The organism is Hymenobacter jeollabukensis (assembly GCF_005771675.1).
Classification (GTDB): domain Bacteria; phylum Bacteroidota; class Bacteroidia; order Cytophagales; family Hymenobacteraceae; genus Solirubrum; species Solirubrum jeollabukense.
This window is the reverse complement of the sequence record NZ_VAJM01000010.1, coordinates 114,129-170,303: the sequence shown is the minus strand read 5'-3', so window position 1 is coordinate 170,303 and position 56,175 is coordinate 114,129. Positions and strand designations below refer to the sequence as shown.

The following is a 56,175-nucleotide window of genomic DNA, read 5'->3' as shown; positions in this document are numbered from 1 at the left end:
TAGCTGAAATCGGGCGCGAAGTAGCCGTCGGTGCTGTAGCGGAAGCGCACAATCTTGTCGCTGATGACCTGCACCAGCAGCACCACGCCGTTGTCACAGGTGAAGCGGAAGTCGGCCGTGCCCGGCACGACTTCGGCGCGAATGACCTGGCCCGGAAAGAATTCCTGGCGGCCCTTCTGGGCCAGGTCGTTGAGCATGTAGTTGTTATCCTGAATCGACGAATCGGCCATGGGTTCAGGGAGGAGCAAGTAGGTGCGGAGAGAAAAAAAACTTCCGCCGGAGCGGTTCCGGCGGAAGGAAGCCGCAAAATACGGAGGTTTTGCGGGGCTTCGGCGGGCGCCGGGCCGTTTCCCCTGGTTTTCACAAGATTCCCTTGGTTTCGGCCGGTTTGCCGGGGTTTCCGGCGGGTAAGCTTGTTTGGGGGCGCGGCCGGCCGTAGGTTCGTGGCCCACGTACACCGTTCTATGCCGATGCCTGCCGCCCCGTCGTCCGTGCTGCTGTTGGGCTGGGATGATACGTCCGCCGCCCTGCCGCTCGCCCGCCAGCTTTCCGCTACCTCTGCTACCGAACTCTGGACGGCGGCCCCGCTGGCCGCGCCTGCCGCGCACGCCAGCCGCTCCCTCGACGTGGTGCCGCCGCTGCCCGCCGTGCTGCCCGTGCTGGGCCACCGCGTGCCGGCTTTCCCCTACGTGGGCCGGGGCGTGGGCCTGCCGCAGCCCGTGGCCGTGCCCGCCGCGCCCTACGTGGGCAGCAGCGCGGCACCGGCCGAAACTCCGCCCGAAACCACCGCCCGCGCCGCCGCTTCCGGCCCGGCCACTGCTACTACTGACCGCCCCATGGCCGTGCCCGCGGCGCCCTACATCGGCGCCGCTCACCACGCCGATAGTGCCTTGCTGAACGCGCCCGTGCCGGATTACCGTCTGCCCGTCGGCACGTTATCGGCCATGCCCTCTTCGCCGGCCACGGCAGCCGCTCCGGCGCCAGCCCTGCCCGCCGATGTGGCCCCGGCCGCCGAGCCCGGCCCCGCCGAAGCGGCTGAGCTTAGCAGCGAGGCTCCCCTGCCGCTTGCAGCCGAAATACCCGCCCCGCCCGCCGATTCGGACCCTAGCCCGGCCGCGACGGAGCTGCTGCCCGAGCCCGTAGCAGCCTTCGACGACCCGGCGCTGGACGCCGACGACGTGGCGCTGCTGGCGGCCCCGCCCGATGCGGCGGGCCTCAACTTCCGCATCATCCAGTACGCCCGCCACGCCGCCCGCCTGGCGCACGAGTCAACTTTTGAGGTCATCTTTGCACCCGACTGGCACACCTGGCTGGCCGGCGTGGAGCTGCGCCAGCTCACGCGCCGCCCGCTGGTGCTGCAACTCACGCAGCTGGCCACCGACCTGGCCACGCCGGCCGAGCGGGGCTGGGTGGAGGCCCTGGAGCGCATCACCCTGCCCCAGGCCGACCGCATCCTGGTGCCCGACGACGCCACGGCCGCCCGCCTGCGGCAGCGCTACCGGCAGCTGGCCGGGCGCGTGTTCGTGCTGCCCGCCGGCGCGCCCGCGCTGGCCGCCGCCCTGGTCCTCGACTCCCGATTTTCCCATTAACTGCTTTTTCGTAATGCCCTCCGATTTCCCCGCCTTCACCCCCGAACACACCTTCGACGCCGAGCTGGAGCTCGAAAGCGAAAACGGCGGCGTGTTCGTCATCATTCCCTTCGACGTGAAGGAGGCCTACGGCACCCGCGGGCAGGTGAAAGTGCTGGCGACCTTCGACGGCTTCCCCTACCGTGGCTCCCTGGCTCCCATGGGCGACGGGCAACACCTGCTGGGCGTGCCCAAGCAGATCCGCGGGGCCATCGGCAAAACCTGGGGCAACCGGGTGCAGGTAGCCCTGGCCCGCGACACCGAGCCGCGCATGGCCGAAGTGTCCGAGGACTTCGCCCGCGCCCTCAGCCAGGCCGGCATCCGCCAGCGCTTCGACGACCTGGCCTACACGCACCAGAAGGAATACACCCGCTGGATCGAGTCGGCCAAGAAGACGGAAACGCGCTTCGAGCGAATCAGCAAGGCCGTGGAAATGATCAAGGCCGGCCGCAAGCGCAGCTAGCACCAGTCGCTTTTGCAAGCGGTAACACCGGCCGTCATTGCGAGGCGCAGCCGAAGCAATCCTTCCTCTAGCAGCACCGCCGACGCAATACCCACTACCCGAAAACAGCACCGCCCGAAACCGGAGTTACCAGTTTCAGGCGGTGCTGTTTTGGTTCTGACGGAATTTCGGTTTCTGCCAGTTGCGGCGTTTGTGCCGCGAGAGGAAAGATTGGCTATGCCTTCCTACGGTTGCCGCGCTTCGCTCGCAATGACGGCGGGGTGAACCGCTGCTGATAAGGCGGGCTACTTGCCGCGCTGCAGCACCTGGGCGGTGCGACTGGGCAGGTACAGGCTCAGGAAGGGCGTGCCGTGCTCGTCGGGCTGGCTGAAGTGCTTCACGTCGGCGGCAATGCGGGCGTAGCCGCCAAATTCGGGCTGATCCGAGTCGAGCAGCAGGGTGTAGCTGCCGGGCTGGCCGGCGAAGAAGCGGTAGTCGCTGAGGCTGCGCTCGGGGTGGAAGTTGAAGACGAACACGAGGCCCGCGCGCTCGAAGGCCAGCACCTTGTTGTCCTCGTCGGCGTGCAGCAGCTGGGTGGGCCCGGCCAGAAAGCGGGTGCGGCGCTCCAGCTGGATCATGGCCCGGTCGAAGAGCAGCCAGCTGTGGAAGTAGAGGTCGGGGTTGTCGGCTAGGCTCCACTGACGGCGGGCGTAGTGGTGGCTCCAGCTGTTGCCCTCGCGCGGGAAGTCGACCCACTCGGGGTGGCCGAACTCATTGCCGATGAAGTTCATGTAAGCCTCGCCGCCGGCCCCGAGGGTGACCAGCCGGATGAGCTTGTGCAGGGCCACGCCGCGGGCCGTAATCAGGTCGGCCTCCTGCAGGCGCGACATGCCCGAGTAGATGCGCGCGTCGAGCAGCCAGTGCGAGAGGGACTTGTCGCCGACCAGGGCCTGGTCGTGGCTTTCGGCGTAGGCCACGGTTTTTTCGCCCTGGCGGCGGTTGGTGAGCTGGTGCCAGAGCCCGCCCATGCTCCAGTCCTCGTCGCGCTGGTGCTTGAGGGTTTTGATCCAGTAGTCGGGCAGGCCCATGGCCAGGCGGTAGCCGAAGCCCAGGCCGCCTTCTTCCACGGGCCGCGCCAGGCCGGGCATCCCGCTCATGTCCTCGGCAATGAGCAGGGCCGATTTCTTGCACTCCCGCACCAGCGCGGTGGCCAGCTGCAGGTACAGAATAGCGTCCTCGTCGGCCTCGGGCCCGAAGTACTGGGCGTAGTCGGTAAAGGCCGTGCCCTCGCCGTGGTGGTGGTAGAGCATCGAGGTGACGCCATCGAAGCGGAAGCCGTCGAAATGGAACTCTTCGAGCCAGTAGCGCAGGTTGCTCAGCAAAAACTGCTGCACCTCGGGCCGGCCGTAGTCGAACAGCAAGGAGTCCCAGCCCGGGTGCTGCCCGCGCGGGCCCTCGTGGAAGTACAAGGCGCCCGAGCCGTCGAGGTTGCCCAGGCCCTCGGCTTCGTTTTTGACGCTGTGCGAGTGCACCATGTCCATCACCACGGCCAGGCCGCGGCGGTGGGCTTCGTTGATGAGGTACTTCAAATCCTCGGGCGTGCCGAAGCGGGCCGAGGGCGCGAAGAAATTGGCCACATGGTAGCCGAAGGAGCCGTAGTAGGGGTGCTCGGCCACGGCCATGAGCTGCACCACGTTGTAGCCGTCCTCCTGAATGCGGGGCAGGATGTAGTCGGCAAACTCGCGCCAGGAGCCCACGCGGCCCTCTTCCAGCGCCATGCCCACGTGGGCCTCGTAGATGAGCGGCTCCTTGACGTAGTTGCCCACGCGAAACTGCTGATCGGTCCACTGAAACGGCTGCTCGGGGCGCCAGATCTGGGCGCTGAAGTCCTTGGTGTGCTCGTCCTGCACCACGCGGCGCACGGTGGCCGGCAGCCGGTCGCGCTGGCCGTTGGCGGCGTGCACGTGCAGCTTGTAGCGCGAGCCGGGCGTCAGGTGCGGGAAGGTCTGCTCCGAGAGGAACACCTCCCACACGCCGTCGTCGCGGCGGGTGAGCGGGGTGTAGCCCCGGTCCCACTGGTTGAAGTCGCCGACGGCAAAGAGGGCGTGGGCGGCGGGGGCCCATTCGCGCAGCCAGTAGCCGCGGCGGCGGGCGTCGTAGTGCAGGCCCAGCTGCTGGTGGCGGGTGGCGTATTTGGTGAGCGAGCCAACCTCGACCTCGATGGCGGCCTTGCGGGCGTAAAACCGGTCGAGGCGGTGCTGGATGACGGCGGCGTAGGGCGCCAGCCAGGGGTCGTGCTGGACCAGGGGCAGGTGCGGTGCGGCGGGGTCGGCCGTGGTCAGGGTATCGGCAGCGGCAGTTTCCATGGGCACGGGAGGCGTTTGGGTTCAAGCAAATGTAACCCGCTGGCTCATCTAATGGCACAGCTTCCGCGCCGGCCCGGCTCGGGCCCGGGCTGCGCAAACGTTTGAATAGCCGCGCAGTGGCGCTGGTGCCCCTGTAGATTTTTTCAGTGCGCGGGCGCCGGCAGCTTCCGCCCAAGGCAGCGGCTCTATCGGCAGCACCAAAAATGCCCGACCGGCGCGGGGCCGACCGGGCGTTTTGCAGTAGTGGGTGGTGTAGCGCGGGCTAGCAGCAGCCCCCGCCGTCGTAGTGGTAAGTGGAGGGCGAGACGAAAATATCGTCGCGGCCGAGGGCGAGCAGGGCGGCGGCGGTTTTGTCGCACACGGCCAGGGGCTGGTTTTGCAGCAGCACGTGGCCTTTCTGGTCGTCGAACAGCTCCTCCGCGCCGTAGTAAATGGCGGTGCGGCCGGTGAAGATGCAGGGGCCGTCGGCGGGCATGGGGTCCTTGATGGCGCACACCTCCACGCTCTCAATGTAAATCAGCTCGTCGGTGGCGTAATGCCGGGGCGAGAGGATGCGGTAGGCGCGCCGGGCCCGCACCTCCACCGTACCGAAGCCCACGGAGGTTATCAAGTCCAGATATTGCTGCAGGGGCAGGGAGCCGGTCAGGCACAGGGCCCGCAGCCGCTCGTCGGCGCGCAGCTCGGCGCTCATGGGCTGCTCGCAGGTGGGGTCCGACATGACGAGGCGGCCGTGGGGCTTGAGCACGCGGTAGGTTTCCTGCAGGGCCCGGCGCAGGTCGTCGAGCTTGAAGATGTTGAACAGGCAGTTCTGGGCGGCCACGTCCACGCTTTCGTCGGGCACGGGCAGGTGCAGCGCGTCGCCGGGGCGCAAATCCACGAACTCGCTCTGGAACCACTCGTTCTGCTCCTCGGCCGTGCGCATGTTCTGGCGCGAAGCCTCCAGCATTTCGGGCACCACATCCACGCCGATGACGGCGCCGGGGCGGCGGCTGAAGTAGGCAAACTGCAGCAGCTCCATGCCGCCGCCCACGCCCACGTAGAGCACGGTCGGGCTGCCCGTCAGGTCGCGCGGGTTCACGGTGCTGCCGCAGCCGTAGTTCATCGAGAGCATGCGCTGCGGGATGCTCAGGCCGGGCAGCTGCCAAACGGGGTTGGTGGTGCAGCACAGGCCCACCTGGGGCTCCTGGGCCGCCTGGCGGTACACGTCGGCGGTGGTTTCTAAGTAGCTCATTCGAAGGAGAAAGATGGCGCCGGTTTCCGGACCAATAGCGGCCGGCAGCGCCCGAGGGGGTTGATAAACGGCGGCCCGTTGTTATTGCCGGTTCAGGCTCCAGTTGTAGTCCAGGTAGGTCACCTTGGCGTCGGCGTCCATCGGGGTGGCGGCGTAGCGGTTCACCCACCGGGCCACCGACTGCCCGTTCCTTTCCCAGTCGGCCCGGTACCAGTCGAAGTAGCGGGAGAGCTGCGCCTGGGTCTTGCCGACTTTGTTTTTGGCCGGGTCGCGCAGAAAGTCGCGGCCCTGCTCATCGAGCTGCCGGTCGAGGCGCGGGGCGGAGTAGGCTTCGGGGCGCAGGCGCGGGCACGAGAGCGAGGCGCACACCAGCGCGAAGTGGATGCGCGGGTCGTCGAACTGCTTGCGCAGCGTGCCATGCTCGATGTCGTCGAGGCTCATTTTCTCGCCGCCGATGCTGAAGAACTTCGCGGCCCAGGGCGTGGTGACGAAGGGAATTTTGATTTTCGAGCCAATGTCCTTGATGCTTTCCACCGGGTAGTGGTCGAGGATGAGGCGGATGGTGTAGGCGTTGTAGGCGTTGATCCAGTAGGCCATCTGCTCGGGCTTGCTCCAGCTGGCGGCCGGCGGGTTGTTGCTCAGCAGCGCCAGGTACTGGTTCAGCGCCTTTTCGTCGGCTTTGAAGCCCCGGTAATCCACCAGGCCCTTGGCGTTGACGTGTTTTTTCAGCAGCCGGTCGTAGGCCGCGTGGTCGACGGGGGCGCTGCTGGCGGAGGCGGCGTAGGTGGGCGCGGGCACGGGATTGAGGCGGCCGTGGCTCAGCCCGAGGGCCGCGAGCGTGCCGGTGGTCAGGGCCGCCAGCAGCAGGGAAGTCGTCAGTAATTTCATGGCAGCAGACATACGGAAGCCGGGGCACGGGCAGACGTGGCCCGGACCAGCTTTTGGCGCGGCGGGCGGTCAGCCCCCAACCAGCCCGCCGCCGCAAAGGTTTTCCACTTCCGGCCGTGCCGCCGCCGGGGCCGCGCCACTGGCGGCTACCTTTGGTCAAATAACCGGGCGGGTAACATCTGCCGGCCGGCCGTTGTTCGTAGGTAGCCACCGTCCAGCGGCCGGCCTTCGCTTTCCACCGTCCTGCCAGCCTCGGCGCCCGGGTCGCTGCCTTTTTTGCTCATGATCAAGTCCCTGAAAGCCACCGGCAGCCAGCTTGCCGACCCGGCCTACCAGCTCACCGTGCTCCAGCCCAGCCAGACTGCCGGAGCCTACCTGCCGTCGTTCGCCCAGAAAATGCGCGAGGCCGGGCTGTTTCCGCTGCGGCCCCTGGCCCCGGCGGTGCTGCAGGTAAACGTGGGCAAAATGTGCAACCAGGTGTGCCGCCACTGCCACGTCGATGCCGGGCCGGACCGCAAGGAAATCATGACCCGCGAGACCATGCAGCTCTGCCTCGACGCGCTGGCCCAGAGCGACATTCCGACGGTGGACCTGACCGGCGGCGCGCCCGAGATGAACCCGGATTTCCGCTGGTTCGTGGAACAGATCCGGGCCCTGGGCCGCCACATCATCGTGCGCTGCAACCTGACCATCATCGTGGCCAACAAGAAGTACCACGACCTGCCGGAGTTTTTCAAACGGCACGGCGTGGAGGTGGTCAGCTCCCTGCCCTTCTACAACGCCAGCAAGACCGATCGGCAGCGCGGCGACGGGGTGTTCGAGGATTCGGTGCGGGCCCTGAAAATGCTCAACGCCGTGGGCTACGGGCAGGAAGGCAGCGGCCTGACGCTGAACCTGGTGTACAATCCCGCCGGGGCGTTTATGCCGTCGTCGCAGGCCGGGCTGGAGCGCGACTTCAAGCGCGCCCTGCTTAAGGACCACGGCATCGTGTTCAACCAGCTCTTCGCCATTACCAACATTCCCATCAGCCGCTACCTCGATTACCTCATCGAATCGGGCAACTACGCGGCCTACATGGAAAAGCTGGTGACGTCGTTCAACCCCGCCGCCGCCGCCGGGGTGATGTGCCGCAGCACCGTGTCGGTGGGCTGGGACGGGCAGCTCTACGACTGCGACTTCAACCAGATGCTCGACCTGACCGTGGCCGGCCCCGTGCGCCACATCCGCGACTTCGACGCGGCCCGGCTGGCCGAGCGCGCCGTGGTGGTCAACCAGCACTGCTACGGCTGCACGGCCGGCGCTGGCTCCAGCTGCGGCGGCACCACGGCGTAAGGGTCGGCGGGCCGGAATCGGCAAGCAGAACGTCATGTCGAGCGAAGTCGAGACATCTCGCGTGCTGATGCCCGGTAGTAAACGTCATGCTGAGCTTGTCGAAGCATGACGGCCTTTTGGGCTTACCATTCACCCGAATCAGCCCAGCGGCTACTCCAGCACCACCAGCTCCACGCGGCGGTTTTTGCGGCGGTTGTACTCGTTGTCGTTGGGCGCCACGGGCTTGGCGCCGCCGTAGCCGATAGTTTGCAGGCGCCCGGCCGCAATGCCCTGGGCCACGAGGTACTGCTGCACATGCTGTACGCGCTCCTCGGAGAGCTTCACGTTCAGTTTCGGGTCGCCCTGGTTGTCGGTGTGGCCTTCGAGGCGGATTTTCAGCTCCGGGTTGTCCTTGAGCACCTGCACGAGGCGGTCTAGCTCCGGGCGCGAGGTGGGCAGGATGTCGGCCTTGCTCTGCTGGAAGAACAGGTTGTTCAGCGCCATGCGCTGCCCGGCCGACAGCGGCGTGAGCGGCAGGTCGCGGCTGATTTCGCCGTACTGGGTGCTGGCCGTGAGGTCCAGCTCCTGCGTCACGGGCAAGTAGCCGGGCGCCGAGGCGCGCAGCAGGTAGCTGGCGCCGCCGGGCAAGGTCAGCTGAAACTTACCGGCCGAGGCGGCCGTGGCCTGGCCGGCGGGCGCGTTTTTGGGCAGCAGCTCCACCTTGATGTCGGCCGCGACGGTAAGCGGCTGGCCGCTGCGGGCGTCCACGGCCCGGCCGCGCAGCAGCACGGTGGCTTTGGGGCGCAGGGCGGGCGGCAGGGTCACGCGGAACAGGTCGTAGTCGCCCTCTTCGTTGGTGCCCACCAGGAAGGCGTAGTCGCCGGCGGCCGTGACGCTGAAATAGCCGTCGTCCTGCAGGGTGTTGATACCCGGGCCCAGGTTCAGCGGCTCGCTCCACTTAGTCCAGGTTTCGTCCAGCCGCGTCGAGACGAAAATATCGTCGCCGCCGAAGCCGGGGTGGCCGCCCGAGGCAAAGTACAGCGTCTTGCCGTCGGGGGCGAGAAAGGGCGCGTAGTCGTCGCCGGGCGTGTTGATGGTCGGGCCGAGGGGCTTGGGCTCGGTCCAGTCGCCGCGCGGGGTGAGGTGGCTCACCAGCAGGTCGCACTTCTGCGGGTGGCTCGGGGCATCGAGGGCCAGCAGCATGGTGGTGCCGCCGGCGGCCAGGAAGTAGTCGGCGCGCTGGGCGGCGGGCGGCAGGGCGCGGAAGCGCACCGGCTCGGGCACGCCCCACTGCCCGTCGGGGCGGCGGCGGGCCAGAGAAGCACCGCGCTCGGGGCGGGGGTGGCCGTCGGGCTGGTAGAGGTTCATCAGCAGGGCCGTGTTGCCGTCGGGCGTGATGCTTTCCACGGCGTTGTTGCCCTCGTTGTTGAGCGGGAAGCCCAGGCTGCGCGTTTCGGCGTAGCGGCCGTCGGGCTGGCGCTGGGCCACGAAGATGTCGAGGTTTTGCCCCGGCTGGCCCGGCTGCACGTCGCGGGCGAAGTACAGCTGCCGGCCGTCGGGGCTCACGCGCGGGCTGGTTTCGCGGGTGCGCGGCTCGTTGATAGCGGCGCCGAGGGCGGTGCGCTCCAGGGTCAGCGGCACGTCGGGGGCGAGGCGGATGCGGGCCACGTGCCAGGCGCGCAGGCGGTCGAGGCGCAGCTCGGTGGCCCGGCTGGCGTAGGGCCCCACGCCGGTGCCGAAGGTGCGGGCGGCGCTCTGCGTCCACACTTCCCGGCCGTCGACGAAGTAGCTGGCCGCGCCGTTGTGCACCAGCACGCGCAGCACGTGGGCGGCGCCGGCCGCGGCGCCGGGCAGGGCGGCGGCGGGGTGCAGCTCCTCCCACTTGCCCTTCTGCCAGCGCCCGATAACCACGTTGCGCCCGTCGTTTTCGAGGGCGAAGACGTTGCCGTTGTCCTCGTCGGCGGCGGCCCAGTACAGGCCGCCGCGGCCCGCGCCGCGCTGCTGCACGGTGGCTTCGAGGGCGTAGTCGGCGGCGGTGTTAAGCGGCAGCGGCTGGAAGGTCAGACTCACGGCCTGCTGATTCTGCAGCCGGTAAGTGCCGCCTTCCAGGCTGAAGCTGCCGTTGTCGGTGCGGCCGGTGCGCCAGCCCTGGCGGTTGTCGTCGAAGGTATCGTCGAGCAGCAGGTTGGGCGGCAGGGCCTGACCCGCACTGCCCGCGGCGGGCAGCCAGATCAGCGAAGCCAGGGCAAACAACGGCGGGCAGTAACGGTGGCGCATGGAGCAATTATCAATGAGCAATGACCAATGAGCAGCACCCTGGGCAATTCGCAGCGGGCGGGCATACTATCAACCGACAATTGCTCATTGGTCATTGATAATTGCTCATTGCAGACAACAACACCAGCGGCCGTATCTTGGCTGCATATGCTCCACCGTTCCCTGCTCCCGCTCGGGCTGATTGCGCTGCTCGGGCTGGCCCCGGCCTGCCAGCGCGCCGCGGCCCCGGCTACTACCGCTGTTCCCACTGCTTCTCCCCTACCCGCCGCCACGGTGCCCGTCACGGCCCGGCAGGCCATGGTCGTGTCGGCGCACCCCGAGGCCACGCGCATCGGGCTGGAGGTGCTGCGCCGGGGCGGCAATGCCTACGATGCCACGGTGGCCGTGCAGTTTGCGCTGGCCGTGTGTTTGCCCGCGGCCGGCAACATCGGCGGCGGGGGCTTCGTGGTGTACCGCGGGGCCGACGGCGCGGTGGGCGCGCTGGACTTCCGGGAAACGGCCCCGGCCAAGGCCTCGCGGGATATGTACCTGGATAAGCAGGGCAACGTCATTCCCGACCTGAGCACCCGGGGCCACCTGGCCGCGGGCGTGCCGGGCACGGTGGCGGGCATGTGGGAGCTGCACCAGAAGCTGGGCAAGCTGCCCTGGCGCGAGTTGGTGCAGCCAGCCGTGGAGCTGGCCACGCAAGGCGTTAGGCTCACCGAGAAGGAAGCCGCCGGGCTCAACGCCAACCGGCAGGTCTTTTTTACCACTAACGAGCTGCCGGCCGGGTTTCCCGTCGTGGGCGTTTTCGCGGCCCAGGCCGAGGGCGCGGCGCCCTACGTGCGCTACACCGAAGGCGGCCACCTGCTCGACGTGGACTGGCATGCCGGCGACACGCTGCGCCAGCCCCAGCTGGCGGCTACGCTCACCCGCATCCGCGACGCGGGCCGATCAGGTTTCTACGCGGGCCCGACGGCAAACCTGATCATTCAGGAAATGCTGCTCGGCAACGGCCTCATCACCCAGGCCGACCTCGACCAGTACCAGCCCAGGTGGCGCACCCCGCTGCGGGGCCGCTACCGCCAATACGAAGTCATCAGCATGCCCCCGCCCTCCTCGGGCGGCGTGGCGCTGCTGCAGCTGCTGCAAATGCTGGAGCCCTTCGATTTGCGCCGGCTGGGCTGGCACTCGGCCGAGGCCGTGCACCTCATCACCGAAGCCGAGCGGCGCGTGTACGCCGACCGCGCCACCTACCTCGGCGACCCGGACTTCGGGCGCGTGCCGGTGGCCCAACTGCTGGCGCCCGATTACCTGAAGCAGCGCATGGCGGGCGTCACGCCGGGCAGTGGGGCCACGCCCTCGGCCCAGGTGGCGGCCGGCGCCGGGCTGCCGGGCTACGAGTCGGACCAGACCACGCACTACAGCATCGTGGACGCCACGGGCAACGCGGTGAGCTGCACCACCACGCTCAACGGGGCCTACGGCTCGAAAGTAGTGGTGGCCGGGGCGGGCTTCCTGCTCAACAACGAAATGGACGATTTTTCCGTCAAGCCCGGCGTGCCGAACTCCTACGGCGTGACCGGCGGCGCAGCCAACGCCATCGGGCCCGGCAAGCGTATGCTTTCCTCGATGACGCCCAGCATCATCACGGAGAAAGGCAAGCTGCGCCTGGTGGTGGGCACGCCCGGCGGCAGCACCATCATCACCTCGGTGCTGCAGGCCACGCTGAACGTGCTCGACTACGGCCTGGACCCGCAGCAGGCCGTGGCCGCCCCGCGCCTGCACCACCAGTGGCTGCCCGACCACATCGACGTGGAAGCCGGCGCTCTCACGCCCGCCGCCGAAGCCGAGCTGCAGCGCCGGGGCTATAAGCTGAACCCGCGCGGTGCCTGGGGCCGCATCGACGCCATCGAGCGGCAGCCCGACGGCACCCTGCGCGGCGGCGCCGACCCGCGCGGCGACGATACGGCGGCGGGGTACTGATCTAGCAACTTAAGCCGGATGGCAACGGTTGAGGGGCCTACACACCAATCCCTGTTTGCCCCGTTGCGCTCCGAGCTGGCCCTTCTCCGCATGACCATTCCACCACCGCCCGTTTTCGACGCCCCCGCGGGCCGCATCATCGGCCGCCTGGACGGCGCCGTGCTGCGCGCCCAGGGCATCCGCTACGCCCGCGCCGGCCGTTTTCAGCGCCCCGTAGCCGCGCCGCCCGCCGCCGAACCCATCCTGGCGCAGCAGCCCGGTCCGGCCTGCCCCCAGGCGCCCGACCAGCTGCTGACACAGGCCCTGGGCGACTTCTGGGCCGGGGCGCGCTTCGACGAGGACTGCCTGCACCTCTCCGTGACTACGCCCGCCGACCGACGGCCCGCCGAGCAACTGCCGGTGCTGGTGTGGATTCACGGCGGCTCCTACGTGACCGGCGCCGGCGACCTGCCCTTCTACGACCCCGCCCGGCTGGTGGCCGAGCAGCGCGTAGTGGTGGTGGCCGTGACGTACCGGCTGGGCTTGTTCGGCTTTCTGGGCAGCGAGGGCGGCACGCCGCCCAACCTGGGCCTGCTCGACCTGCTGGAAGCCCTGCGCTGGGTGCAGCGCAACATCGCGGCCTTCGGGGGCGACGCTGGCTGCGTAACCCTGCTCGGCCATTCCTCCGGCGGCGACGCGGCGGCCCACCTGCTGGTAGCGCGGGGCGCCGCGGGGCTGTTTCGGCGCGTCATTCTGCACAGCGCGCCGCTGGGCTTGGCCGCGGGCCGCGCCCCGCTCACCCGGGCCATGACGGCCGCCGTGGGTGCCTTCGCCGAGGCGGCTACGCCGGCCGAGGTGCTGGCCCGCGAGCCGCAGGCCTGGCGGGCTGCCCGGCGCTTTGGCCTGAAAGCCGGCATGCCCTTCGGCACCCAGTACGGCGCCGACCCGCTGCCGCCCGAAGCCGAATTGGACGCGGCCTGGCACGCCGCCGCGGCCCGCGTCGACGTGCTCATCGGCACCACGGCGGAGGAGGTGCGCTTCTTCGCCGTCATCGACCCGAAATTTCAGTGGCTGAGCCGCGTGCCGGTGCTGGGCCGGCCGGCGGTGCGCCTGCTGGTCGAGCAGGTGTCGCGCCGCATCTACGGCGCCCCGGCCGAGGCCTTTGCCCGGCGCCACGCCGCGGCGGGCGGGCGTACCTACCGCTTCACCCTCACTTACCAGGCGCCCGGCAGCGCGTTCGGAGCCGCCCACACCGTCGATTTACCCTTTCTGCTGGGCGCCGAAGCCACCTGGGCCCGGTTACCCCTGCTCGGCCGCGCCGACTGGGCCGAAATCGACCAGGCCGGGCAGCAGCTGCGGCAGCTCTGGGCTGATTTTGCCCGCAGCGGCCAGCTGCCCGAGCACGCCGCCATTCCCGGCGTGCTAACGCTGCACCGCGTGCATTCGGCAGCAGGCGCCGCAATCCGCTAAGGCCGCTGCGGCCACGCCGGTTAGGGCGCGGCTACGCAGCCGGCCGCCACGTTCACCTCCACCGTCTTGGCAATATGGTCGCGCACCAGGGCCGGAATGTCGATGCGGTAGTCGGCGGGCTGCACGCTGAAGCGGGCGTTGAGCAGCAGGCGGTTGCCCTGCTGCTCCAGGGTGCCGGGCACCCGCACGCGGCGCGTCACGCCGTGAATGGTCAGGTTGCCCTCTACCTGCACCGGGTGCGGTCCGGGGGCGGCCAGCGTGGCGGCGCTCCAATTCAGCAGGGTGCCGGCGAAGGTGGCCTTGGGGTACTTGTCCGAGTCCAGGTAGTTTTCGTTGAAGTGCTCCTGCATCAGCCCGTTGCGAAACGTGAACGAGCGAATGGGCACGCTGAAGGCCAGCCGCCCCGTGCCCGCATCGACCAGGGCGCTGGCCCGGAGGCTTTTGGCGGCAATGTCCTCGATGGGCGTGGAGGAAAAGAAGCTGATGGTGGCCGCCTGGGTCTGGAACTTGGTTTGTGCCTGGGCCGCCGCGCCGCTCAGGCCCGTCAGCACGAGCAGCAGGCTCGCGAGGTTTTTCATGGTTGGGGGTAAGGAGGTCGGAATGCCGGGCAACGGGCCGGACGGCCTGGGCACAGCGGTAGCAACTAGGCACCGGGCACCTGGAATCAGCCGTGAACGGGGAGTGGAGCGGCCAACCGATGCACCGGTCAGCAGCCTAAAAAACCGTTCCGGGGCGCCTGGAGTCAGCCGCAAGCGGCCAGGGGCCGCTGCCGACGCGCCACTCGCTGCCGGGCAGCACGCCGGCGCTAGGTTGCCGGCCCGCGGGAAGAGGTTTTGCCTTGTACTCGCTACGGCGGCCGGCGGGGTTGCCTGCCGGCCGCATTTTTCCCCTCGGCGTCCTTGGTAGCTTCTACCGAGCTGGCCAAAGCGCCCGCGTAAATTCCCGCCGATCTGGCGCCGGTTTAGCGACCCGCAGGGAGCGTAACCGGTGCCCACCATCAGGCAGGCTTTCAGCCTGCGGCAACGCCCCAGGCCGGTTAGCCGGTGAAGCTGTTTAGGGAGTCCCCGGAAATTGAATCAGGGCGTCCTGATTCGACCAGCGGACGCCAGATCAAGCCTGACGTGCTTTTAACTTCCTGAACGGCCTCGAGGCGGCACCGTGCTACGCAGGTTGAAAACCTGCTTTGTTTCAGGCACCGGTTACGCTCCCTTCGGGTCGCTAAACCGGCGCCAGCCCGTTTCAGAACACTTCCCCGAAGTTGAACCACAGCCCGCGGGAGCCCTGCCGACCCACGCCGTAGTCCACGGTGAGGTTGGTGCGGGAGAGCTTGTTCATGTTCAAGCGCAGGCCCACGCCCCCGGCCGGAGCCACCTGCTCGAAGCGGTGCCCACCGGGCTCCGAGGCGCTTTGAGCATTGACGAACACTACCCCGCCGAGCAGGCGGTTGCGGGTGATGCCGAAGCGGTACTCGGCCTCGGTGTAGAGCAGGCCTTGGCCCCGAAAACGGCCCTGAATGTAGCCGCGGCCGGTGTTGTTGTACATGTCCCAGCCGGTGCTGGGCAGGTCGAGGTAGGGCGCGTTGCGGCCGAACACGAAGGCATTGTAGGTCCACAAGGCCAGCACGTTCTTCGAGCCGGAACGCAGGCGCAGGTACTGGCGCGCATCCACCAGCAGTGACTGGTAGGCGGCGTCGCTGCCGAGCGGACGCAGGTTGGGGCGCAGCTGCAGGCTGAGGTAGCTGCCGCCGGCGGGCGGGTTGATGGCGTTGCCGCGCGAGTCGTACAGCGCCGTCAGGGCCAGGCCCGACGACACCGAGCGCCCCCGCACCCCCGCCCGGTACTCCGACACGCTGCTGACCGGCTGCGCGGCCCGCTCGCTGCGGATGTCCCAATGGTAATCGAGCTGGTAGCCCAGGCCGGCGTAGAGGTTGGGGCGCAGCTGCCGCAGCACGCTCTGGTAGATGCGCAGGTAGTCGTAGCTCATCTGCACCGCGTCGGCGGGGCGGTTGTGCATGCCCAGGCCGTAGGTGGCCTGGGGGTAGCGCATCAGGCGCCAGTCGCCCACCAGGTTGTAGCGGTTGCCGGTGGTCCAGATGGATGGCGTCGCGTTCAGGATGAGCTGCCGGTTCTGGGTGTAAGTCAGCGCCGCCACCAGGCTCGACATGTTCGCGTCTTCCTCCCGAAAGGCGGTGCTGCTGGTCAGCTGCACCAGCCCGCGCGTGGTGAGCGAGTAGCTCACCACCGGCAGCACCACGATGTACTTGTGGCCGGGCGCGGGCGGTGTGGTGTCGCGGGGCGGGATGAGGCGCGGAAAAACCCGCCGCAGCACGTCGGGCAGGTCGGTTTCGGGGGGCGCCGCGGCGGAGCGGTGCAGGCTGTCGGGCACCACCAGCCGCTCGGCCTCGAGGACTTGGCCGGCGACCGGGCCGGCCGCCAGCAGCCCCGCACTCAGCAGCCCCCACCACAGAAAAATTCGCATATACGCTCGGTCTACGGGCGGCCCCGCAGGGCTCGTCAGCTTAGCAGGACAGCAATCCGGCGCAAAATGTTTCACGCCGCGGCCCGGGGCGCGAGCCGCCAGGCCGTCGAAAGGGCCCGGCGCGTCGAGGTTTCCGCCTTCCTGAGCCCATCCGTTACTACTCCCAAAAGCCTGTATTTTGCCCCCACGCCTTCCCACTCGCCCGATGCCCACACCGCCGATCCGCCGCCTGCTGCCCCTGCTGGTGCTTTCCGCCCTGAGCACGCCCGCGCTGGCCCAGCGCGAAGGCGGCGGCCCGCCCAGTCAGGACCCATTCGGGCGGCGCGAAACGCCGGTGCCGACGCGCGCCCTCGGCCGCTACCGCAGCCACTCGTACCAAGACGGCACCCTCACCATCCGCAGCACCGACGGCGGCACCCTGCGCGTACGGCCCTGGGCCGAGGGCGTGGTGCGGGTGGAGTTTTATCCCGCCGGCCAGCCCGTGCGGCCCGATTCGTCGCTGAGCGTAGTGCAGGCGCCGCAGCCCGAACGCCCGGCCGACGCCTGCAACCCCGGCTGCGACGGTCCGCCCCGACCGGCTGAAGTGGCCAAATACGGCAACCTGATTTGCCAGGGCATCATTGCCACCCCGACGGAGCTGACCTGGGACCTGGGCTGCGGCGGCCTCGTCACGGTGCAGAAAACGCCCTTGCACCTCAGCTACCAGCGTGCCCGCAGCGAGGAGGCGCTGCTCACCGAAGCGGGCGGCGCGTTCGAGCAGCTCGGCGGGGCGGGCGGCACCGGCGTCAGCTTCCGGCTTCAGCCCGATGAGCACCTCTACGGCACCGGCTCCCGGGCCCTGCCCCTGGACCGCCGCGGGCGCCGGCTCACCCTCTACAACGAAGCCCACTACGGCTACCAGAACGGCGAGCCGACGCTGAACCTGACCCTGCCCACGGTGCTCAGCAGCCGGGGCTACCTGCTCTTTTTCGACCATTACGCCCCCGGCACCCTCGACCTGGGCGCGACGGATAAAACCGTACTCGAATACCGCGGCGAGGGGCTGCGCAGCGTGGCTTATTTCATCGTGGCCGGCGACTCTTACGCCGAAATTCTGAGCCGCTACACCGCCCTCACCGGCCGGCAGCCACTGCCGCCGCGCTGGGGCCTGGGCCTGCTGCAAAGCCGCTTCGGCTACAAATCGGAGGCCGAAATGCTGCACGTAGCGCGCCGCATGCGCCAGGCCGATTTTCCGCTCGACGCGCTGGTGCTCGACCTCTACTGGTTTGGCGGCACCCGGCAGCAGGGCGACTTCCGCTGGGCGCCCGCCGGCTTCCCCAACCCGCGCCGGCTGACCCGCCGCCTCGACTCGCTCGGCATCAAGACCCTGCTGATTTCGGAGCCCTACGTGATGCGCAGCTCCCTGAACGACGCGCTGGTGCGCCGGCAGGGCCTGGTGGGGCGCGACGCGGCCGGGCAGCCCTACACCGTGGCATCTTTCTGGGCCGGGCCCGCCACCTTGCTGGATATGTACCGCCCCGCCGCCCGCCGCTGGCTGTGGGAGCAGTACGCCCGGCTGAAGCAGGACGGCGTGGCCGGCTGGTGGACCGACCTGGGCGAGCCGGAAAACCAGCCTGCTGACATGCACTACGACGCCGGCCCGACGCGCCGCATCCACAACGGCTACGGGCAGCGGTGGGCCAGCATCCTGAGCGAGGGCTACGCCCGCCACTACCCCGAGGAGCGCCTGTTCAACCTCGCCCGCTCGGGCTGGGCCGGGGTGCAGCGCCATGCCGTGTTTCCCTGGTCGGGCGACGTGAACCGGTCCTGGTCGGGCCTGCAGGCGCAGGTGCCCATCATGCTCAGCCTGGGCCTGGGCGGGGTCGGCTACATGCACTCCGACGCGGGCGGCTTCGGCGTGGGCCCCACCGACCCCGAACTGTACACGCGCTGGCTGCAGATGGCCAGCCTCGGGCCCATTCTGCGCCCCCACGGCGGCCCCGAGGTGCCCCCGGAGCCTTACCAGTGGCCGCCCGCCACCCAGGCCGCCGTGCGCCCCTACACCCACCTGCGCTACCGCCTGCTGCCCTACCTCTACTCCCTGGCCTGGGAAAACGCGCAGACCGGCACCCCGCTGGCCCGCCCCCTGAATTATGGCGCAACGGCGGTGCAGGCCGACGTCGAGCAAGGCCTGTCGGCGGAGGAACTGGCGGCGGGCCTGGCCGATGCCTGGCAGGAAACGGGCAACTGGCAGGCCGATACGGCGGCCATGAGCGCAGAAGCTCGCCCCGACGCGGCCCGCGCCCAGCCGCCCGCCGCGCCCACCTGGAGCTGGAGCACCACCGCCTCCAGCGCCTGGGGCGCCGAAAAGCTGCGCGCCAACCGCCGCCAGGCCTTTCGGCGCGACAACGCCCCAGCCCTGGCCGACGTCAACGACCAGTTCTTTCTCGGTCCCAACCTGCTGGTGGCCCCGGTGCTGCAGCCCGGGCAACGCCGCCGCAACGTGGTGCTGCCCGCCGGCACCTGGATAGACTTCGACTCGCACGAAACCCTGCCCGGCGGCCAGACGGTGGGCCGCCCGGCCCCGCTGCACCACCTGCCGCTGCTGGTGCGGGCCGGCGCCTTCGTGCCCCTCACGCGCTACCGCCCCAGCACCGCCCTTTACCGTCCCGACACCCTGCAGGTACAGTATTTTGCCGACCCCGCCGCCGGCACCACCTCCTTCACCGTGTACGACGACGACGGCCACACTGCCGCACCCGCCGCCTACCAGCTGCTGACCCTGCAGGGCGTCGTGGCCGGCGCGCAGGCCCGCATCACGGCCACGCTCACCGGGCTTACGCCGCCCGGAGCCGCGCCCACGCGGCGGGTCGTTGAGCTGCTGCTGCCGCGGGTGTCGGTGGCCCCCGCGGCCGTGCTGCTGGCCGGGCAGCCCCTGCCGGCCGAGGCCTGGCACTACGACGCGGCCACTCGTACCCTGCACCTGCGCTTCACGCTGACTGACGCCAGTCGCCGCGCCAGCCTGACGGTGCAGGGCCTGCGCCTCGACCGCACGCCCGCCCGCCACCTCGACCCCGACGCGCTGACGCTGGAAGCGCCCACCGAGCGTACCCTGCGCGGCCGCACCACGCTGCGCTACACCGTGCACCGGCCCGGCCCCGCCCCCACCCTGCGCCTGCTCGACAGCCGCGGCACGCTGGTGCGCACCATGCCCACCGACGCTACCACCGGCGCCCACACCCTGGCCTGGGACGCCCGCGACGCGCAGAACCGCCCGGTGCCCGGCGGGGTGTACTGGGCCGAGCTGGCCGGGCAGCGGCAGCGCCTGGTGGTGCTGCCACCCCAGCCTTGAGCCGCCATGCAGCAGCTGTTCGACGACATCGTGCGGGTGTTCGTGGCCACCTGCCGCGCGACGGGCCTGAGCTACCCGGAGCTGAATATCCTGGTGTACTGCCTACTCGCGCCCCTGAGCTGGCTGCTGGTGCTGGCCCTGCGCCGCCCCCGCCTCGGGGGTCCGCTGGTGCTGGGTGCCGCTTTGCTGATCGGCGCGCTGACGGTGGAGCGCCGCCGCTTTGCGCCCCTCAGCCGCTGGTTTTACGATTACAACATCCGGGTGCTGGAGCTGGCCGGGCGCTACACCGGCCTGGGCTACGTGGCCGTGTCGCTGCTGGTGCCGCGCCGGGCGGTGCTGCCGCTGGCGGCGGCGTTTGCGGCCCTGCTGCTCCTGTATTTCGTAGTGGGCTGGTTCGCGCTCTGAAATGCTCCGCCCATGAAACGCAAGCTCCGCGAGTGGCTGCGCCGCTACCTGCCGGCCGAAATCCTGTCGCTGCTGGCTACGCTGGTCGGGGCCTGGGTGGCCCTGTGGCTGACGCACAGCCGCGTGACGGCGGCGCTGGCGGGCACCTGGGCCGGCAACGTGCTCTACTTCGGCACCATCCTGCTCACCGACATGCACCGGGCCCGGCAGCAGCGCCGCGCCGCCGGCCGGGGCTACGACTGGGCCACGTTCGGCCGCAACGTGCGCGCCCTGCTGGTGGAATTCGGCGTAGCCGAGCTGGCCGATTCGCTGGTCATCCGCCCTGCCCTGATGTACTACCTGCCGCTGTGGCTGGGCCATTTCGCCGGGGGCGTGCTGCTGGCCAAGCTGCTGGCCGACGTGACCTTCTACGTCCCGGCCATCCTGAGCTACGAGCTGAGCAAAAAGCGCCTGCGCGACTTCCGCTGACGCGGGACGACCTTCGTTCAGAACCTCATGTCGTCGAAACATGACGGGCTTTTTATACTGTTCAAATGCTTCGGCTGCGCTCCGTTTGACGGCCTGATTGCTTTCTATTCATGCCCGCTGGAGCGGCAACGGCCGTGGCAAACGCGTATGTTTAGGCCATGCGCCCCACCGCCCTCCTGTCCCTTGCCGCCGGCCTGCTGGCAGCGGCCCTGCTGCCGGCCTGCCATTCCCAATCGGGCCCGGAAAAGGTCCCGTCGGCGCTGACGACGTGCCCGGCAGCCCCGCCGCAATACACCATCCGTCACCCCGCCTGGGCCCGGCAGGCCAGCATCTACGAGGTCAATATCCGGCAGTACACGCCGGAGGGTACGTTTCGGGCCTTTGAGGCCCACCTGCCGCGGCTGCAGAAGATGGGCGTGGGCATTCTGTGGCTGATGCCGGTGTACCCCATCGGGCAGGAGCGCCGTAAGGGCACGCTCGGCAGCTACTACTCGGTGCGCGACTACCGGGCCGTGAACCCCGAAATGGGCACCCTGGACGACCTGCGCCACCTCGTGACTGAGGCCCACCGGCGCGGCATGCACGTCATCCTCGACTGGGTGGCCAACCATACCAGCTGGGACAGTAAGCTGGCCCGGGAGCATCCGGAGTGGTTCACGCGCAACCCGCAGGGCCAGTTCGTGGCGCCGGTGGCCGACTGGCAGGACGTTATCGACCTCGATTTCAGCAAGCCCGGCCTGCGCCGGTACATGACCGAAAGCCTGGCTTACTGGGTGCGCGAGGCCGACGTGGACGGCTACCGCTGCGACGTGGCCGGCCTGGTGCCCACCGATTTCTGGAACAGCTCCCGGGCCGAATTGGAGAAGATCAAGCCGGTATTCATGCTGGCCGAGTGGGACGAGCTGCACGACCCGCCCTTTCTCCGGCACGGCGAGTTCGACCCCAACACCGGCCTGCTCGAAAAAGCCTTCGACGCCACCTACGCCCTGCGCCTGCGCTACCTGCTCGACAGCGTGGCCCGCGGCCAGCAGCCGGTGGCCGCCGTGGATAAGTACCTGCGGGTGGAGCGGGCCAAGTACCCGCCCACCAGCTACCTGATGACGTTTACCACCTCGCACGACATCAACAGCTGGGACGGCTCGGAGTACGAGCGGCTGGGCCCCGACGTGCAGCCCCAGGCCGTGCTGGCCGCCACCTTGCCGGGCATCCCGATGGTGTACTCGGGCCAGGAAGCGGCCCTGCGGAAGCGGCTGAAGTTTTTCGACAAGGACCCGATTGCCTGGGGCAATTACCCGTTGCAGGATTTCTACACCCGCCTGCTGCAGCTCAAGAAGCGCAACCCCGCCCTAGCCAACGGCGACGCCTGCGGGCGGCTCACCCGCCTGCCCGCCGCCGATAAGGACGTGTACGCCTTCGTGCGCCACCGCGCCGGCGGCCCCGAGGCCGTGCTGGTGGCCGTGAACCTGGGCTCGGAGCTGCGCGAGCTGCCCGTGCCCGCCGCCTGGCACGGCGACTACCGCGACGTCTTCGCGGACCAAACCTACACCCTGGCCCCCGGCGCCACCCTGCCCGTGCCGCCCCACGGCTACCGCGTGCTGGAGCGCGGGCCCAACTAATTATTCCGACCGCCATGCACGCCATCCTGCGCGACCAATACGCCCTGGTGCAGAGCGCCCGCGGCGCCCTGCTCGACTACTGCGCCACCCTGGCCCCGGCCGATTTCGTGGTGCCGCTGCCCGCCTTCAACGACGGCAACATCCGCGACCTGCTGGTGCACACGGCCAACACCTACCGGCACTGGCTGGGCGTGGTGGCCCGGCAGCACCCGCGCACCTACTTCGATGTGGCCGCCGTGCCCGACGTGGCCGCCGTGCGCGCCTGCTTCGCCCTCGTCGACCAACTGATGCTGGATTTTCTGGCGCACGCGGCGGGCCGCGAGCAGCAGGCCGAGCTGCTGGCGGTGCCCGGCCGCCCCGCCCCGCTGCCGCTCACGCCCCTGCAGCTGTTCACCCACGTCATCACCCACGAGTTCCACCACAAGGGCCAGGTGCTGAGCATGAGCCGGCAGCTGGGCTACGTGCCGGTGGACACCGACGTCATCCGCACCTAGCCGCAGGGCTCGGCGGCGGCGACCAAAGCCGCGGCCCTGCCCGCCGGTTTTGCGTACACGGGGGCTCGTTGTTTCCGTCTTCCCCGAAAGCCGCTGCCGTGCCCCAGCTTCCGCCGCACCCCGACCAGCACCTGTTCCAGGTGCGCCACCCCGAGTGGGCCGCCCAGGCCACCATTTACGAAGTCAACCTGCGCCAATTCACGCCCGAGGGCACGTTTCGGGCCTTCGAGGCGCACCTGCCACGGCTGGCGGCCATGGGCGTGAGCATCGTGTGGCTGATGCCCATTCACCCCATTGGGCAGGTGGGGCGCAAGGGTACGCTCGGCAGCCAGTACGCCGTGCGGGACTACTTCGCCGTCAACCCCGAATTCGGCACCCTCGACGACCTGCGCCACCTCGTGCAGACGGCCCACGGCCTGGGCCTGCGGGTGCTGCTCGACTGGGTGGCCAACCACACCAGCTGGGACAACGCCCTGGTCACGGAGCACCCCGACTGGTTTCAGCATGATGCGAGTGGCAACCTGCTGCCGCCCGTGCCCGACTGGACCGACGTGGTGGCCCTGGACTACCGCCAGCCCGCCTTGCGCCGCTACATGACCGACGCGCTGCTCTACTGGCTGCGCGCGGCCGACCTCGACGGCTACCGCTGCGACGTGGCCGGGCTGGTGCCCACCGACTTCTGGGACGCGGCGCGGCCGGAGCTGGACGCGGTGAAGCCCGTGTTCATGCTGGCCGAGTGGGACGAGCTGTACCCCTCGGGCGGCCTGAGCTGGGAAGACTTCAACCCCGACACCCGGCTGCTGGAAAAGGCTTTCGACATGTCGTTCGGCCTGCGCCTGCACTACCTGCTCGACCGCGTAGCCGAGGGCCACGAGCCCCTGCACGCCATCGATGAGTATTTGGCGGCCGAGCGGGCCAAATACCCGCCCTCGGTGTACCTGATGCACTTCACCAGCAACCACGACGTGAACAGCTGGGACGGCACCGAGTACGAGCGGCTGGGGCCCCTGGCCCGGCCCTTCGCCGTGCTCACGGTGCTGCTGCCCGGCATGCCGCTGGTGTACTCGGGCCAGGAAGCTGCCCTGAACCGCCGCCTGCAGTTCTTCGACCACGACCCCATCGACTGGCAGGCCTACCCGCTGCAGGACTTCTACACCCGCCTGCTGCAGCTCAAGCGCCGCCACCCCGCCCTGCGCAACGGCGACGTGACCAGCCATTTCCGCCGCCTCGACTGCGGCCCCGCGCAGTACGCCTTCCTGCGCGAGCAAGGCCCCGCCGCCGTGCTCTGCGCCATCAACACCGACGCCGCCGAAGCCGCACTGATGCTGCCCGAAGCAGCCGCCGGCACCTGGCAGGACGTGTTCAGCGGCCAGCAGCTGCTTTTTGCCACCGGCGAAGCCCTGCTGGTGCCGGCCCACGGCTGGAGGGTGCTGGAGCGGGTGGTTGTGTAGGGCGCCAGCTCCTACCCTGCCCCCTCAGCGCCGCCGGGATTCCCCGGTTTCCCCGGTGGGCACAGCTGGGGCCGCGGCCCCCGGCCCGCGCAGCACCAGCCCGGCGCGGGTGCCCACGTGCCGGCCCTCCCACACCGTCGTGCGGCCGTTGACGAGCACGTAGCGCATACCCACCGAGTACTGGTGCGGGTGGGCGAAGGTGCTGCGGTCCTGCACGGTCATCGGGTCGAACACCACGATGTCGGCGGCGTAGCCGGGGCGCAGCAGGCCGCGGCCCACCAGGCCGAAGGTCTGGGCCGGCAGCGAGGTCATGCGGCGGATGGCTTCCTCCAGCGGCAGCACGCGCAGCTCGCGCACGTAGCGGCCGAGCACGCGGGCGTTGGAGCCGTAGCCGCGCGGGTGGGGCACGCCCTCGCGCCACACCCGGATGCTGGCGTCGGAGGCCACCATGTTGTGCGGGTAGCGCATGATCTGCTGCACGTCGTCTTCGCTCAGGCCGTGGAAGATGGCGCTGGCGTCGTGCTGCTGCACCAGTTCCAGCACGGTGGCGGCTTCGGCGCGGGCGCGGTGCGGGCGCTTGCGCCGCCGGTTGATTTCCTCCACGCTCAGCCCGTTGAGCGTGGTATCGGGCGGGAAGTTGGCCACCACCACGTAGCTGAAGTGGCGCAGCTGCCGGGCGTGCAGGCGCCGCACCATGCTGCGCAGCACTGCTGCCCGCACCCGGGGCCGCAGCAGGCGGGCGCGCAACGAGTCGGCGCCGTCGGCCTGCACGTCGTCGGGCAGCAGGGTGCTCAGCGAGGTCGATGAGGCCGTGTAGGGATACTGGTCGATGGTGACTTCCTGCCCGGTGCGGCGGGCGGTTTCGATGAGGTTCAGTAGCTCGGCGGTGCGGCCCCAGTTCTGCTGCCCGCCCAGCTTGAGGTGCGAAATCTGCACCGGCAGGCCGGCTTCGCGGCCCACGCGCAGGGCCTCCAGCACGGCAAAGGCCACGCTGTCACTCTCGTTGCGCATGTGGGTGGCGTAGAGGCCGCGGTAGCGCGCCGCCACCCGGGCCAGTCGGATCAGCTCGGGCAGGCGGCTGTAGGTGCCCGGCACGTAAATCAGCCCCGACGACATCCCTGCCGCCCCCGCCCGCATGGCCGAGTCGATGAGCGTTTCCATGCGCTGCAGTTCGGCCTCGGTGGGCGCGCGGCGGGCCCGGCCCATCACCGCCTTGCGCACCGTGCCGTGCCCGACGAGCGAGGCCACGTTGACGGACAGGCGGGTGCTGTCGAGCAGGCGGAAGTAGCGGCGCAAGTCGAGCCGGGAGGAACCGCAGTTGCCGGTTACCACCGTTGTCACGCCGTCGTAGAGGAAGTTGTCGGCCGTGGGCTGGCGCACTTCGTCGTCCTCGATGTGGGTGTGCACGTCGATAAAGCCCGGGGCCACGGCCAGCCCGCTGGCGTCGATGACGGTATCGGCGGGATAATCGGCGGCCAGCCGGCCCACGGCCACGATACGGCCGGCGCGCACGGCCACGTCGCCATAGGTCCAGGCGTTGCCGGTGCCGTCGTAGAGGCGGCCGTGGCGGATGAGCACGTCGGCGCGCGGCTGCTGGGCCCGCGCCGGCCAGGCCAGCCCGAGCAACATCAGCAGAACGCGCAGCCGCAACAGAAACTTCATAGGTGCAAAGTAGACATTCGCGGGGTCGCCGCCGAAAACGCCGGGCCCGCGCCCTTATTGAGCCAATACCAGCGCCGCCGGTGGCAGGCCGCGCCTACTGCATCCAGCCCAGCTCGGCCAGGGCCTGCTCCACGATGGCGCGGCGGCCGGTCTGAAACCGCTCATCAGCTACGTGGTCGGGCTGGGTTTCGGCGTTCAGGGCGAAGAAGATGGTGCGGCCGTCCGGGCGCGCAAGCCAGCCCACAAACCAGCCGATGTCGCGGTTCGTGGCCGAGCGAAAGCGCCAGCCGGATTTGCCGCAGAAGGTGTAGGCGGGCGTTTGGCGGAGCACCAGCAGCTGCTTCACGGCGCGCTGGTGGCGCAAAGCCACGGGCAGCTTTTCGGCCTGCAGACGGCGCAGAAAGGCAATCTGCTCAAACGACGTGAGCCGCGAGGGGCCGCCCAGCCAGAAGGTATCGAGCGTGGCGGCCGTGACCTGCATGCCGGGGTAGCCGAGGCGGCGCAGCTGCTGCTGGTAGCGGGCCACGCCCACGCGCCGGGCCAGCTGCTGGTAGCACGGCACGCACGACACCCGCAGGGCCCGGGCGTAGGTCATGTCCTCATTCCACTGCGGGAAACTGCGCTTGACGCCGTCCCACTTGCAGATTTCGGCCGTGTCGCGCAGCGCGCCGGTTTCCAGTCCGATGAGCGTATTCGGAATCTTGAACGTGGAGGCTGGGATGAAGCCCTGCCGGCAGCGCTTCGGGTTGTAGGCCACGTACTTGCCGGCCTTGGCGTCGTAGAGCAGCAAAGAGCCGCGCAGGCCGTATTTGTCGAAGAGTGGCTGAAAGTTGCGCTCGGTCAGGCCGGGCTCCGGCGGCGCGGTGGCAGGCAGCGTGAGCAAGGTCAGGAGCAGCAGGCAGAGGCGAAGCAGCATGGCGCGACGGGTAGGGTTGGGAGTGGCAAGTTACCGCGTCCGAGTATTACGCCGCCCCAAACCCTAATGCCCTTCGGGTAGTTATAGCCACTCCTACCAACCCTCCTGAACCATGCAACAACGCGAACTGGGCCGCTCCGGCCTGCGCATTGCGCCCCTCGTGCTCGGCGGCAACGTATTCGGCTGGACGGCCGACCAGGCCACTTCCTTCCGCATCCTCGACGCCTTCGTGGCCGGCGGCGGCAACGCCATCGACACGGCCGACGGCTACTCGGTGTGGGTGCCCGGGCACGTGGGCGGCGAGTCCGAAACCATCATCGGCCAGTGGCTGCACCGGCGCGGCCGCCGCGACGACGTCATCATCGCCACCAAAGTCGGCTGGGAAGTCAACGCTGACAACAAGGGTCTGAAGAAGGACTACATCCTGCGCGCCGTGGAAGGCTCGCTGAAGCGCCTGCAGACCGATTACATCGACCTGTACCAGTCGCACAAGGACGACCCGACGGTATCGGTGCAGGAGCCCCTGGAAGCCTACGCCCAGCTCATCCAGGAAGGCAAAGTGCGCGCCATCGGGGCTTCCAACTTCTCGGCCCAGCGCCTGACCGAGGCCCTGCAGGCCAGCGAACAGCACGGCCTGCCCCGCTACGAGACGCTGCAGCCGCTCTACAACCTCTACGACCGCGCCGACTTCGAGCGGGAGCTGCGGCCGGTGGTGCAGCAGCACGGCCTGGGCGTGATTCCCTACTACGGCCTCGCCGCGGGCTTTCTTACCGGCAAGTACCGCTCTCCGGCCGACCTGCAGAAAAGCGCCCGGGGCGGCGGCGTGGGCCAGAAATACCTGAACGAGCGCGGCCTGCGCATCCTCGCGGCCGTCGACGAAGTGGCCGCCCGCCACCAGGCCACGCCCGCGCAGGTGGCCCTGGCCTGGATCATGGCCCAGCCCGGCCTGACGGCGCCCATTGCCTCGGGCAGCAAGCCCGAACAGATCGAGGAGCTGCTGCCGGCGCTGCAGCTGCCGCTCAGCGCCGATGACCTGCGCGCCCTGGATCAGGCCAGCGCATCCTGAGCCCAACGCCCAAACGCTTCGGCTTGACCAAACACGCCACGGCCCCGGCAGCTGATACTGCCGGGGCCGTGGCGTGTTTGATTCAGGCGTCACCAGGCGCCTCGATGGCCGAAAACCGGGCCGGGCAAGGCGCCGAACAGCCCAGGAAAGCGGCCAGGGCCTACACCCCGCTGCCGACGGCGCCGGACTGGGGCGCGTCGTCGCTCAGCAGCCAGCGTTCGGCGGCTTCCTCGTTGTCGAAGTAGTCGACGGCCACCGGCACGTTGGTGTTGGTCATCTGGGTGACTATCTGATTGGTAGCCATGCGGTTGAACAGGTTGAAGGCCTGTACCACGGCGCCACGGTTGTAGCCGGTGTCGCGGGCGGTGGTGGGCACCCATTCCTCGGCCAGCCAGCGCTGCAGCGGCGGCGAAATCGGGGGCATGTGGCGGTGGTCGGAGAGGATCCGGGTGACGCCAAAGTGCGCCAGGGCCTGGGCAGCGGCCTTGTACAGGTCGCGCACGTTGGCCTCGCGGCCGGGGGTGCGGCTCCACTCCAGGCGGATGTAGCCCGTGGGATGGTACCAGATATTCCCCGCCGGGTTGTCGAAATACTGCGCGGGAGCAGCGGAAGGAGGTAGAGCAGTCATTAGCAATAGCGCGAAAAACGGGGCGGCAACTTCGGGCACAGACGCAGCGCCGGACCAGCGGGTTGCGCCCTAACTACGCGCCAAAGATGGCAACGTTCCCGATAACGATTGCGCAGAAAAAAGCAGGCCGCCGCTTGCACGCCGCCCGGGAAAGCCGCAACTATCGGGTGGTGAGTGAAATGCCCCGGCGTCGGCGGCTGCTTTCGGGCAGCGTGGCTGACGCCGCGGGCGCTTGCATTTTCCTCATTCACCGGCTTGCACTATGCGAATTCGTTTCGTGGCCGGGGTGCTGCTGGCCCTGCTGCTGGCGGCCTTCACCGCCCCCGCGCCCGCGCCCATCCGGGTATACCTCGTCGGTGACTCCACCATGGCCCAGAAGGAGGTCAAGACCTACCCCGAAACCGGCTGGGGCACGCCCTTCGCCGTGTTCTTCGACGAGACGGTGACCGTGGACAACCGCGCCCAGAACGGGCGCAGCACCAAGACCTTCCTCACCGAAAACCGCTGGCAGGCCGTGGCGGAGGCGCTTAAACCGGGCGACTACGTGTTCATCCAGTTCGGCCACAACGACGAGGTGCCCACCAAAAAGAGCTACACCACCGAAACCGAGTTTCAGCAGAACCTGCTGCGCTTCGTGACAGAAACGCGGGCCAAGAAAGCCACGCCGGTGCTCATCACCCCGGTGGCCCGCCGCAAGTTTGACGCCGCGGGCAAGGTGGAGGACACCCACGCCGCCTACGCCGAGCTGGTGCGCAAGGTAGCCCGCGCCAACCAGGTGCCGCTCATCGACTTGAGCCAGAGCAGCATGGCCCTGCTGCAGCAGTTCGGGGTGGAAAACAGCAAGCTGCTCTTCAACCAGCTCACGCCCGGGGAGCACCCGAACTACCCCGACGGCCGCGACGACAATACCCACTTCTCGGAGCTGGGCGCCCGCCGCATGGCCGAGCTGGTGCTGGCCGACGTGCGCACCCTCAAGCTGGAGCTGGCCGAGCGCATCGTGAAGCGCGAATCGAAGAAGGCGGTGGACGCGCAGGCGAAGTAACCTGCCCCAACGGTTTAGTTGAACGATGATAGTAGAACGTCATGTCGAGCGCAGCCGAGACATCTCGCGTGCTGATGGCAGGTAGTAAAGTCCTTTCGTCAGGTTGATTGCTCTCGGACGTCAGCACGCGAGATGTCTCGACAAGCTCGACATGACGTTCTTTTTTGCTTCTATCTATCCCATGCCCACCCAACCCCGCCCCCTGCGCCGCATCTGGCCGCTGAGCCTGCTGCTCCTGCTGCTGACGGCCTTTACCGGGCCCACCGCGCCGCCCAAAAAGCTCCGGCTCTACCTGATCGGCGACTCCACCATTGCCCAGAAAGTGCGGCAGACCTTTCCCGAAACCGGCTGGGGCATGCCGCTCAGCACGTTTTTCGATACGACGGTGGTGGTGGACAACCGGGCCCAGAACGGGCGCAGCACCCGCACCTTCCTGGCCGAAAACCGCTGGCAGCCCATCGTCGACGCGCTGCAGCCGGGCGACTACGTGCTGATTCAGTTCGGCCACAACGACGAATCGGAGGCCCACCCGGACCGCTACACCCCGCCGGCCGATTTCCGCCGCAACCTGCTGAAGTTCGTGCAGGAAACGCGGGCGAAAAATGCCTACCCGGTGCTCATCACCCCGGTGACGCGGCGCAAGTTCAAGGACGGCCGCCAGCAGGAAACCCACGCGCCCTACTCCGCCGCCACGGCCGAGGTAGCCCGGGCCCAGCAAGTGCCGCTGATTGACCTCGACCGCATGAGCCGGGAGCTGCTGCAGCAGTTCGGCGAGGAAAACTCCAAGCTGCTGTTTCTGCAGCTGGCCCCGGGTGACCATCCCAACTACCCCTACGGCCGCAACGACAACACCCACTTTTCGGAGCTGGGGGCGCGGAAGATGGCCCAGCTGGTCGTGGGTGAAATCAAGGCGCAGCAACTGCCGGGCCTTTCCGGGCACCTGGCCCGGCCCCTGCCCAAAAACGCCGTGCCGCCCGCCGCCCCCGGCCAGGACGCCCAACCCACCACGCCGTGAAACAGCTACTCTTACTTTTCTGCCTGGGCTGGCTCACGCTCGGCCGCGCCCTGGGCTACGACTTCGTGGTGGCCCAGGACGGCTCGGGGCAGTTTCGCACGGTGCAGGAAGCCTTCAACGCCGTGCCCGACTTCCGCAAGAAGGTCACCACCATCTTCGTCAAGAAGGGCACTTACAAGGAGAAGCTCATCCTGGCCGGCTCCAAAAACCTGGTGCGCCTCATCGGCGAGGACCGCGACCTGACCATCCTGACCTACGACGACTACAACCAGAAGAAAAACCTCTTCGGCGAGGAGAAGGGTACCTCGGGCTCGGCCAGCTGCTACCTCTACGGGGCCGATTTCACGGCCGAAAACCTCACCTTCCAGAACTCCTCGGGGCCGGTGGGCCAGGCCGTGGCCCTGTGGGTGGCCGGGGACCGGATGCGCTTCAAGAACTGCCGCTTCCTCGGCTTTCAGGACACGCTCTACACCTACGGCTACGGCTCGCGCCAGTACTACCAGGACTGCTACATCGAGGGCACGGTGGACTTCATCTTCGGCTCGTCGACGGCGTGGTTTGAGGGCTGCACCATCTTCTGCAAGCAGAAAGGCTACGTGACGGCCGCCTCCACCCCCGACAGCGTGCGCTACGGCTACGTGTTCAACAACTGCCGCGTGACCGGCGACGCCCCGGCCGGCTCCTTCCTGCTCGGCCGGCCCTGGCGGCCCTACGCCAAAACCGTGTTTCTGCGCTGCGAGCTGGGCGCGCAGATCGGGGCGCTGGGCTGGGACCATTGGGACAAGGACGCCAACAAGCGCACCGCCACCTACGCCGAGTACCAGAACCGCGGCCCCGGCTACCAGCCCACCAGGCGCGTGATGTGGAGCCGCCAGCTCAGCGACGAGGAAGCCCGGCAGTACACCCCGGAACGCGTATTCCGCAACTGGAACCCCAAACTGGACCAGTGAGGCGCCCCCTGCTCCCGCTGCTGACGGCGGCCCTGCTGCTGAGCGGCCCGGCCCTGCGCGCCCAGACCACGCCCGCCCCCGCCGCCCAGGCGCCCGCGCCGCCCTCGTTCAACCAGCCGGTGCGCCTGGTGGTAGCCGCCGATGGCACGGGCGACTACCGCACCGTGCAGGAGGCCGTCTTGGCCGTGCGCGACTTTATGCAGGTGGAAGCCGTCATCTTCCTCAAAAACGGCACCTACCGCGAGAAGCTGCTGATTCCGTCCCAGAAAACCCACATTACCCTGCTCGGGGAAAGTCAGCAGGGCGTCGTCATCAGCTGGAGCGACTATTCCGGCGACGCGGAGAAGCACACGACGTACACCTCGGCCACGGTGCGGGTGCAGGGCAACGACTTCCGGGCCGAAAACCTCACCATCGAAAACGCGGCCGGGCCGGTGGGCCAGGCCGTGGCCCTACACGTGGAGGGCGACCGGGCGCACCTGAAAAACTGCCGCCTGCTGGGCCACCAGGATACGCTGTTCGTGGCCCAGGATAACAGCCGGCAGTACTACCAGGACTGCTACATCGAGGGCACCACCGACTTCATCTTCGGCGCGGCCACGGCCGTGTTTGAGCGCTGCGTCATCCACAGCAAATCCAGCTCCTACGTCACGGCCGCTTCCACCACTCCCCGGCAGGCCTTCGGGCTGGTGTTCCTCAATTGCCGGCTGACGGCCGCGCCCGGGGCTACCAAAGTCTACCTGGGCCGGCCCTGGCGCCCGCACGCCCGCACGGTATTTATCGGCTGCGAGCTGGGCGCCCACATCCGGCCCGAAGGCTGGCATAACTGGGGCCAGCCCGCCAACGAGCAGACGGCCTATTACGCCGAGTACCGGTCGACGGGGCCGGGGGCGGCGGGGCCGCGCGTGGCCTGGAGCCGGCAGCTCACGCGGCGGCAGGCGCGGCCGTACACGCTGGCCCGCATCTTCGGCGGGCAACGGGATGCCTGGGTGCCGGCCGCCCCGCCGCCCGCAGCCAGCCGCTGATAAAACGCTCCGTCCCAGCTTTTCCGGCGCGGACAGCAGCAGCCCCCAACGCAGCCAATACCGCCCGGCTTCGTAAGACTACGCAGCCCCCACCGTTCGGGGGCTGCGTTTTTTCATTCTGGCTGCCGGTGCGCCCGGCGACACCTATCCTCTGCCGCCATGCTGCTCCAAGCCCCCATCGTGCCCTTCGACTGGCAGCGCCTGCTTTGGGCCGATGCCCCGCCGCTGTTTCTGCTGGAAGTGCTGGCCCGTTGCGTCGTCACCTACTTGCTCACCCTGGCGGCCCTGCGCGTGACGGGCCGGCGCGGGGTGCGGCAGCTGAGCATCTTCGAGCTGAGCATCATCCTGGCCCTGGGCTCGGCCGCCGGCGACGCCATGTTCTACGACGACGTGCCGCTGACCCACGTGGCGGTGGTGTTTGTTGCCGTGTCGGGCCTGTATCTGCTTTTCAACCGCCTCACCGAGCGGTTCCCGCGCTTCAGCGACTGGCTGGAGGGCGCCCCGGTGCTGTTGGTGGAAGACGGCGAGGTGAACATGCCCAACTTCCGCCGCCAGAACCTGACGCAGAAGGAGCTGTTCGGCGAGCTGCGCCAGCACCAGGTGGAGCACCTGGGCCAGGTGCGCCGCGCCTACATCGAGGCCACCGGCGACATCAGCGCCTACTTTTTCGAGGACAACGAGGTGCGCCCCGGCCTGCCCCTCTGGCCCGAACGCCTGCTGCAGCAGCGCCGCCGGACGGAGGAAGCCGGCCCGCACGCCTGCTGCCAGTGCGGCCACGTGCTGGAGCTAGCGCGCGGCGCCGCCCGCCCCTGCCCCGTGTGCCGCGCCGATGCCTGGGTGCCCGCCTGCGCCACCCGCCGCCAGGCGTAGTCAGTTGTCAGTTGTCAGTTGTCAGTTGTCAGTTGTCAGTAAAAGAAGTTGTCGGTTGCCCGTATCGTTCCGCATTCGAACGAACTGACAACCGACAGCTCTTTTACTGACAACTGCGAAGCCTACCGGGCGGCCAGCACCCGCGACACGGTGGACATCACCAGCGGGCCGCGCTCCAGCTGCTGGAACGAGTGGTACTGCTCGGGGCTCAGGATTTTGGCCATGGCCAGCTCGTACTCCTTCTGCACCTGCAGCGGAGCATCGGCGGGGGTGGCGGCGGCGGGCGTGGTGGCCAGCTGCTCCAGCTCGTGGCGGGTGCACTCGCGCACGGCCTGGGCCTGGGCCTGCGAGAGGTGCAGCGCGTCGGTCAGGTAGAGAGTGATGGAGAGGGCGCCCTGGCTGGCGGCGTCCTTGGCGCCGGGGTTGAGCACGGGCTCGTTGGCCCCGAAGCTGGTGAAGCTCAGGCCGGGCAGCAGCAGGGCGGTGAAGGACAGGGCGAGGAGGAAGCGGCGGTTACGTTGCATGGTGTGGTACGGGTGCGGCAAGCGGTGTGGAAAAAGGAAGTCGGCGGAGCTTAGCGGGTTTTGGGCGCGTTGGGCTCCAGGCTGATGACGAAGTCGTTGTTGCGGTGCGGCTGGCTGAGCCGGATCTGCTGGTCGCCGAAGCCGGCGTAGCCGCAGGTCAGCGTCACGGCGGCGTTGGTGGGCAGGCTCAGGGTGAACTCGCCCTGCGCGTTGGCCACGGCCAGAATTTCGCGGGTGCCCGGGTTCCAGACGGTGGCGCCCGGCAGCGGCAGCCCCTCGGCGTCGGTGATGCTGCCCGACACGGTGACGGCAAACGGCTCGGGGGCGGCGGGCCGGGCCACCGGGGCCGGCGCGGCGGCGGGTTTGGCGGGCGGCGCGGCCACCCGGGCGGGGCGGGCGTTGGCGCCGGCGGCGCCCGGGGCCCGCACCTGCCCGAAGGCGGCGGAGCTGAGCAGCGCGGCGGCTAGCAGGGTAAAAAGATGCATGGCAGGTGTGGTAATAAGGAGAAGGGAACAAACAGCCAGACGGCGGGCGGCAACCCGCCGACGGGCTAGCGGGGCAAGCTTTCGGCCAGCCACACGAAGGCGCTGTACTGGCCGGGGGTAAGAATGCGGAGCATCTGCTGATCGAAGCGCCGCCAGGCCGGGGCCGGGGCGGCGGCCCCCGCCTGCTCGTAGGCGTAGCGGCGTACGGCCAGGGCCTGCCGGCTGCTCAGGCGCAGCATGTCGGTCAGGTACTGGGTGCAGTAAGTGGCCCGCTGCTGCACCGAGTCGTCCACGGCCACGGCCACGGCTGCGAGGCGCGGGGCAGCGGGCCGGCGGGGCTTCTCCGCGGCCCGGGCGGAAAGAGCCGCGAGTAAACCAAGCAGGAGTAGAAGCTGTTTCATCGGGCAGGACGGGGGGGTTTATCGAAAAGCTGGACAGTTGTTTCGATTCAAACTTAGTTTCGTACCGGATGGCCGTGCCGTGTATTTTGTCCAGCGTTTCGTCTGGCTATGCGAACGACGGCCCCGGCTCTGCCAATCCCCCTTCTCTCCGCCCCGCCCTCCTCACTCCCAGTTGCCGCCTATGCCCAATTCCTCTGTCCTGCGCGTCGTCATCGTCGACGACAACGAAATCAACCGGCTCACGCTGGAGCACTACGTGAGCCTGACCGACGGCCTGGAACTGGTGGCCTCCCTGCCCGACGCCCGCGCCGCGCTGGCCCTCACCCGCTCGGCCCAGCCGCCCGTCGACGTGCTCTTCCTCGACATCGAAATGCCCGTGCTCAGCGGCCTGGAGCTGGTGCCGCTGCTGCCCTCCCCCACCCCCGACGTGGTGATGGTCACCTCCCACCCCAGCTTCGCCGTCGATGCCTTCGACCTGCGCGTGACCGACTACCTGGTCAAGCCCGTCGACTACGGCCGCTTCCTCAAGGCCGTGGACCGCGTGCGCGAGCAGCGCCGCGCCGCCCCGCCCGCCCCGGCCGAAGCGCCCAACCTGAAGGTGGAGGACTCCGAGCTGTTCGTGAAAGTCAACAACAAGCTCATCCGCCTCGATTTCAACGACGTGCTCTTCATCGAAGCCATGTCGACCTACTCCATTCTGGTCACCGAGACGCAGAAGCACATCGTCTACATCACCCTCAAGGCCCTGGAGGAGCGCCTGCCCTTCGCCCACTTCCGCCGCGTACACCGCTCCTACATCGTCAACACCCGCCGCATCGACGCGGTGCAGGACAACATGCTGCAGCTCGGCAGCTACGAGGTGCCAGTGGGCAAGTCGTACGCCGAGGAGTTTATGAAGCAGTTGCGGGGGCTGTAAAGCAACCCGGTTTGATGACGCACAAACGCGCCACGGCCGCGTCGGGAAGCTCCCGGCGCGGCCGTGGTGGTTTCGGGCTGGTGCACCCACGCACGCCGGGCGGGCACCCGGCAGCCGCGGCGCTTAGTGCACCAGTTGCCGGGTATACTGCGGGCCGGCGGGCCCACTCAGGCGCAGCCAGTACGCGCCGGACGGCAGGCTGTGCAGGCCCGTGAGCCGTACCGCTTCGCTGTAGCGGGGCACGGCTTGCCGGCGCACCACCCGGCCCAGCGCGTCCAGCAGCTCCAGCTGCCCCGCCCCGAGGGCGGCGCCGGGCGTGGCCACGGTCAGCTCGTCGGCGAAGGGGACGGGCCACGGCTGGGCCAGCACCGGGCGCGGGGTCGTGGCCGCAGTGATGCCGGCCCCGAACTCATACGCCCCCACATCGGGCACGGCGCCGCGCGTAGTACCCTCCAGATCGGTGGTTACGGCCGCCAGGGGCGTGCCGGCGTTGTCGAGGGCCGCCGTGGTGGGGCGCAGCCGCGGGCCGGGGCCGAACTGCGGGTCGAGGCCGAGGGAGTTCGGGTCGAAGCCGGTGCCGGTTTGCCAGGCCGCCAGCGCGGCGTATGCCTGCGTGCCCGCCGCCGGCCCGGCGTAGTAGCTGCCCAGGCGGCGCTGCGTACCGGCCGTAGTCAGCACCAGGTCGTTGTGGTCCATGCGCACGCGGGTGAGCGGCGGCGTGGCCTGGGTGGCCGGAATGCCCACGTCGACCACCGCCTGCACCGTGGTGGCCGTCACCGGGCTGATGGCCGGCGTCAGATTGAGCAGCAGGTTGTTGACCACCTCGGCCGTGCCGTACTGCTGGTTTTTGGTGCCCATCCACAGGGCCGTGCTGCTGAAGCCCGCCCAGGCCGGAGCGGCCACCGTCACCGTGTTGTGGGCGAATAGCAGGGCGCTGCCGGCCATACCCCCCAGGTCGGCCAGCACGCCGTGGGTTTGCCCGTCGCGGGTGGTGGGCTGGGCCGCGCCCGGGTCCAGGCTGTGCCGCAGCTCGCTGATTTCGTTGTTGTACACCCGCAGCGGGTGGCCGGCGGCCAACGCCCGGGAAGCCGGCGCCTGCAGCAGCCACAGGCCCCGGACGAGGGCCGGCAGGGAGGCAAACATGGCCGGGTCGGCCGGGTGGCGGAATTCAATGTCGCGGACGCGGTTGTTGGCAAATACCGCCGGCCGCGGACCCATCAGGTCATACGCGTAAATGCCCACCGCCGCATTGGTGCGGCTGACCACGTTCTGCACCAGGTTGTCGTGCACGTTCAGGCCATTGACGCGCATGAAGTACATGCCGTAGGCCTCGTAGCCGGCGCCGGCCGCGGGGTAGCCAATGCTGCCCGAGGTGCCGTCGCCGATGGTTACGCGGGCCACCTCCACGTCGAAGTCGGGCACGTTGCCCACGCCGGCCGTCACCCAGATGCCGTGGCGGCTTTGCTGAATCTGCAGGTTTTCGTAGCGGATGCGCCGGTTTACCAGGGCCGAGTCGGCCGGGCCGCTGCTGGCCAGCAGCAGGTTGCGCTGGTAGATGCCCTTGGTGTGCGGCTGGTCCTGCCGCATGGTGATGCGGGCGTTGCGGATGCGGATATCGTGGCTGCCCTGGTCGAAGGCCCCCGATATGGCGTAGCCCGCCTCGCGGCCCACGGCTTCCGGCCCCGGCACGATGTCGAGGCCGTCGAAGGTGAGGTGGTGGGCGCCCACCAGGTCGATGTTGCCGCTCTGCAGCTCAGGGTTGGCGCCCGCGCCCTGCTTCTGGAAAACGACCGGGTGCGTGTTCGTGCCCCACAGCTGGGGCACCAGTTCGGTGAAGCGCTGACCCGCGGCTATGTTCACCATGACCGGGGCGCTGGTGCCGGCCGTGTTCAGCTGGTACACCGCGTCGGTCAGGCTCTGAAAGTTGCGCGGGCCGCGGGGCTGCTGGCGGTCGAGGGTGTAGGTGCCGGCCAGGGCGACGGGGGCGCCGGCCGTCAGCAGCACGTTATCGAGCACGGCCGGCAGCGCGGCCGGCACCGCCGAGGCGCTGGACCAGGTGAACATCAGGCGCTGGGTGGTGCCGGCCAGGGCCCCGGGCAGGCGCAGCCAGGCCGAGGTGTAAGCGCCGCCGCTTTGCAGGTTGGCACTAAGCTGCATGACCGTCGGGCTCGCGGGCCGCACGCCGGCCGTGGGCTGGTAGGACGTCGGGACCAGCAGCACATCCAGCGCCCCCTGGCTGCGGTAGTCGAAGCGCAGGACAAAGTCGGCAGGCGTGGCCGGAAACGTCACGTCCTGGTACAGGTGCACCACCCCGCTCAGGCCCGCCAGCGGCCCGTAGGTGCCGGCGCTGGTCGACACGAAAGCCGCCGTGCTGCCCGCCCAGCGCGGCCCGTTGCCAGCGGCCAGGCCCGCGTGCCAGGCCGGCTGCTGCTGCCCGTTGACGGCGGTAAAGCCGCCCAGCGTGCCCGTTTCAAAATCTTCGCTCAGCAGGGCCGTCTGCGCCCGCGCAGTCCACCCACCACTCAATGCCAACCCAATCAGCAGTAGTAAATTTTTCATAAAGCGCTTATCTGCTTCAAAGGTGGGGATAATTCCTTCAGGCTTTGGCGGGTGGCCGCCCGTCTTGTTGGACCGCCCCCAACGCACAACGGCCGCGTCGGGAGCTTCCCGGCGCGGCCGTTGTGCGTTGTCAAGCAGGTTTTGTCTACTCCAGCAGCAGGGTCTGGGTGCCGGCGCCCCGGGCGTGCTGCCAGCGCACCACGTACCAGCCGCGGGCCAGGTCGCGCACGTCGAGGGTGGCCGTGCGGCTGCCCGCCGCCACCGGCACCGCGCGCACGGCTTGGCCCAACGCGTTGCGTAGCGTCACGGTGGTAGCCGACGCGGCGGTCTGGGGCAGCGCTACCTGCACCTGGTCGCGGGCCGGGTTGGGCGCCAACGTCAGCGGCGGCGCGGCGGCGCGGGTAGCCAGCGGCAGGCTGCCGATGCGGGCCACGAAACCGCCGCCCGCGCCCACCGGGGTCGGCACGCCCACCGGGCTGAAGGAAGCGCCCGGGTAGTAGGCGCCCGACAACCACAGCTCCCCCGCCGCATTCCGGATCAGGGTGTAGAGGTACGTCTGGCCCACCTGCACTACCGTCCGCAGCGCCCCCTGCGCGTCGTAGCTGATCAGGTACCCGTTGGTCGGCGAGCCGGTGATGGGAGCGGGCGTACCTTCGGTGCTCAGCGAGGCCCCGGTGACGCTGCACACGTAGCTGTTGCCAGCGGCATCGAGCACCAGCCCGGCAATGCCGTCGTTGGTGTTGAGACTGCCGGCCCGGCGCAGCCACTGGGTGCTGCCCTGGGCGGAAAGCCGGGCCGTAAACGCCTCGTCCATGCAGTTGGTCGTCTGGGCGGGCAACGTCCCTTGGTCGTAGTACGTCGGCCGGTCGGCCGCGTAGCCGCCCGCCACAACGAGCTGCCCCGCCGCATTGAGGGCCAGCCGCGCCACTTGGTCGGCGCCCGCGCTGCCAATGCGCCAGACCCACCGCACCTGGCCCGTGGGCGAACATTTCAGGGCGAAGCCGTCGGAAAAGCCGTACGCCGTGTACGAGGTAGCGCCGAATGCCACCGTGCCGCCGAAGTATCCGCCCAGGTACAGGTCGCCGGCCGCGTCGACGGCCATGCCGAAGACCTGGTCGTTTTCCTGGTTGCCGAAGCGGAAGCCGCTGAGCAGCGCCCCGGTGGCCGTATCGAGGCGCAGCACGTAGGCGTCTTGCGGGTAGAAGCCGCCGAGCGTCTGCCCGTTGCTGAGCGCAATGGTCTGACTGGCCCTGCCGCCCACGTACAGCTCGCCGCCCGGCCCGAGCACCACGCTGAGCAGCGTCGCGTCGATGCCGGCGGTGACGGCCCACTGCTGCGTGCCCTGCGCATCAAACTTGAGCACGTAGGCCGTGTACTTGCCGCGCTGGCCCTGCAGCGTCACGCCGTTGAAGGTGGCCGCGACGTCGAAGAAGGCCCCGACCACGTAGCTGTTGCCGGCCGCGTCCACCGCCAGCGAGGGATACGACTCGGAGCTGGCCCCGCCGCCGGAGCGGCTCCACTGTAGCTGGCCCTGGGCGTTGTACTTGGCCACGTACATGTCGCCGTTGCCCCGCGGCGGGTGCGCGTCGCCACTCAGCGTGAGGGTGCCGCCGTAGAAGCCGGCAACGTACACGTTGCCGCCCGCATCGACGTCGGCGCTGGAAACGATGACCTGCCCGGTCGCGGAGTTTTGCGTGCGCACCCACTGCCAGGGCAGGCCCTGGGCGAGGCCGGGCCGGGCACCAATGAGTAAGAGCAGCAAGAGTAGTAAGGGTCTAATCATCATAACAAAAGGGATGGATGCAGCGGCCACGAAAGTAGCGTAAGCGGCTGAAGACGCAAGCATTTCGTCTGGTGCGTTGCTGTTAGTTACCTGAACGCCTATTGCAAAAACACCCCGCCCCACCGGAACCGGCGGGGCGGGGTGTTCTTGGGTGAGGCAAACAGTTAATACGGGCTGAAACCAGAACGTCATCATCTGGCGTCCGCGTAGCGAAGGATGCCTGGGGTTATTGTCCTTCCAGCTCGCGCGGCAGCTGGCGCAGGGCGCGCTGCACGGCCTGCGCCAGCTGGGCGGCCGAGGCGCGCAACTCGTGGTCGGGCAGGTGCACGGGCGCGTCGTGGCGGAACTGCTCCAGCTGGGCCACGGGGGCCTCGGTGCCGGGCACGCGCAGGGCCGTCAGGTTGGGCTTGATGTGGTGCACGATGCGAGCCACGACGGGCCAGTTGGCGGCGGCGGCGGCGGCCTCCAGCTCCAGCAGGCTGTCGGGCATGTTCGTCAGGAAGGAGCGGATGATCTTGGTGACGAAGGCTTCCTTGCCGCGGGCCATGTCGCGCAGGGGCTGCAGGTCGTAGGCCGGGGCCGCCGGGGCGATGGAGCGCTCCAGCACCTGCACCAGCGTGCGGTAGAGGTCGGCTTCGTCGAAGGGCTTGGCCAGGGTGGCCGTCATGCCGGCGGCCAGGTACTGCTCGTTGTCCTCGCGGAAGGCGTTGGCCGTCAGGGCCACGATGGGCGTGGCGGCGCGCTGCGGGTCGGGGTGCTGCAGCAGGCGGGCGGTGGCTTCGAGGCCGTTCATGCCCGGCATCTGAATGTCCATCAGCACCGCGTCGTAGGCCTGGGCGTAGAACTGCTGCACGCCCGCCTCGCCGTTGACGGCTTCCTCCACCACCACGCCCCACTCCTCCAGCAGCAGACGGGCCACGTCGCGGTTGATTTCGTTGTCTTCCACCAGCAGCACGCGCTTGCCCTGCAGGGCGCCGGTGTCGAGCGTGGCGGGGGTGCTGGCGGCGGGCAGCTCGGCGCGGTCGGCCTTGGGCAGGGTCACCTGGAAGGCGAAGGTGCTGCCCTGGCCCAGCTCGCTCGTCACGGTGAGCGTGCCGCCCATCTGCTCCACCAGGGCGCGCGAGATGGTGAGGCCCAGGCCGGTGCCGCCGTGCTTGCGCGAGGTATCGGCGTAGGCCTGCGTGAACGAGTCGAAGATGCGCTCCAGCCGCTCCGGCGCGATGCCCGGGCCGGTGTCCTTCACCCGGAACTCCACCGAGATGGTGTCGGCGGTTTCGCTCAGCAGCTCGCCCACCACGTCGATGTGCCCGCCGGCGTCGGTGAACTTCACCGCGTTGGCCGTCAGGTTGATCAGGATCTGGTTGAGCCGGTGCGCGTCGCCCGTCACCCAGGGGTAGGCGCAGCTGGTGCGCAGCGGGGTGCCGCTGAAGGTGAGGCCCTTCTGGGCGGCCTGCAGCACCAGGGGCTGAATGGCGGCGCCCATCGAGTCGCAGAGGTTGAACACGCTCTGCTCGAACTCCACCTTGCCCGAGCTGATCTTGGCAATGTCGAGCACGTCGTTGATGACGCCCAGCAGGTGCTGGCCCGACGAGCGGATGACGTCGAGGTACTGCGCCTGGCGGCCGTCGAGCGGGGTTTTGCTCAGCAGGGTGGCCATGCCCAGCACCCCGTTGAGCGGCGTGCGGATTTCGTGGCTCATGTTGGCCAGGAAGTTGGCGCGGGCCGTGGCGGCGGCTTCGGCGGCTTCCTTGGCCTGCAGGGTGGCGCGCTGGGCCAGCACCCGCTCGGTGATTTCGTGGCCGAAGGCCATAACGTGGGCTTCCTCGCCGGGCTCGTCGACCAGGCGGCTGTACTGCTGCACGTAGTGCAGGCCGCCCTGCTGGTCGCGCAGCTTCACCACGCTGGCGTATTCGCCCTGCTCGCGGATCAGGCGCAGGTACTCCACCACGGCCGCGTGCCGGTCGTCGTCGAAGGCGTCCTGCAGGGGGCGGCCGGTGAGGTCCTGGGTACCAAGGCCGAGCATGGCGCTCAGGGCCGGGTTGGCCGAAAGGATGCGCCCGTCGAGGTCGTGGGTCCAGATCAGGGCCTGGGCGTAGTCCATCAGCTCGTTGTAGCGCCGCTCGTTGCGGGTCAGCTCGCGCTGGGCCTCCGTCAGGTCAGTCACATCCGTGGAGACGATGAGGATGGCCGCTTCCTCGTCGGGGCGGGGCAGGCGGCGCAGCTCCACGTGCAGCCAGCGCACGTCGCCGCTGTGCAGGGTGAAGGGCACGTTCAGGGCCTCGTCGCGGCCGGTGCGCAGCACCCGCTCGGAGGCGGCGCGGTACTCGGCCATGATGGCCTCGTCGGTCTGCAGGCTCTGCTGCATCAGCTCGCGGAAGGCGCGGTTGGTAAACAGCTCGTGGCCGGCCACGGTGCGCACCAGCACGGTGTTCGGAATCGAGTCGAGGATGTGCTGGGTGAAGCGCTGCTGGGCCTGCAGCCGGGCTTCGCTGGCGCGCGTCTGGGCCTGGGCGTGGTAGCGCTCGGTGATGTCGAGCAGGTAGAGGTTGTAGTAGCCGGCGGCGGCGAAGGGCACCACGTAGGCAATGTAGCGCTGCTCGCCGATCTGCAGCTCCATCTGCCGGGCTTCGCCGGTGCGCAGGGCTTCGGCGGCCATGGCGTAGTACAGCTCGCGGGCCTGCTGTTGCTGCTCGGGCGTGAGGCGCTGGCGCAGGCGCCAGGCGGCGGGGTTGGCGTAGAGGGCCTCGCCGTCGAGGGCGTAACGCACCATGGGGTAGGGGCTCTGCTCGGGGATGCTGGCGGCGGCCAGCATACCTTCGTCGAGGTCTTCGCGGGTCACGTCGCAGAGGTGCTCCAGGTAGCCGCCTTCGGGCAGGGGGCGCTGGGCGCGACGCAGCACGCGGCCGTCGGGCAGCACCAGCGTGTCGTCGGCGCCGGTGCTCAGGGGCTGGCCGTTGGCGCCGGTGTGGTGGCGGCCCACCAGCTCCACCAGCCCATCCACGGGCCGGCCCTGCCACTCGGCCGCGTCGCCGTCGATGCCCAGCAGCGCGAAGTACAGCGCGTTGACGCTCTGCACGGTGTGGTCGGCCGCGACGTGGAGCACGCCCACGGGCAGGTTGTCGGCCAGGGTGCGGAGCTGGTGGGTGGCCTGCGCGGCTTGGTCGGTGGCGCGTTGGAGGGCGGCGGTCAGCTCGGCGTTGCGGGCCTCGGCCTGGGCCAGCGCGGCCTGCAACTCGTCGGGCTTTACGGTGGTGGGAACAGACATTGTAGCGGCAATCGGTAACAATTCAACCATCGAAAATAGCCGGAGGGCGCGGGTTTCGGCCGGGCTTCTCGTCCAACGGCGCCTTTCGCTGGGCGAACGTCGCGCCAGGCCGTGCGAAAGAAACCCGGCGGCGCCCCCTACTATTGCACCCTATGGACACGACTTCTCTGCGCATTGCCATCCTGGGCAGCGGCAACATCGGCCTCTCGCTGGCCAAGGGCCTGGTGAAAGCCAGCCTGACCGCGCCCGACACCATCACCCTCACCCGCCGCAACGTGGCCGCCCTGGCCCCGCTGGCCGAAGCCGGCTACCGCGTCACGGCCGACAACCGCGCCGCCCTGGCCGGGGCCGACCTGGTGGTGCTGGCCGTGCTGCCCCAGCAGCTCGACCAGCTGCTCGACCTGATCCGCCCCGCCGTCGACCCGGCCCGGCACCTGCTGGTGTCGGTGGCCTCGGGGGTGAGCTGCGCGGCCATTCGCGAGCGGCTCGGGCTGCCGGTGCGGGTGGTGCGGGCCATGCCCAACACGGCCATTGCCATCGGGCAGTCGATGACCTGCCTGGCCACCGACGACGCCCCGGCCGCCGATATGGCCTTGGTGGAGCGGCTGTTCAACACGGTGGGCGTGAGCGTGCGCATTCAGGAAGAGCTGATGACCTCGGCCACGGCCCTGTGTGCCTGCGGCATAGCTTTTTTCCTGCGGGCCATCCGGGCGGCCTCGCAGGGCGGCACCGAAATCGGCTTCCACGCCCACGACGCGCTGAAAATGGCTGCCCAGACGGCCAAGGGCGCCGCCGACTTGCTGCTGCAGCTCTCCTCGCACCCCGAGCAGGAAATCGACAAGGTGACCTCGCCCAAGGGCTGCACCATCGCGGGACTGAACGAGATGGAGCACCAGGGCTTCAGCTCGGCGCTGATCAAGGGCATCAAGGTGTCGGCCGACAAGGCGGGCAAGCTCTACCAGCAAGACTGATTTTCGGTACATTTAAAGCACGGCCAGGCCCGCGGGCTGACCGCGTCGCGCCCCCCTCCTCCCCTCTCGTTTGCTCGTCGGTCCTTTATGGTGCCCCCCACTGCGTTGTCCGATTACCTGGCCCTGTTTCGGCACCTGCCGGGCAACTACCTGTTGCTGGCGCCCGACGCGGCCCTGACCATCGTCGACAACACCGAGCGGCACGCGGCCGTGGCCATGAAAAGCCGCGCCGAGGTGGCGGGCCGCCCGCTGTTCGAGGCCTTTCCGGCCGCCGACCAGAACGAAATCGAGGTGCTGCGGGCCTCCATCGAGCACGTACGCCGCACCCAGGAGCCGCACACCATGCCGCTGATTCGCTACGACCTGGAGCGGCCCGCCGGGCAGGGCGGCGGCCTGGAGGAGCGGTACTGGCAGGCCACGCACTACCCCGTCCTCGCCGACGACGGGCAGTTGCGCTACATCCTGCAGCAGACCGAGGACGTGACCGAGCGACACCGGGCCGAGCAGCGCGCCCGGCTGGCCCAGCAAAACCTGGCCGAAAGCCAGGAGCAGATCCGCTTCATGCTCGAAGCCCTGCCGCTGATGCTCTGGACTACCCGCGCCGACGGCACGGCGGACTACCAGAACCCGGGCTGGCTGCGCTTTACCGGCCGCACGCTGGCCCAGGCCCAGGAATGGGGCTGGCTCGACGACATTCACCCCGATGACCGCGCCACCGTCAACGAAGCCTGGCGGCAGGCCCTGGCCAGCGGCACTGAATATCAGGTGGAATACCGCCTGCGCCGCTACGACGGCCAGTACCGCTGGCTGCTGGTGCAGGCCGTGCCCCGCCGCAGCCCCGACGGCGCCATCAGCGGCTGGGTGGGCACCGGCACCGACATTCACGAGCAGAAGCTCAGCCAGCAGCGGGTCAACGAGAAGGACCGGGAGCTGCAGCAGATTCTGCGGCTGCTGCCCGCCTACGTGGCCACGCTGCAGGGCCCGGAGCACCTCTACACCTTCGTGAACGAGCGCAGCCGCGAGCTGCTGGGCCCCGACGCGGAGCTGGGCCGCCCCGCCGCCCAGGTGCTGCCCGACCTGCGGCCCAGCGGCCTGGCCCGCATCCTCGACCAAGTGTACCGCACCCAGCAGCCCTACGCGCTCGAAGAGCTGCCCGTCAGCACCCCGCCCGCGGCCTCGGCCGAGCAGCCGCGCTACTTCGACGGCGTGTTTCAGCCCCTCACCGATGAACAGGGCCAGTCGACGGGCGTGCTGGTGTTCGGAGTGGATGTGACGCGGCGGGTGCAGGCCAAGCAGCGGGCCGCCGAGCTGCAGGAAGAAGTGCGCCAGCAGAACGAGCAGTTCCGCCTGCTGGTGGAGTCGCTGCCGCTGTACGTGTACATCACCGACGCCGCGGGGCACATGCTCTACGTGAACCCCCAGCGCCAAACCTACACCGGCCAGGACCCCACCCGCGCCCTCACCCACTGGGACGAGCCCGTGCACCCCGACGATACCGCGCGCATGCGCCAGCTTTTCGCCGAGGGCCGCCGCCTGCACCAGCCCTGGCGCGGCGAGTACCGCCTGCGCCGCCACGACGGCACTTACCGCTGGGTGCTCACCCACGCCGTGCCCCTGCTCGACGCCCAGGGCCAGGTGCAGCGCTGGTACGGCTCCAGCGTCGATATCGACGACCAGAAACGGCTGCAGCAGCGGCTGGAAGAGCAGGACGAGCAGCTGCGGCGCATGCTGCACACCCTGCCGGCCATCATCAACACCATGGAAGGCCCCGAGCACCGCTACACCTACCTCTCGCCGCAGATGCGGGCGCTGGTGGGCGAGCGGGTGCAGCTGGGCCGGCGCGTGGTGGACGCCCAGCCCGAAGTAGCCGCGCAGGGCTTCGTGGAGGTGCTGGACCGGGTGTACCAGACCGGGGAGCCGTTTGCAGCCCTGGAGCAGCGCGTCGATATCCGGGTGCCCGAAACCGGGCAGCTGGAAACGCGCTTTTTCAACTTCAGCTACCAGCTGCTGCCCGCGCTGGCCGGCCGCCCGGACTCGCGCGGCATCCTCTCCTTTGCCCTCGACGTGACCGAGCAGGTGCGCGACCGGCAGCGGGCCGAGCAGCTGCAGGCCGAAGTAAACCGCCAGGCCATGCAGCTGCGCCGCATGACCGAGGCCCTGCCCGCCATTTCCTTTATCCTCTCGCCCGACATGCGGCTGGAGTACTTCAGCCCGCAGTGGCACCAGCTCACCGGCTACCCGCCCGGCACCGACGCCGACGCAGTGTGGCCCACGCTCATTCACCCCGACGACCGGCCCCGCGCCTACGCCACTTACGCCCGGGCCATTGCCCAGAACACGCCGCTGGAGTTTGAGTACCGCCTGCTGCACCACGACGGGCAGTACCGCTGGCAGGTGTGCCGCGCCGTGCCCGAGCTCGGCCCCGACGGCCAGGCCCTGCGCTGGTACGGCACCGTGGTCGACCACCACGAGCAGAAGGAGCTGCGCGACGAGCTGCTGCGCTCGGAGGCGCGGTTCCGCTTCATGGCCGAGAGCATTCCGCAGGTGGTGTGGACGGCCCGCCCCGACGGCCGCCTCGATTATCTCAACCAGCGCTGGACCGAGGTAACCGGCGTGCCCGTGGAGCTGGCCCTGCGCCAGGGCTACGACGGGCTGGTGCCGCCCGAGGAGCGGCTGGCGCTGCGTCGCCGGTACCTGGCCAGCATTGCCAGCGGCCAGCTTTACGAGCAGGAAGGCCGCCTGCGCTCCGCCCACGACGGGCAGTTTCGCTGGTACCTGCACCGGGCCACGCCCATGCGCGACGCCGCGGGCGAGGTGGTAAAGTGGTTCGGCACCAGCACCGACATCCACGACTTCAAGCAGGCCCAACAGCTGCTGCAGGCCCAGAACGCCCAGCTCACCAGCATCAATCAGGACCTGGACAACTTCGTGTATACCGCCTCGCACGACCTCATGCAGCCCGTCAACAACATGGCCGGCATCTTCGAGGAGCTGATGCGCACGGCCCACTTCGACGACCCGGCCGCCCAGCAGCTGCGGGGCATGTTTGAGCACGCGCTGCGCCAGATGCACGACACGATTCAGGACCTCTCGGACGTGGTGCAGGTGCAGCGCCGCCACGAGCAGCTGCCCGCCGAGGTGCTGGAGCTGCGCCCGTTTGCCGAGGAAGTCATCCGCAGCCTGCAGGTGCCGGCCGGGAGCCGCGGCGCCAGCTTCACCCTCGATTTCAACGCCGTGCCGGCCCTGCAGTTCGTGCGGCCCAACCTGCAGAGCATCTTCTACAACCTGCTCAGCAACGCGCTCAAGTACCGCCACCCCGACCGACTGCCCGTCGTGCGCGTGTCCACCGAGCTGGTGGGCCACGAGCCGGTGCTGGTGGTGCAGGACAACGGCCTGGGCATCGACCTGGCGCGCCACGGCCAGGAGCTGTTCCAGATGTTCCGCCGCTTTCACGACCACGTAGAGGGCTCGGGCATGGGGCTGTACCTCGTCAACCGCATCGTGCAGCAGCTGGGCGGCCGCCTCAGCGTCGAGAGCGTGGTGAACGAGGGCACCACGTTTCGGCTGCACCTGCCCGGCGCGCTCCTGCCCCACCCGCAGCCGCCGGTGGCGCGGTCCGTTACGGCGGAAGAGCAGGCGCTGTAGCGGCTTCCGCCGCCGCCACGAGGCAGCAGGATGGAACTCGTTTACTGCTCCAGAAACTCGTACTCCAGGGTAAGGGAAGCCGCCCGGCCGCGCGGGCGCACAAACCAGCCCCGGCCGCGCAGGCCGCCGAGGTCGTGGGTACCGGAACCGGGCACCACGGCCAGCTGGGCCTTGGCCACGCCGTCTTCCACGCAGCCGGTGTGCTCCAGCACGAACGTGCCCGCCCGGCCGCCCACGCGCCCCACCACCCGCTCCAGCCCCACCGAGCTGGCCGAGCCGTCGGGGTGGTAGGTAAGCAGCACCTCCAGCTGCCCGGTGCCCTCGATGTCGCCGCGAAACTGCTGGGTGGCGCTGGCGCGGGCCAGCACCGGCTGCCCGTCAATTTCGTGGCAGGCCTGCTCCAGCCAGGCGTCTAGCTCCAGGGTACTCAAAGCGCGTTTGTTCATAGCCGTTGTCCCGTTAGCGTGGTCGGAACAAATATAACCCATACTAAAATATATAGCCATAAGATTACTAATAAAAATAGCAACAACCACAACATATCGACTACCAATCAGGGCGTTGCACCCGATGCATCAGCCGCCGGCTCCGGCCCGGCCACTATATCGAAGGTCAGTTGAAAATCGTTGCGAATGGCCTGGTCGCCGACGTTGGCGAAGAAGCTGCGGGAGTTGTAGCGGATGCCGAAGCGGGTGCGGTCGAGGCTGGCCGTGCCGCGCAGGCGCAGCTCGCCGGCCGCTCCCCGCGTGAGCGTGAACGGGAACGTGACGGACTGGGTGAGGCCTTTGATGGTCAGCAGGCCGCGGGCCTGGCCGCCGGCGGTGCTTTGCAGCCGGAACCCGGCCGTGGGAAACCGCTCGACGTCGAAGAAATCGGCGCCGCGCAGGTGCTCCTGCAGCTGGGCGTTGTCGTGGTGCAGGCTGCGCATGTCCACCGTCGCGCGGGCGGCGCGCAGGCGGCGGCCGTCGTAGCGCAGGGTGCCGGCGCGCAGCTGCAGGGTGCCGCTGGGCGCGTAGGTGCCCAGGTCGGCGTGGCCGGTCCAGGTAAGGCGACTGGCGGCGGGCTGCACCTGGTAGGCGGTGCCGGCCGGCCGGGCGGCCAGCAGCAGGGTTGTCAGCAGGGCGAGGCTTAGGGCCGCGAGGCGGCGGGTGAGCAGGGTCAGGTTCATAGCAGATCGAAGCGGAAGAAGTGAGAAAACGGCCAGCCTTAGCGGCCCACCACGGCTCCACCGTTGACCTCGGCTTCGGTTTCGATCAGGCCCATGCCTTTGTAGAGCCGGCCCTGCTTGTCTTTGGCCAGGATGTACCAGAGCGCGTCGCCGCCGTAGAGGCGCCGGGCGCTGTCGGCGTAGCGGTAGTTGCGGGCGAAGGTGTAGGACTGGCCCTGCCGCAGCCGGCCGCCGGGGCAGCCAAACAGCTCGGCAAACTCGGCGGGCGTTTCGCGCATATTCGGCTGCCAGCCGGCGGCGCTGTACCAGATGAAGCTGCCGCACTCCACGATTTCCAGGTCGGCCACGTCGGCGCGCACGGTGGTCTGGTGCTTCCACACGTAGCCGCCGGGGTGGGCGGGGTCGGGCTCGGGGTAGTTGGGATTGGGCGTGTGCCAGAGCGAGAGGCCGACGGGCACGCGCCGGAGCTTGTCGGGCAGGGCGCGGGTGTGGTCGGTCCAGGCCGTGGGGGCGGCGGGGGCCGCGGGGCTTTGGGCTGCGGCGGGGTGGCTGAGGGCCAGCCACAGGGCGGGCAGCAGCGGGGCGAAAAACGGGGGTTTCATGGCCGGGTTCGGTTGGGGTTGAACAACGACCCGAAGGTGGCCGATGGCCCGCCCCAAAGCGCCCCAACGGCGAAAATGGCACGTCCCAACGCGCGTTTTGGGACGTGTTGCTTCCCATAGCCCCTTTCTGAAAAGAGGAAGAAGTCAGATAATCAGAGAAGAAAGGTAGAGCAACCAGAACGTCATCCTGAGCCCAGCGAACCGAAGGTCGACGAAGTCAAGGACCTTCCTCACGCCTTGCACCAACGGCGAAGCGCAGCCACTAACGCCATTTCGTTTAGGATGATGGCTACGCTTCTTGATTAATTGCTATTGCCGGAAAACGTCTGCACTTCGTAGGCAGTGGTGGTGCAGGGTTGGAGGAAGGTCCTTGACTTCGTCGACCTTCGGTTCGCTGCGCTCAGGATGACGGGCTGTTTTCCTCGTTCATCCTACCCTCCTTCCCTGCCCACTCGCTCGGCGCCACGCCGGTCACCTGCTTGAAGATGCGGTTGAAGGTTGTCTTGGAGTTGAAGCCGCTTTCGAAGGCAATGCCGAGCAGGGTGAGGCGCTGGGCATCGGTGGTGCGGGCAAGGCGGCGCTGCACCTCGGCCACGCGGTAGCCGTTGACCAGGTCGTTGAAGGACTTGCCGAAGCCCTGGTTGATGGTGAAAGACAGCAGCCGGGCGGGCAGGCCGGTGTGGGCGGCCAGCTCGGTGAGGGTGAGCGTGGGGTTTCGAAACAGCTGCTCATCCTCCAGCGCCCGGCGTACCCGCTCCTGCACCCGCGCATCGACGGCGGGCTGCGGGCGCCCGGGCACGGGCGAATCGGCCGGTGGCGCGGCGGCTCCGGCCGATTCGCCCGTGCCCGCAACGGCCGGGGCTGAACCGGTGGGCGAGTCCTCCGCCCCGGCTACCACCTCCGCCGCGGAGGCGGTTTCGGGCCGGAAGTGCACGGCGCGCATATCGGCCTGACGCAGCCCTACGACGCCGATGCAGAACACCACCACGCCGAGCAAATCGGTGGAGTAATCGTAGCGGTAGTAGAGGTCGAAGAACTCGCGCAGCACCACTTCCACCAGCCACTGCGCGCTGACCACGGCCAGCAGCACCAGCAGAGTGCGCAGCCAGCGCAGGCGCAATTGGGAGGTTTCGGAGAAGTTGTCGTCGAGGTAGCGGCGGTAGCGGCGCAGCAGGCGCAGGCTCAGCCCGAGGTACACCATCAGCGACACCCAAGTGCCGATAAACTCCAGGCGGTAGGTGACCGGGCGGTGCACGTGCTCCCAGAACCAGAGGCGCGTGGGGTAGCTCGTCAGGCGCAGGGCGGCGTAGAGGGCAGCCTGCAGCGCCACCGGCCCGAAGTGCCAGAAGTGGCGCGGGCGCAGGCGGAAGGCGTGGTTGGTGAGGCTGCGCACGTAAAAGTAGAGCAGCGGCCCGAACGCGAAGGAGTAGTAAATCGGGGCGAAGTACCAGTTGGCGTTCTGGGTGTAGATGCCCGCCACCCGGAAAAACCCGTCGAGAATCCAGAGCGCAATGGCCAGCATGAGCAGGGCCAGCAGGCGGTTGGGGCGGCGGTTGTGGGGCGCTACCCACAGCAGCCCCGCCGCGAAGACAGCCTGGGCCACCACGGCCAGCAAGAGCAGCACAAGGACGGTAAACGGAATCTGCATAGCTTGTCGGTAGCGGGGGCGCCGGCAAGGTAGCAGCCCGGGCTGCTTGGTCGATGCCGCCGCTTCATTTTGCCGCTCAGCTGTTTATTTGCCGCCCGCACCTTCTCGCTTCCTCGCCATGCACGCCGGCCGCCGCTTTCACCTCCGCGAGATTCTCTACTGGACGCGCCGCGACCTGCTGCGCTGCCTGCTCTGGGCCGCGCCGCCCACCGCGCTCTATCATTTCTGCGGCTTTACTTTCTTGTCGCTGAGCTGGGTGCCGGTGGCGCTGCTGGGCACGGCGGTATCGTTCCTGGTGGGCTTCAAGAACAACACCAGCTACAGCCGCCTCTGGGAAGCCCGGCAGATTTACGGCGGCATCATCAACAACAGCCGGGCCTTCGCCGTGATGGTGCGCGACTTTCTGCGGCCCACGGCCCCAGGGGCGGTGCCCGAGCTGTTTGGGCGGCACTACGCCTGGCTGACGGCCCTGCGCTACCAGCTGCGCGAACCCCGGGCCTGGGAAAACATGAGCCAGCCCGCCAACGCGGAATACGCCCGCCTCTACCGCATTCCGGAGCACGACGTGCCGCTGGAGCAGGAGCTGGCCCGCTACCTGCCGGCCGCCGAGCTGGCCTACGTGCTCGGCAAGAAAAACCGCGCCACCCAGCTCATGGCCCTGCAATCCAGGCAGCTCAACGGCCTCGGCGGCGTGCTCACGGAGTTTCAGCTGATGCAGCTGCAGACGGCCATTACCCGCTTCTACGACCTGCAGGGCCAGGCCGAGCGCATCAAGAACTTCCCTTACCCGCGCAACTTCTCCTCCATCACCACCATTCTGCTCTACGCCTTCGTGCTGCTGGTGCCCTTCGGCCTGCTGCGCGAGTTCGACAAGCTCGGCGACGGCACGTTCATGGCCGGCTACTCGGTGTGGGTCAACGTGCCGTTTGCCACCCTTCTGATGTGGGTGTTTCTGGCCCTCGACCGCGTGGGTGACAGCAGCGTCAACCCCTTCGAGGGCAGCGCCAACGACGTGCCCATCAGCAGCATCTCGCGCACCATCGAAATCGACCTGCGCGACATGCTGGACGAGGCCGAGCTGCCCGCGCCCCTCACGCCGGTCAATAATATTCTGATGTAGTGCGGCCCTGGCTCTGAACGACACGACCCTGAATGGCGAAAAAGAACGTCATGTCGAGCGAAGTCGAGACATCTCGCGTGCTGACGTTGGATAGCATTCTTTTCGTTCAACGAGAAAATCAGCCCCCGCGCGAGATGTCTCGCTCGGCTCGACATGACGTTTTGCATCATCCCGCTGATTCCTACTCCGTCGCGTCGCGGTAGCGGAACTGGTTGCTGAGGCCGGTGAAGGGCTGCCCGTCGGCCTCGGCGTAGGGGTACACGAAGTAGTTCAGCGGCTCGGCCTGCTGCCGGGGCGTCAGGGTCAGGTCGCGGCCGCGGGTCAGCTCCACGCGGTTTTCGTCGTGGTGGCCGAAGAAATACTCGCGCTTGTCGGGGTTCTTGGCAGCCTCGGAGGCGTCGATGGGCACCCAGCCGGTTTGCTTGGTGTAGAACTCGGCCCAGCAATGGTAGCCTTTCACCTCGCCCTGCCCGCGCTCGGCCGGCAGCGGAAAGCCGATGCTGAAGCGCGCCGGAATGCCCAGGGCCCGGCAGTAGCCGATGAACAGGGCGTGGAAATCGGTGCAGTTGCCGCGGCGCGCGTCGCAGGCGTAGTAAATGTCGCCGCGGCCCCAGCCCTGCCCGCTCTTGTCGTACTTCACGGTGCTCACGACGTGGTTGTAGACGGCGCGGGCCTTGTCGAGGTCGGTGCGGGCGCCGGCCTGGGCCGCCACGCGCAAGGCCCACACGCGGATGGAGTCGTCGAGGGGCACGAGGCGGTCGGGGGCCAGCCAGCGGCCGAGGTTGGGGTCGGCGGCCTCGGCGGCAGCTTTGCGGCCGGGCGCCGTGGGCAGCAGCGGGTTGATGTGCTCCCGGCGCGTCACCTGGCAGTGCAGGGCCACGCTGAAGGGCTGGGCGGGCGCCGGGCTCACGCGCAGGTGCAGCATCTTGTTGCCGTACTGGCCGGTTTTGATTTCGTAGGGGTACGGCGCCTCAATCTTGAGCTTGCCCACGTCCTGCGAGGCGTCGTCGTGGGGCACGGGCAGCCAGAGGTCCAGGGCCTTGGTGCCGGCGGGTGCGGCGGCCACGGTGGTCTGGTAATCGAAGGCAAACGTGCGCACACGCGGCACGATGGGCGCGGCGGCGGGTTGGGCGGCAGTGAGCATCAGCAGAGAAGCCCCGGCGGCCAGCAGCCCGGCGCGGCGCGGCATAAAACGAACGGTCAAGGGCATAGAATCTAGAAACGGCCAGCAGCCAGCCGGGTTCGGTCACGGCTGCCGCCCGGCAAAGGTATGGCCGCAGGGCGGGCTTTAGCCCGATTCGCCTGGGTAGTTTCGTGCGGCCACGCGCGCGGGCTGAAGCCTGTGCTACAGCACCCAGGCCTCGCGGCCGGCGGGCTTTCCGCTATTTTGCCGCCTGCTGATGAAACCCACCGCCCCGCCCGTTCTCGCGCTGACATCGTTTCCGCCCTCGGCCGGCCCCCGCCCCTACTACGTGGCCGGCTTGGCCGAGCACCTGGCGCGCTTTCCGCACGTGCGCGAGCCGCACGCCCACGACTTTTACCTGCTCATCTATGTGACCGAGGGCGCGGGCCTGCACACCATCGACCAGGTAACGTACGAGCTGCGGCCGGGCAGCCTGTTTTTCCTGGCGCCGGGGCAGGTGCACCACTGGCAGCTGCCGCCCGAAGTGCAGGGCTACGTGGTGTTTTTCAGCGCCGAGTTCTACCTGTTCCGCTACCCCGGCCCGCGCCTCTACGAGTATCCCTTCTTCGCCGGCGTGCACCCGCCGGTGCTCTACCTGCCGCCCACCGAAACCGAGCTACTCGGCCTGCTGCAGCGCCTGCACGCCGAAACCCGCGCCGAGCCGCCCCAGCAGGCCGAAGTGGTGCGGGCTTACCTGCTGCTGCTGCTAGAGCTGGCCGCCCGCCACGTAGCGGCCCCGGCCACCGGCGCGGCGGCGCTGGCCCAGCAGCAGATCCGGCAGTTCGGGGCCCTGCTCAACCAGCACTACCGCCAGCAGCGCACCGTGCAGCAGTACGCCGATATGCTGCACCTGACGGCCAATCACCTGAACGCCGTGTGCCGCCGGGTGCTCAACAAAACCGCCAGCGCGCTGATTCACGAGCGGGTGGTGGTGGAAGCCCAGCGCCTGCTGGCCCACTCGGCCCTGTCGGTGGCGCAGGTGGCCGACGAGCTGGGCTTCGACGACCCGAGCTACTTCGGGCGCTACTTCCGCAAGTACGCCGGCCTCCCGCCCGAGGCCTACCGCCAGCAGCACCGGTGATTTGTACCAGACAAGCCCGCGGATAGTCCACGCCGGGCGCGTACCGGGGCCGTAATTTTGTCGTATCAACTTCACGGCCCCGGCCTGCCGGCCACGTTCGGGCCTTTCCCGTTCATCTTCGCCCATCTTCGTCATGGCTGCTCCCGATTCTTCCAAGCTGGCCCTGCTGCAACTCAAGTGCCCCCGCTGCCACGAGGGCCCGCTGTTCACGCACTCGGCCTGGCACCTCAGCAAGTTTTCCGACATGCCCGAAAGCTGCCCGGTGTGCGGGCAGACCTACGAGCCCGAGCCCGGCTTCTACTACGGGGCCATGTACATCAGCTTCGGCTTCGCGGTGGCCACGTTTGCCGTGTGCGGGGTGCTGCTCTACTACCTGGCCGGCGACCCGTCGCTGTGGGTGTACGTCACCACCGTGGCCGCCGTCACGCTGCTGACCGCGCCGCTGGTGTACCGCTACTCCCGGGCCCTGATGCTCTACCTGTTCGGGGGCGTGCATTACGACCCGCGCCGGCAGCCCGGGCGGGCGGGCACGCCACTCCCCACCCGGGGCTGAAACCCCGGCAACCAAACCCGGGCCGCCGAGCTTCGTTTAAGGCTAATCAACCGCCCTCCGGTTTCCCCACGGGCGGTTATGGTTTCACTTCATTTTGAACCGAACCTAGCCATGAAGAAGCTTCTCGTTATTGCCGCCCTGCTGGCCGCCGGCACCGCCGCCCAGGCCCAGACGCGCACCACGACTACTACCCAGCAAACGACCACCACGCCCACGACGGCCCCGGCTCCGGTAATCGTGCAGCCGGCGCCCACGACCACCGAAACCACCACCACAACCGTGGAATCGACCACGACGGGCGGCGGCACGGGCATTCAGACGCAGGCCGGTACTGGCGTCACGCAGGGCACCGTCACGCCCCGCACCGACGACGCGAAGGTGAAAGACAAGCGCCGCAAGTCGAAAGCCAAAATCGACAACTAGGCCCCGCCGACCAATACGCCAACGGCCCGGCTCACCAACTGCGGTGGGCCGGGCCGTTTTGCTGTGCGCCGCGGCAAGGCTAGTAGCGGTAACGCACGCCCGGACGCGGATGCACTACCACGGCCGGCCGCGGCCGCACCACCACCACCGGGGCCGGGCCGTAGGCCAGCGACCGGGCCGGCAACACGACGACGGGCGCCGGGGCCACCACGACCGGGCGCGGCGCGGGGCGCAGCACCACTACCCGCGGGGCGGGGCGGCGGTAATACACGCGTTGGGCCTGGGCCGGCACGGCCGCCCAGGTAGCGAAAAGCAAGGTTACAGCGGTGAATGCAGCGCGGAGTGACATAGGACAGGCCGGTAAAAGGGGGAAAACAACCGATTACCGCCGTTAGAGTCTTCCCTCCGGCGTGGGTTTAACGCCGCTATGCTTGGGGCCGCTTTTCCCCCACGCCTACAGCAGCCGGTAGGCCACGCCCAGGCGCCACACCTGCCCGTAGGCTTCGTTGACGCCGCCCACCCAGCCTTCCCGGTAGTTGCGCAGGCCGTGCGCGTAGCTGGTCATCAGCCCCACGCGGTGGTAGTAGGCCGTCAGGTTCAGGCGGGCGCGGGTGTCGAGGCGGGGCTGGGGGCGCGCCAGGTCGGTGGTGTAGCGCTGCCCGTTGCCGGCCGTGGCAAAGCCTTTTTCCTGGCAGTGCAGCAGCAGGCCCAGGTCGAGGCCGCCGGTGACGTCCAGGCTCACCGCGCCCAGCCCGAAGCGCCGCCCCGCGTACGGGTGCACGTTGATGAAGTCGAGGATGAGGTTGGTGTGGCCGTGGGCCTCCTCCAGCACATCGCCGCCGCCGGGCCATACCAGCACGTTGTCGACGCGGCT

The 56,175-nt window shown here is 68.9% G+C and carries 47 protein-coding genes (2 of these 47 running past the window's edge); 24 read left to right on the top strand and 23 right to left on the bottom strand.

The annotated features are described in order from the left end of the window. On the bottom strand, positions 1-248 hold the start of the coding sequence (locus FDY95_RS18930) for a glycoside hydrolase family 31 protein (RefSeq protein WP_246074078.1). It extends 2,245 nt beyond the left edge of the window; only the first 248 of its 2,493 coding nucleotides appear in the window; the start codon lies at positions 246-248; its stop codon lies beyond the left edge, outside the window. Between the two features lie 222 nt (positions 249-470). Between FDY95_RS18930 and FDY95_RS18925 the strand changes: the two genes are divergently transcribed. Then, positions 471-1,589, top strand: coding sequence for a glycosyltransferase (locus tag FDY95_RS18925; protein ID WP_138080091.1), 1,119 nt, complete (start codon positions 471-473; stop codon positions 1,587-1,589). A gap of 13 nt (positions 1,590-1,602) precedes the next feature. Beyond that, positions 1,603-2,091 carry a YdeI/OmpD-associated family protein gene (locus FDY95_RS18920; protein WP_111479188.1) on the top strand — a complete coding sequence of 163 codons (489 nt, stop codon included), beginning with the start codon at positions 1,603-1,605 and terminating at the stop codon, positions 2,089-2,091. A 284-nt stretch (positions 2,092-2,375) separates the two neighbouring features. Here FDY95_RS18920 and FDY95_RS18915 read toward each other — a convergent pair whose 3' ends face one another. From FDY95_RS18915 to FDY95_RS18905, 3 genes are all read right to left on the bottom strand, one after another. Then, the gene (locus FDY95_RS18915; RefSeq protein WP_138080090.1) at positions 2,376-4,436 is read right to left on the bottom strand and encodes an alpha amylase C-terminal domain-containing protein; all 2,061 of its coding nucleotides are present in this window, start codon (positions 4,434-4,436) and stop codon (positions 2,376-2,378) included. Positions 4,437-4,698: 262 nt separating this feature from the next. Next, entirely contained in the window at positions 4,699-5,667 is a 969-nt protein-coding gene (arsM, locus tag FDY95_RS18910; protein ID WP_138080089.1) for an arsenosugar biosynthesis arsenite methyltransferase ArsM, read from the bottom strand. Between the two features lie 81 nt (positions 5,668-5,748). Further along, entirely contained in the window at positions 5,749-6,555 is an 807-nt protein-coding gene (locus FDY95_RS18905) for a DUF547 domain-containing protein (RefSeq protein ID WP_138080088.1), read from the bottom strand. Between the two features lie 285 nt (positions 6,556-6,840). Here FDY95_RS18905 and arsS point away from each other — a divergent pair, with 285 nt between their 5' ends. Beyond that, on the top strand, positions 6,841-7,887 hold the full coding sequence (arsS, locus tag FDY95_RS18900) for an arsenosugar biosynthesis radical SAM (seleno)protein ArsS (RefSeq protein ID WP_212744929.1): 1,047 nt from the start codon (positions 6,841-6,843) through the stop codon (positions 7,885-7,887). A 150-nt stretch (positions 7,888-8,037) separates the two neighbouring features. Here arsS and FDY95_RS18895 read toward each other — a convergent pair whose 3' ends face one another. Beyond that, entirely contained in the window at positions 8,038-10,143 is a 2,106-nt protein-coding gene (locus FDY95_RS18895) for an OmpA family protein (RefSeq protein ID WP_138080086.1), read from the bottom strand. A gap of 147 nt (positions 10,144-10,290) precedes the next feature. Here FDY95_RS18895 and ggt point away from each other — a divergent pair, with 147 nt between their 5' ends. After that, entirely contained in the window at positions 10,291-12,108 is a 1,818-nt protein-coding gene (gene ggt, locus FDY95_RS18890) for a gamma-glutamyltransferase (protein ID WP_138080085.1), read from the top strand. A gap of 90 nt (positions 12,109-12,198) precedes the next feature. Beyond that, entirely contained in the window at positions 12,199-13,557 is a 1,359-nt protein-coding gene (locus FDY95_RS18885) for a carboxylesterase family protein (protein ID WP_138080084.1), read from the top strand. 20 nt (positions 13,558-13,577) lie between these two features. Here the strand turns inward: FDY95_RS18885 and FDY95_RS18880 are convergent, their stop codons facing one another. Beyond that, positions 13,578-14,135, bottom strand: coding sequence for a YceI family protein (locus FDY95_RS18880; RefSeq protein WP_138080083.1), 558 nt, complete (start codon positions 14,133-14,135; stop codon positions 13,578-13,580). 661 nt (positions 14,136-14,796) lie between these two features. Then, complete coding sequence (locus FDY95_RS18875; protein WP_138080082.1) at positions 14,797-16,035, bottom strand: BamA/TamA family outer membrane protein; 1,239 nt, start codon at positions 16,033-16,035, stop codon at positions 14,797-14,799. A 205-nt stretch (positions 16,036-16,240) separates the two neighbouring features. On the opposite strand from FDY95_RS18875, the gene FDY95_RS18870 reads away from it, so the two are divergent. The 6 genes from FDY95_RS18870 (at position 16,241) to FDY95_RS18845 (ending at position 23,800) form a co-directional block, all read left to right on the top strand. Further along, positions 16,241-19,366 (top strand): TIM-barrel domain-containing protein, encoded by a 3,126-nt coding sequence (locus FDY95_RS18870; protein ID WP_138080081.1) that lies wholly within the window; start codon positions 16,241-16,243, stop codon positions 19,364-19,366. A 6-nt stretch (positions 19,367-19,372) separates the two neighbouring features. Then, positions 19,373-19,771, top strand: a complete 399-nt coding sequence (locus FDY95_RS18865; RefSeq protein WP_138080080.1) for a hypothetical protein — start codon at positions 19,373-19,375, stop codon at positions 19,769-19,771. Between the two features lie 12 nt (positions 19,772-19,783). Beyond that, positions 19,784-20,239 carry a hypothetical protein gene (locus tag FDY95_RS18860; RefSeq protein WP_138080079.1) on the top strand — a complete coding sequence of 152 codons (456 nt, stop codon included), beginning with the start codon at positions 19,784-19,786 and terminating at the stop codon, positions 20,237-20,239. 158 nt (positions 20,240-20,397) lie between these two features. Further along, entirely contained in the window at positions 20,398-21,855 is a 1,458-nt protein-coding gene (locus FDY95_RS18855; protein WP_212744924.1) for an alpha-amylase family glycosyl hydrolase, read from the top strand. Positions 21,856-21,869: 14 nt separating this feature from the next. Further along, positions 21,870-22,349 carry a DinB family protein gene (locus FDY95_RS18850; protein WP_138080078.1) on the top strand — a complete coding sequence of 160 codons (480 nt, stop codon included), beginning with the start codon at positions 21,870-21,872 and terminating at the stop codon, positions 22,347-22,349. Between the two features lie 98 nt (positions 22,350-22,447). Then, positions 22,448-23,800 (top strand): alpha-amylase family glycosyl hydrolase, encoded by a 1,353-nt coding sequence (locus tag FDY95_RS18845; RefSeq protein WP_212744923.1) that lies wholly within the window; start codon positions 22,448-22,450, stop codon positions 23,798-23,800. A 24-nt stretch (positions 23,801-23,824) separates the two neighbouring features. On the opposite strand, the gene FDY95_RS18840 is transcribed toward FDY95_RS18845, so the two are convergent. Beyond that, positions 23,825-25,462 (bottom strand): N-acyl-D-amino-acid deacylase family protein, encoded by a 1,638-nt coding sequence (locus FDY95_RS18840; RefSeq protein WP_138080077.1) that lies wholly within the window; start codon positions 25,460-25,462, stop codon positions 23,825-23,827. Between the two features lie 94 nt (positions 25,463-25,556). Beyond that, positions 25,557-26,378: a class D beta-lactamase gene (blaOXA, locus tag FDY95_RS18835; RefSeq protein ID WP_138080076.1), complete on the bottom strand. Its 822-nt coding sequence runs from the start codon at positions 26,376-26,378 to the stop codon at positions 25,557-25,559. A gap of 112 nt (positions 26,379-26,490) precedes the next feature. On the opposite strand from blaOXA, the gene FDY95_RS18830 reads away from it, so the two are divergent. After that, the gene (locus FDY95_RS18830; protein WP_138080075.1) at positions 26,491-27,444 is read left to right on the top strand and encodes an aldo/keto reductase; all 954 of its coding nucleotides are present in this window, start codon (positions 26,491-26,493) and stop codon (positions 27,442-27,444) included. A 160-nt stretch (positions 27,445-27,604) separates the two neighbouring features. Here the strand turns inward: FDY95_RS18830 and FDY95_RS18825 are convergent, their stop codons facing one another. After that, the gene (locus FDY95_RS18825; RefSeq protein ID WP_138080074.1) at positions 27,605-28,072 is read right to left on the bottom strand and encodes a hypothetical protein; all 468 of its coding nucleotides are present in this window, start codon (positions 28,070-28,072) and stop codon (positions 27,605-27,607) included. Between the two features lie 262 nt (positions 28,073-28,334). Here FDY95_RS18825 and FDY95_RS18820 point away from each other — a divergent pair, with 262 nt between their 5' ends. From FDY95_RS18820 to FDY95_RS18800, 5 genes are all read left to right on the top strand, one after another. After that, positions 28,335-29,114, top strand: coding sequence for a rhamnogalacturonan acetylesterase (locus FDY95_RS18820; protein ID WP_138080073.1), 780 nt, complete (start codon positions 28,335-28,337; stop codon positions 29,112-29,114). A 181-nt stretch (positions 29,115-29,295) separates the two neighbouring features. Next, complete coding sequence (locus FDY95_RS18815) at positions 29,296-30,129, top strand: rhamnogalacturonan acetylesterase (protein WP_138080072.1); 834 nt, start codon at positions 29,296-29,298, stop codon at positions 30,127-30,129. Then, entirely contained in the window at positions 30,126-31,079 is a 954-nt protein-coding gene (locus FDY95_RS18810) for a pectinesterase family protein (RefSeq protein ID WP_138080071.1), read from the top strand. Before FDY95_RS18815 ends, FDY95_RS18810 begins: the two co-directional genes overlap by 4 nt. Further along, positions 31,076-32,104 carry a pectinesterase family protein gene (locus FDY95_RS18805; protein ID WP_246074077.1) on the top strand — a complete coding sequence of 343 codons (1,029 nt, stop codon included), beginning with the start codon at positions 31,076-31,078 and terminating at the stop codon, positions 32,102-32,104. Before FDY95_RS18810 ends, FDY95_RS18805 begins: the two co-directional genes overlap by 4 nt. Positions 32,105-32,263: 159 nt before the next feature. After that, on the top strand, positions 32,264-32,974 hold the full coding sequence (locus FDY95_RS18800) for a DUF421 domain-containing protein (protein ID WP_138080070.1): 711 nt from the start codon (positions 32,264-32,266) through the stop codon (positions 32,972-32,974). Positions 32,975-33,096: 122 nt separating this feature from the next. On the opposite strand, the gene FDY95_RS18795 is transcribed toward FDY95_RS18800, so the two are convergent. The 3 genes from FDY95_RS18795 to FDY95_RS18785 form a co-directional block, all read right to left on the bottom strand. Next, entirely contained in the window at positions 33,097-33,498 is a 402-nt protein-coding gene (locus FDY95_RS18795) for a hypothetical protein (RefSeq protein WP_138080069.1), read from the bottom strand. A 50-nt stretch (positions 33,499-33,548) separates the two neighbouring features. After that, positions 33,549-33,983 (bottom strand): carboxypeptidase-like regulatory domain-containing protein, encoded by a 435-nt coding sequence (locus FDY95_RS18790; RefSeq protein WP_138080068.1) that lies wholly within the window; start codon positions 33,981-33,983, stop codon positions 33,549-33,551. Positions 33,984-34,048: 65 nt separating this feature from the next. Continuing rightward, positions 34,049-34,384, bottom strand: a complete 336-nt coding sequence (locus FDY95_RS18785; protein ID WP_138080067.1) for a hypothetical protein — start codon at positions 34,382-34,384, stop codon at positions 34,049-34,051. 181 nt (positions 34,385-34,565) lie between these two features. On the opposite strand from FDY95_RS18785, the gene FDY95_RS18780 reads away from it, so the two are divergent. After that, positions 34,566-35,300, top strand: coding sequence for a LytR/AlgR family response regulator transcription factor (locus FDY95_RS18780; RefSeq protein ID WP_138080066.1), 735 nt, complete (start codon positions 34,566-34,568; stop codon positions 35,298-35,300). Positions 35,301-35,423: 123 nt separating this feature from the next. Here the strand turns inward: FDY95_RS18780 and FDY95_RS18775 are convergent, their stop codons facing one another. The 3 genes from FDY95_RS18775 to FDY95_RS18765 all read right to left on the bottom strand — a co-directional run bounded on the left by FDY95_RS18775 (position 35,424) and on the right by FDY95_RS18765 (position 42,907). Next, complete coding sequence (locus tag FDY95_RS18775; RefSeq protein ID WP_138080065.1) at positions 35,424-37,859, bottom strand: T9SS type A sorting domain-containing protein; 2,436 nt, start codon at positions 37,857-37,859, stop codon at positions 35,424-35,426. A 145-nt stretch (positions 37,860-38,004) separates the two neighbouring features. Beyond that, the gene (locus tag FDY95_RS18770) at positions 38,005-39,642 is read right to left on the bottom strand and encodes a T9SS type A sorting domain-containing protein (protein WP_138080064.1); all 1,638 of its coding nucleotides are present in this window, start codon (positions 39,640-39,642) and stop codon (positions 38,005-38,007) included. 226 nt (positions 39,643-39,868) lie between these two features. Beyond that, positions 39,869-42,907: an ATP-binding protein gene (locus tag FDY95_RS18765; protein ID WP_171025745.1), complete on the bottom strand. Its 3,039-nt coding sequence runs from the start codon at positions 42,905-42,907 to the stop codon at positions 39,869-39,871. 152 nt (positions 42,908-43,059) lie between these two features. Between FDY95_RS18765 and proC the strand changes: the two genes are divergently transcribed. Together proC and FDY95_RS18755 are read left to right on the top strand one after the other, a co-directional pair. After that, entirely contained in the window at positions 43,060-43,878 is an 819-nt protein-coding gene (gene proC / locus FDY95_RS18760; protein ID WP_138080062.1) for a pyrroline-5-carboxylate reductase, read from the top strand. A gap of 87 nt (positions 43,879-43,965) precedes the next feature. Then, positions 43,966-47,523 carry a PAS domain S-box protein gene (locus FDY95_RS18755; protein ID WP_138080061.1) on the top strand — a complete coding sequence of 1,186 codons (3,558 nt, stop codon included), beginning with the start codon at positions 43,966-43,968 and terminating at the stop codon, positions 47,521-47,523. A 41-nt stretch (positions 47,524-47,564) separates the two neighbouring features. Here FDY95_RS18755 and FDY95_RS18750 read toward each other — a convergent pair whose 3' ends face one another. From FDY95_RS18750 to FDY95_RS18735, 4 genes are all read right to left on the bottom strand, one after another. Next, complete coding sequence (locus FDY95_RS18750) at positions 47,565-47,969, bottom strand: DUF3224 domain-containing protein (RefSeq protein ID WP_171025744.1); 405 nt, start codon at positions 47,967-47,969, stop codon at positions 47,565-47,567. 107 nt (positions 47,970-48,076) lie between these two features. Beyond that, a complete protein-coding gene (locus FDY95_RS18745; protein WP_138080059.1) occupies positions 48,077-48,691 on the bottom strand; it encodes a YceI family protein in 615 nt (204 codons plus the stop codon). A gap of 38 nt (positions 48,692-48,729) precedes the next feature. Further along, positions 48,730-49,293: a hypothetical protein gene (locus FDY95_RS18740; RefSeq protein ID WP_138080058.1), complete on the bottom strand. Its 564-nt coding sequence runs from the start codon at positions 49,291-49,293 to the stop codon at positions 48,730-48,732. A gap of 400 nt (positions 49,294-49,693) precedes the next feature. Then, entirely contained in the window at positions 49,694-50,941 is a 1,248-nt protein-coding gene (locus FDY95_RS18735; protein WP_138080057.1) for a helix-turn-helix domain-containing protein, read from the bottom strand. Between the two features lie 118 nt (positions 50,942-51,059). Here FDY95_RS18735 and FDY95_RS18730 point away from each other — a divergent pair, with 118 nt between their 5' ends. Next, entirely contained in the window at positions 51,060-52,061 is a 1,002-nt protein-coding gene (locus FDY95_RS18730) for a bestrophin family protein (protein WP_138080056.1), read from the top strand. 181 nt (positions 52,062-52,242) lie between these two features. Here FDY95_RS18730 and FDY95_RS18725 read toward each other — a convergent pair whose 3' ends face one another. Then, complete coding sequence (locus FDY95_RS18725; RefSeq protein ID WP_246074076.1) at positions 52,243-53,265, bottom strand: transglutaminase-like domain-containing protein; 1,023 nt, start codon at positions 53,263-53,265, stop codon at positions 52,243-52,245. Between the two features lie 196 nt (positions 53,266-53,461). Between FDY95_RS18725 and FDY95_RS18720 the strand changes: the two genes are divergently transcribed. The 3 genes from FDY95_RS18720 to FDY95_RS18710 all read left to right on the top strand — a co-directional run bounded on the left by FDY95_RS18720 (position 53,462) and on the right by FDY95_RS18710 (position 55,301). Then, the gene (locus tag FDY95_RS18720; RefSeq protein ID WP_138080055.1) at positions 53,462-54,325 is read left to right on the top strand and encodes a helix-turn-helix domain-containing protein; all 864 of its coding nucleotides are present in this window, start codon (positions 53,462-53,464) and stop codon (positions 54,323-54,325) included. A gap of 133 nt (positions 54,326-54,458) precedes the next feature. Then, a complete protein-coding gene (locus tag FDY95_RS18715) occupies positions 54,459-54,878 on the top strand; it encodes a DUF983 domain-containing protein (protein WP_246074075.1) in 420 nt (139 codons plus the stop codon). Positions 54,879-54,989: 111 nt separating this feature from the next. Beyond that, positions 54,990-55,301 carry a hypothetical protein gene (locus FDY95_RS18710; protein WP_138080054.1) on the top strand — a complete coding sequence of 104 codons (312 nt, stop codon included), beginning with the start codon at positions 54,990-54,992 and terminating at the stop codon, positions 55,299-55,301. A gap of 79 nt (positions 55,302-55,380) precedes the next feature. Here FDY95_RS18710 and FDY95_RS18705 read toward each other — a convergent pair whose 3' ends face one another. After that, entirely contained in the window at positions 55,381-55,650 is a 270-nt protein-coding gene (locus FDY95_RS18705) for a hypothetical protein (protein WP_138080053.1), read from the bottom strand. Between the two features lie 105 nt (positions 55,651-55,755). Then, positions 55,756-56,175 carry the 3' portion of a hypothetical protein gene (locus FDY95_RS18700; RefSeq protein ID WP_138080052.1) on the bottom strand. The gene runs 285 nt beyond the window's last position, so the window shows 420 of its 705 coding nt (coding positions 286-705); its start codon lies beyond the right edge, outside the window; the stop codon is at positions 55,756-55,758.

What these genes read in the sequence shown, in the direction of transcription:
- FDY95_RS18915 (WP_138080090.1), bottom strand. Translation starts at nt 4,436, where the DNA reads ATGGAAACTGCCGCTGCCGATACCCTGACCACGGCCGACCCCGCCGCA.
- arsM (WP_138080089.1), bottom strand. Translation starts at nt 5,667, where the DNA reads ATGAGCTACTTAGAAACCACCGCCGACGTGTACCGCCAGGCGGCCCAG.
- FDY95_RS18895 (WP_138080086.1), bottom strand. Translation starts at nt 10,143, where the DNA reads ATGCGCCACCGTTACTGCCCGCCGTTGTTTGCCCTGGCTTCGCTGATC.
- FDY95_RS18780 (WP_138080066.1), top strand. Translation starts at nt 34,566, where the DNA reads ATGCCCAATTCCTCTGTCCTGCGCGTCGTCATCGTCGACGACAACGAA.
- FDY95_RS18720 (WP_138080055.1), top strand. Translation starts at nt 53,462, where the DNA reads ATGAAACCCACCGCCCCGCCCGTTCTCGCGCTGACATCGTTTCCGCCC.
- FDY95_RS18750 (WP_171025744.1), bottom strand. Translation starts at nt 47,969, where the DNA reads ATGAACAAACGCGCTTTGAGTACCCTGGAGCTAGACGCCTGGCTGGAG.
- FDY95_RS18745 (WP_138080059.1), bottom strand. Translation starts at nt 48,691, where the DNA reads ATGAACCTGACCCTGCTCACCCGCCGCCTCGCGGCCCTAAGCCTCGCC.
- FDY95_RS18815 (WP_138080072.1), top strand. Translation starts at nt 29,296, where the DNA reads ATGCCCACCCAACCCCGCCCCCTGCGCCGCATCTGGCCGCTGAGCCTG.
- FDY95_RS18875 (WP_138080082.1), bottom strand. Translation starts at nt 16,035, where the DNA reads ATGCGAATTTTTCTGTGGTGGGGGCTGCTGAGTGCGGGGCTGCTGGCG.
- FDY95_RS18770 (WP_138080064.1), bottom strand. Translation starts at nt 39,642, where the DNA reads ATGATTAGACCCTTACTACTCTTGCTGCTCTTACTCATTGGTGCCCGG.
- FDY95_RS18820 (WP_138080073.1), top strand. Translation starts at nt 28,335, where the DNA reads ATGCGAATTCGTTTCGTGGCCGGGGTGCTGCTGGCCCTGCTGCTGGCG.
- FDY95_RS18785 (WP_138080067.1), bottom strand. Translation starts at nt 34,384, where the DNA reads ATGAAACAGCTTCTACTCCTGCTTGGTTTACTCGCGGCTCTTTCCGCC.
- ggt (WP_138080085.1), top strand. Translation starts at nt 10,291, where the DNA reads ATGCTCCACCGTTCCCTGCTCCCGCTCGGGCTGATTGCGCTGCTCGGG.
- FDY95_RS18830 (WP_138080075.1), top strand. Translation starts at nt 26,491, where the DNA reads ATGCAACAACGCGAACTGGGCCGCTCCGGCCTGCGCATTGCGCCCCTC.
- FDY95_RS18840 (WP_138080077.1), bottom strand. Translation starts at nt 25,462, where the DNA reads ATGAAGTTTCTGTTGCGGCTGCGCGTTCTGCTGATGTTGCTCGGGCTG.
- FDY95_RS18705 (WP_138080053.1), bottom strand. Translation starts at nt 55,650, where the DNA reads ATGTCACTCCGCGCTGCATTCACCGCTGTAACCTTGCTTTTCGCTACC.
- FDY95_RS18905 (WP_138080088.1), bottom strand. Translation starts at nt 6,555, where the DNA reads ATGAAATTACTGACGACTTCCCTGCTGCTGGCGGCCCTGACCACCGGC.
- blaOXA (WP_138080076.1), bottom strand. Translation starts at nt 26,378, where the DNA reads ATGCTGCTTCGCCTCTGCCTGCTGCTCCTGACCTTGCTCACGCTGCCT.
- FDY95_RS18755 (WP_138080061.1), top strand. Translation starts at nt 43,966, where the DNA reads ATGGTGCCCCCCACTGCGTTGTCCGATTACCTGGCCCTGTTTCGGCAC.
- FDY95_RS18855 (WP_212744924.1), top strand. Translation starts at nt 20,398, where the DNA reads ATGCGCCCCACCGCCCTCCTGTCCCTTGCCGCCGGCCTGCTGGCAGCG.
- FDY95_RS18765 (WP_171025745.1), bottom strand. Translation starts at nt 42,907, where the DNA reads ATGTCTGTTCCCACCACCGTAAAGCCCGACGAGTTGCAGGCCGCGCTG.
- FDY95_RS18710 (WP_138080054.1), top strand. Translation starts at nt 54,990, where the DNA reads ATGAAGAAGCTTCTCGTTATTGCCGCCCTGCTGGCCGCCGGCACCGCC.
- FDY95_RS18775 (WP_138080065.1), bottom strand. Translation starts at nt 37,859, where the DNA reads ATGAAAAATTTACTACTGCTGATTGGGTTGGCATTGAGTGGTGGGTGG.
- FDY95_RS18800 (WP_138080070.1), top strand. Translation starts at nt 32,264, where the DNA reads ATGCTGCTCCAAGCCCCCATCGTGCCCTTCGACTGGCAGCGCCTGCTT.
- FDY95_RS18850 (WP_138080078.1), top strand. Translation starts at nt 21,870, where the DNA reads ATGCACGCCATCCTGCGCGACCAATACGCCCTGGTGCAGAGCGCCCGC.
- FDY95_RS18795 (WP_138080069.1), bottom strand. Translation starts at nt 33,498, where the DNA reads ATGCAACGTAACCGCCGCTTCCTCCTCGCCCTGTCCTTCACCGCCCTG.
- FDY95_RS18735 (WP_138080057.1), bottom strand. Translation starts at nt 50,941, where the DNA reads ATGCAGATTCCGTTTACCGTCCTTGTGCTGCTCTTGCTGGCCGTGGTG.
- FDY95_RS18860 (WP_138080079.1), top strand. Translation starts at nt 19,784, where the DNA reads ATGAAACGCAAGCTCCGCGAGTGGCTGCGCCGCTACCTGCCGGCCGAA.
- FDY95_RS18730 (WP_138080056.1), top strand. Translation starts at nt 51,060, where the DNA reads ATGCACGCCGGCCGCCGCTTTCACCTCCGCGAGATTCTCTACTGGACG.
- proC (WP_138080062.1), top strand. Translation starts at nt 43,060, where the DNA reads ATGGACACGACTTCTCTGCGCATTGCCATCCTGGGCAGCGGCAACATC.
- FDY95_RS18885 (WP_138080084.1), top strand. Translation starts at nt 12,199, where the DNA reads ATGACCATTCCACCACCGCCCGTTTTCGACGCCCCCGCGGGCCGCATC.
- FDY95_RS18925 (WP_138080091.1), top strand. Translation starts at nt 471, where the DNA reads ATGCCTGCCGCCCCGTCGTCCGTGCTGCTGTTGGGCTGGGATGATACG.
- FDY95_RS18790 (WP_138080068.1), bottom strand. Translation starts at nt 33,983, where the DNA reads ATGCATCTTTTTACCCTGCTAGCCGCCGCGCTGCTCAGCTCCGCCGCC.
- FDY95_RS18740 (WP_138080058.1), bottom strand. Translation starts at nt 49,293, where the DNA reads ATGAAACCCCCGTTTTTCGCCCCGCTGCTGCCCGCCCTGTGGCTGGCC.
- FDY95_RS18715 (WP_246074075.1), top strand. Translation starts at nt 54,459, where the DNA reads ATGGCTGCTCCCGATTCTTCCAAGCTGGCCCTGCTGCAACTCAAGTGC.
- FDY95_RS18880 (WP_138080083.1), bottom strand. Translation starts at nt 14,135, where the DNA reads ATGAAAAACCTCGCGAGCCTGCTGCTCGTGCTGACGGGCCTGAGCGGC.
- FDY95_RS18825 (WP_138080074.1), bottom strand. Translation starts at nt 28,072, where the DNA reads ATGACTGCTCTACCTCCTTCCGCTGCTCCCGCGCAGTATTTCGACAAC.
- FDY95_RS18920 (WP_111479188.1), top strand. Translation starts at nt 1,603, where the DNA reads ATGCCCTCCGATTTCCCCGCCTTCACCCCCGAACACACCTTCGACGCC.
- FDY95_RS18870 (WP_138080081.1), top strand. Translation starts at nt 16,241, where the DNA reads ATGCCCACACCGCCGATCCGCCGCCTGCTGCCCCTGCTGGTGCTTTCC.
- FDY95_RS18865 (WP_138080080.1), top strand. Translation starts at nt 19,373, where the DNA reads ATGCAGCAGCTGTTCGACGACATCGTGCGGGTGTTCGTGGCCACCTGC.